Raw genomic sequence first — 57041 nt, forward strand, 5'->3', positions numbered from 1 at the left:
CTTAATCACAGCGATGATCTGATGCTCAGTAAAACGGGCTTTACGCATAGCGATCTCCTTCGTTGGCAGATTGATTATGCCGGATGATCTCTAAATGTGAATGGCACGATTATGCGGGATACTTACAATCACATCCCCCAAAAAATAATCATCTTGACATTGGTAGCATATGAGACACCAAAATAAACCACAACAGAATCTTGACGCATTTTTGCAAGGAGTACACTTATGGCCCGGATCGAAGGCCGGACCGCATTTTACGCCATAACTAACTGAAATAGATGACATTATAAAAACAGAGAATCGCTATATATACTCACATGTATACTCAACGCGATTCTCTGGAAAATCAGCTAATTCAAAAATCACTCGTCATATTCTTCCACTGGCTCCAGCGCGTCAAGTCCTACCCTGCTACAGCGATAGAATGGTGAACAACTCTCCATTTAACCTGCAAGCTATTCAGAACCCGTCAAAAATAAAATCGAGAGCATTTTTGATGGTTTGCCTGTGGGAACGAACGTCCATCACCTCATCACCAATCTGCGAAAGCCTGATACTCGCCATTTCGTGAGTCATCACCAGATAGTCATTACCTTCCACATTCAGCGTGGGCGTCAGGCGTTTAACGGGGCGATTAACCAACCGACTCACTGGAAACAGCGGGATAACCATACGGGTGTGCAGCTCTTCAATAATATCGCTCTGCACGTCCAGTAAATAGGGATACGCCTGACTGTTGCCTTTATTGCGATACACCACGTATTGCATGGTTAAAACGTCCTGTAATCGTCCGACAAAAGGCCGTGCTCATCAGTAATACGATTGAGCTCCTGCAAACCTGCTTTGTTTTCAGCTTTCCAGCGCTCAACACCTGTAGCACTGAGTTCCTCTTTCAATGCAGCAGTAAGCACCGCAGACAGATTGACACCGGCATCGCGGGCTTGCTGAAGCAGTACAGGTTCCAGCGTGACGCTGACTGTCTTTTTATGTCGTACACTCATACCCGGCATAGGGTCTCCTGAAATTACACGTGTAGTAAACACATGTATCTAGTATGGGGAAGATTTAAGCAAATGGCAATGAGGGGCGATTATCGGAGGGAGTAACTTCTCTGCTTGTCAGGCTTCCTTTAAACGATTGGCAAAATCTACCATATCCGAGTGACTCACCACGCGACCAACATCCACATCGGCAAGACCGACCTGGATAACCTGATAACGTCTCTCACTTTTCAGTGGCATATAGTAGTCTTTTTCCACAATCGCGACGGACTCAATACCCAGCGCATCCGCCACATCGGAAAACAGAGTGGTTAAATCATCCATTTAATTTACTGTTCCCTATGGATAATGCGCGCTTAAAACGCGAAGATGTTCTGATCTCTGGTGATACCGGGATTTGCGTGGACTCACCGCTGTTATATGCCTGCGTTGCTCCGGCAAAACGATAGCGTACCTTCAGGCGTTCCAGCGCCTCGACAATCACCGCTGAAGAGCCTCCTGGCGCTGCGGGCATGACCTTACCGGTGATGCTGTTCTGGCGTGCTTTGGTGTATACGCCATACCCCACCTTCAGCAGTTGCCCTTCTTTAATGAGATCGCGCAATACCCTGCCGACCTGATCATAGCCTGCAATATCTTTGAAATCGTCACGAGTGAATACATAGTGTTTTGAGCGTTTCAGTCGTGACTGAATGCGTGCTTTTATCGTCATATTCGCCTCCTGAGTCACTGCATACAGATTAGCAAACATACGACATTTTTGATAGCAAACATACGACATTTCATTTCGCTGGCAGCGCGCCCGGATAGTGCTTCGCCACGATATCATTCATCTTCTCTACCAGATCCAGCCGCTTAAAGGTGATATGCCCACTTCCCTTCTGGAAATAACGAATGGTAAAGAGATCGTCTTCGAACACCTGCTCATGCGGGTTATCGCGAACAAAATCCATAAACCGGATGGAAACATCATGCCGGTTATCGGGAATGGTTTTGCCATCCAGCAGGCACAGCATCCTTTCCAGATCGGCGAGCTGATCGCGTCGCCAGCCCCAGTTCAGGCTGTAGCCCCATTTGTCATGCTTCACTAAGCTGTTAATGATCATCCGCTTGCCAAAGTAGCAGGGATGGTTGGTTTTGTAGTCCCAGCTTAATCCTTTAAACACGTTGATAATGCCACGCTCGAATACCTCCTGCTTGTTATGATGTAACTGCTCAAAGGTGCTGAGAATATTGGCTTCGCTGATAGCTGGAAGATCGCCCTCTTCCAGATTTTTCGCCCACTGATTGCGGGCTTCGGCATCCATCAACGTCAGCATCCCGGATTTGAGCATCAGGTCACGCCAGATGCTGCGGTCGATATTACGGGTGATTACCGGCATCGCTTTATCCACCGGCTGCACCAGCCAACAGTCGAAGGAATGGCCCTGACGCATCGCCCAGTGATCCGCCACGTCACCACCAATCTCCGACGTCAGCCGCGAGATAGCGTCAAGCTGGAGGATCAGCGTCTCAATTTGTTGCAGCGCAGCGTCGCGCCCCGACACGATACGCTCGATACTGGTCGAACAAATCAGCTCGTTATGGTCGGTTAAGACTTCAGCTTCTGTTTGCATGATATTTGTCCATATAAAAGCAAACGCGCCTGCCGGGAGTGGCAGGCGCATTATGCGGTGAATAAGGGGAGTGAGAAGGTGAGAAAGGTAAATCGGGAAAGCGGCTAGCAGGAAATATCGCGAGTTTGCACTCATTCCATTACAGCTGCGACTCACCTCCCTAAACTTGCAATAACGTCAGATTGCCGGTGAAGACGGCCCCGGTATCAATGTAATGCTGGTTGGCAAATTGCAACGGCAGATGAAGCGGCGTATGGCCGAAGATGAACTGGTCAGCGCCGCTGATGGTCTCAACCTGTCCATGATCCGACGTGGTAATGCGATCCCGGCTCCACATCACGTCATCTTCATTCACTGGCTTACCATACCCATAATGCTTGCCAGGATAATCGGCATGGCAGATAACGTGCGTTTTGCCCAGCGTGGCGACTTCGATGATCAGAGGTAGCGCGACGATCTGCGGCAATAGAGTTCTGACCTGCCGCTCCTGTTCGCGCTTCAGCTCAAAGAACCAGCCGCCGCCGTTCATTACCCAATGGGCCTCGTTGCCGTTGTACAGCAGGCAGTCCAGCATCATCTGCTCGTGGTTGCCGCGCACCGCCCGGAACCATGGGCGGGTCAGTAACGCTAGGCATTCCACATTTTCCTTACCACGATCGGCCAGATCGCCAGTTGAAATCAGCAGATCTTGTTCAGTGTCAAACCCGATGCTTTTGAGCTTCTTCATAAGCAGGCCGTGGCAACCATGCAGGTCGCCGACAACCCAGATATTGCGCCACTCAGCGCCATTAATTCGCTGATAAACAATCATTTTCATCTCCGGATAATCAGACTTACCCAGCGTACCTTATGCCGCTGACGCAACCTGTCAGTGGCCCGATAGCTGTATTAAGACGCTACGGGAAAGGCCACACGGCTGAGGCCGGTGGCATGGCGGGCACGCAGGACATCCAGCGGGGTGAGATACGGCTCCTGTTCACTGGCGGTGAAACCCTGCCGGTCGATGCGAACCAGGCCGCAACGCTCCACAATGAAATTCACGGCGTCCATCGGCGACACGGAGCGGTCAATATGTTCCTGAATGACTGAATCATCGCTAAACGGCGTGTCGTTGAGTTCCAGTCCATAGTGGCGCTCAAACAGGTACGCCAGCAGTTTTTGCCAGGCTTCGACAGGTGACGGGCGTGACAAAGCCGCCGCCGGTGAAGGCAGTGATAGTGCGTGTTGCATAGTAATTTCCTTGTTTATTCGACCGGGTAAATCGTCAGATAGACATAACCGTAGCTGCCGTTGGTATCGGCTTCGCAGGTCAGGCCATTCAGAGTGAGGGTGAAACGGCGGGAACAGCGCGGATCTAATTCGCCGCTTTTCAGCCCGGCTTCCATCCGTTTTACAAACTTTGGAAAGGCCGCATTCAGCGCTTTTACCTGCTTTGGTGTGAATTCGCCACAGAACCCGGCACGGTCGGCAAGGTAGTGAAGCTGGTTGCCTTCCTGCACCAGCCGTGCGCCAAATGACGGGGTAATATCGTCGCGCAGTCCCCAGACAGACTTTTGTTGCATGACTACCTCCCATGTTGTTACAGCCAGCCACATTCAGCGAAGGAAACGATGTCACCAGCGCCGACGATGAAGTGATCCAGCACGCGCACATCCACCAGCGCCAGCGCTTTGATTATCTGGTCGGTGATGTGTTTATCCTGTCGACTCACCTCTGTTGTTCCCGAAGGGTGGTTATGCGCAAGGATCACCGCTGCCGCGTTGTGGCGCAGTGCGGACTTCACGATTTCGCGGGGATAGACTTCAACGTGATTAATAGTACCGAGCGCGAGGGTTTCATATGCCAGCAGGCGATTCTGGTTATCGAGGTAGAGCACCATAAAAGCCTCTCGCTCCTGCTGCGCCAGGTTTAGTTGTAACCAGACCTTCGTAAACGTCGTAGCAAGAAACTGCTCGCCGGGGTGACGCTGGTATTTCTCCAGCAGACGCAGCGCCCGGCGAATAACGCGTTGCTCATTGGCTGAAAAAACGGGGGTCAATATCAGTTCAGACATAGCGTTTCCTTAAGAGACCAGCGGCAGCATATTTTCTGCCAGTACCCACAGGGCGCGGTTAAGTTTGATATCACCATCAATGCCCTGAATAGCACGGGTGTGACGGCGCTTTCCCTGTGCCGAGCGGCCATTCAGACCGCCTTTTATCAGGTTTTCCTGCACGCGCTGGAAGGTCGTCCACAGGTCATCTTTCTTATCCTCCCAGCGACGGGGGGTTAATATCTGCATTTCTGTTACCGGGTGATGCTCTTCGCCATAGCGGTACGTCAGCGCAGCGTGGGCATAGGCTTGTTGGTTTTCAGGCGAGAGTGTGATGGCCTGCATAGTTTCCTTGCCCTGCTCGATGCGATCGAACACACCAAGCACTTCATACGCCCCCTCAATCACCTGCCCCACCACATCGCCTTTGTGCGGCACGCGGATTTCACCGAATGACTGACTGCAAACCAGACCATTCGAACAGACCTGACGATACATCCCCGGCAACATGCGATAGCTACTGGTGCCGTCATGGCTATTGAGCAGCACGATTTCCTGCACTTCCTTTTGAGTGATTTGCCCGGCGCGACGCAGGCGCAACATGTGCTTTGTGTACTCACGGCGATCCGGATCACGCACTCGGGCCTGACAGGCGAAGAAAGGCTCAAAGCCTTCGCGTTGCAGGCTTTCCAGTACAGTGATGGTCGGGATATAGGTATAACGACTGCTACGTGATTCATGTTTGTCGTCGCCAAAGACGCCTGGAACAACGCGCATCATTTCATCGTGGGTTAACGGGCGATCGCGGCGAATGGACGTTGCCGCGCCGTAGAGGGTGGATAATCGGGTCATAGTGAGATTTCCTTTTGGGCATAAAAGCGAAAGGCCATACGTCCCGCAGGAGGTATGGCCTTTGATGATGGACCACCAGCAGTGTCCGTAAAAGATCAGGATGTTTTCGGCTCCTGTTGTGGTTTTTCAGGAACGCTAAAAATCACCAGAAAGAACAGCAATAGAAGGAGACCTTTTACAACAGCGCCTGGGTTCGAGTTCATCGGGGAAGTCCTTCGGGTTGAGGTGACGCCTTAAGAAAGGTAGTTGAGGCAATGCAACCAATGGTGCGGGTGGACAGCATATCCACCGCACCGCTGACGATCCCCCCGGCCAGAGGCACCAGGCGCACCATATTTTCCGCACTGACCAGCCCCGCGCGAGTTGCCAATAGCGCAAGGGTTTTCTCCGTGACCTGCTGTGTGACGACTGCGGTCCAGCGATCAACGACCTGCAAGGAGAGTTCCTGCAATAACGCTTTCGCCGCATTGCCACACAGACACAATCCAGCAAGCGCACGGATACGTTCGTCGGACAATCGATGTTGCCCAAGACAAGCGATCGCCGCCACCAATCGAGTCTGGAGAAACAGCACGCTAGTAATGTTAAGCGGCAGCGTGACTGGCAAAGCCACTACCCCACCGATACCAGAGAGAAAGCCACTACTGCCAGCTTTGATGCTTTCCCAATGGATCATGTTGCGAGCAGCAAGGTGCACATATCCGTTGGCGTCTTCCAGATAGCGGGAGGCAAGCATTTCAGCGGACTCAATACCTGCTATGCCGCTGACGGCTTTGTCGTAAAGCCAGCCGACAATGGAGTGAAAAGAGCGCGGGTGGGCGGTTTCAGTGGATTCGTCAGTATCCTCATCCGGGTCTTCTTCGTAGTCTTCATATTGGGTGTTCAGATCCATATCACTCCTTTGCCATCAGGCAGATAAAAAGAAGGCCGGAACCACTACGAAAGTGGTTCCGGCCTAGGTTCTGTTGGGTGATATGGGTTTGAAAAAAATTCGAAATCAGGTGATCAATGTGAATGCTGCCCGAGGGCATTGCTGCTGAGTAAGATCATCCATCTTGAGTTATATAAATTTTGTTGCGCAGCCAACCGTCTGATGTATCTTGAATAAAAACAAGTATCAGGAGCGATGCATGACGTTAGAATCAACAAAAACACAGTTGGAGCAATTGCTTGCTGATAAGGATAACAAGGTTATTTCGCTCTCAGGTAAATGGGGTACAGGCAAAAGCTACATGTGGGAGCAGATCAAATCATCGTCTGGTGATGATATGGTCAAAGGGGCGCTTTACGTATCTCTGTTTGGTCTGTCAGGCATAGAACAAGTGAAAATGAAGCTGATCCAAAGTGCGGTACCTGCTATTGAAGCCAACCCTGGATTTTGGGACAGTGCGAAAAAAACAGTAGCATCAAGTGTTAAAGTTTTGGAAGGTTTTCACAAAGGGTTTGGGGCTCTAAATGATCTAGGTCTAATTTTCGCTCCAGCAATGCTTCGAAAAAAACTTATAGTTATTGATGATATCGAACGCAAACACGAAAAATTGAATATAGACGAGTTATTAGGTTTTATTGATGAGTTCACTCAACAATATGAATGTCGCTTTATGCTTATTCTAAATACGGATCAGCTTGCACAGCGGATTGTATGGGATACTCTTCGCGAGAAGGTCATCGATCAAGAATTAAAATTAACAACCTCAGCGTATGAAGCTTTTGACATTGCCATTTCACTGACTCCTTCAGATTATTCAGAGCATATTAAAAAATCAGCAGTATCTTGCAAATTAACTAATATTCGCATTATCAGAAAAATCATCAAGGTGATCAATTATGTCCTGGGTGGTCGTCGCGAGCTAACAGATACAGTTCTTGCCCGGGTGATTCCTTCAACCGTCTTGCTCTCGGCAATTCACTATAAGGGTATTGATGACAGCCCTGATCTTGACTTTATTTTATCTCACAATGCCATGCACGACATACTTGGCGTGGAAAAGGACAGTGCGGAAAAGGAATTAACAACAGAGAGTAAGAAGCAACAGTCGAGATGGAAGTTACTTCTAAACGAAACCGGAGTTACAACTTGTGATGAATATGAATTTTTGATTGTTGAATTTTTACAATCTGGGATGTTCGATGTATCACAGGTTGCAAAGATAATTGATCGCTACGTACGAGAATCTGATGAGATGAATGCCAATTATGAGTTTCATATATTTAGAGATCGTTTTATCTGGGACCATACCTTAAGTGAAACGCAACTACGTGACATGGCAACCAAAATATCAAATCGTGCATATTTATTGAGCGCACAGACAGTTAGTTCATATTGCGAAATTCTTTCTGAACTTTCTGACTGTCAAGATATAATACATTCTGTCCTAACTCAATGGATTTCAAAATTTCAACAATCTAATAATACGGAAGATATTAAGTACTTTAATTTAGTTCGTCATTCACTACATCTTCATCCTCGCATCATAGATGTGTTTGAAAAACAAAAGCACAGCATTCAAGCCAATACATCTATCTATGATGCCTGCCAATACGTGGCCGAGCATAGTGCTTGGGGCTCACGCCAAACTATAGCTTTTAAATCAGCTACAGAGGAGGATATTGAGTCCATAATAAAAACTAGAGAATATTCAGAGATGCGTTCATTCGTATTACTAATGCTGGATTTTTGCATCCATAGAAAAACATATGAAGAGCATTTCGGAAGCGGGTTAGACAAATTTCTTCAGGTCTGTAGGAATATAACCCGCGATCCTAATTCAGGTCGTCTCGGGAAGCTGATTCGAAACTTGTTCTCCGAGAAAGAATACAAAGATTTGCTGGGTGACGTAACGCAGATACCAACCGATCCAACATAGCCAGACTGCACTACTTCTAGCAATTCAGAGGATTCACTTCTTAAAGTGAAGTCCAAGACAGGTGGGCCGCTTAACCAGCAGCTTACACATGAGTCTTCAGAATAACTATAACGGCGGATACAGCTCTTTAATATCTTTAGCTTGCTCCGGAAGTTCTGGATACAAATAGCTACGAGTTATTCCTAACGAAGCCAACTCTTTTAATATTTTCTTTTTGGCATCTGCTTTTATCAATACTCGTGAAGGGCAACAAAACTTCTCAACGCCCCAGTTTTTATTTTCCATTGGAGGCCAGATAATGAATAACCCCTGCTGGCGTTTAATTCTTTCGTTGTTTAATTGTGGATACACAAAATTAAAGGTTGTAAATTGAGATACGAAATTACCAATATTAATATATCGATTATATGTTATTCCAATATCTTCAGAAAAATCAGAGATTATCGCATTTACAATTCGTCGGTATGCACTTTCAAAATCAAGAACAAATAGTTTGGTTTTTAGATAAATTTCATCACTAGCACATTCATTTTTTAAGGACTCAGGGTTACTTTCGTTACAAAAGGAATTAATAGCATCATTAATATTATTAAGAAAAACGGATATAGATATAAGATCGTCACGATCAACATTGGAATACATATGCATTAATATTCCTCTGCAACCTTGTATTAATTTCCTATATTCTTTCTCAACGCTGATGCACTCGCACTTACTCTTTTCATTAATCTTCAAAAATTCATCCAAGCGATCATGGATCATTCTCCCCAAGAAAGAAAATTGCAATTTACGTTCTAAACCAGCCAGCGAAGCATCAGGTATTGCATGTGGATATGCTATAATTGATCTTATTTGCCTGAATAATAATACTTCACCATCTTCATGAAATTCATTCTCACAAGCAAAAAATAATGCTATTAATGGATTTTCTGTAAGATCTAATAAACGAGTCGGTAATCCGTTATGCTGCATTCGGATTAATCGGTCGAAAATTGATTTATCAGGGCCAAAAGCATCAGGATTACGACGCAACATCTCCTGATACAACTCATACTCATGCGCACGATAGCTTTTTCCTTGCCCATCTTCGCGATAGATACTGGGTTGAAGTTGCCATTTTCTATTGGCATGTCCTCGATAGAGCAACGCAACCTTCTCAGGCCCGGCATCACTAAAACCGCTTATTTTTTTCACCCATGTCATAAATCCGTGTAGGGTCGATATTTTTGATGTCTTTGCCATTAATAGAATCTCATCTTATAAAGCAAAATATAATAAACTTAAAAAAGCCCCAGCTATAAAAGCATGCCTAAATATCGCTATTTCAACTAATTCGTCAAGCCGTTGTCTTTTCCATGATGGGCTACCCCAACCTAATTGAAATAATGTAGCCCATGATAGAACAAATATCCCGGAGGCACTAATAGCTTCTTTCCAGGCTAATGAATAGGAAATCTGAAACTCCCCTGAATAAAACCCTATCGCAGCCACTATAAAAAGCACGCCCAACATTATTAACACTGAAACAAAAAGGGATTTTCTTAAATTATTGTAACATTCTTCGAGATGATATTTATGGTCATCAGGGTTTAAGCTGTAGTTTCCCTCTTCAAGCTTCTTTCGGTATTCATCTTTTTCAAGATCAAATGCCATACTGTTAATAGCAGCAAGCGTAATAAATCTTTCCTTACTAAAGAAAAAATAAAACATCGATTTATAAATATTGGCTTTCTTAGGTAACGGTTCTGTAGTCATATTTGTCACAAAAAAATATCAGCCAACAGCCCAATGCTGCTGGCCCAAAAATCACATCGTCCAGTGATTCGAAATAACTTCCGCTTGTTTTAAAATTAACTCCACCGCCCCCGGTGTTTTATCGGGTGGATATTTATAACGGCGCAGAGTCTGGCGAACCAGGATACGCAACCTTGCACGTACACTTTCACGTACCTGCCAGTCAACGGTAGTGGATTGGCGCAGCTTCAGCGTCACTTCTATCGCCAGCTTTTTAAGCACTTCATCACCTAATTCCCTGACAGCGCTTTCATTTTCTGCCAGTGCGTCGTAGAAGGCGATCTCGTCAGGATTCAGGCCAAGCGCATCATCACGCGCCATTGCGGATTGAAAATCCTTCGCCATCTGGATCAGCTCTTCAATCACCTGCGCCGTCTCAATCGCCCGGTTGTTGTATTTAATCAATACGGCCTGAAGACGTTCTGAATACTTCTTCTCCTGCACTACGTTATTTTTTGTGCGGGACTGGATACCATCGTTAATCAATTTTTCCAGCAACTCTACCGCCAGGTTGCGATATGGCATATCGTGGACTTCCTGCAAAAACTCATCAGAAAGTAAGCCAATATTAGGTTTATCCAGCCCAGCCAATGTGAAAATATCATCCACACCGTTAGCAATAACGGCATTATCCAGAATCTGTTTCAGGGCAGAGTTCTTTTCAGCCTGGCTTATTTTTTTGTCCACGCTGGTAAATTTGCTGATCGCCGCTTTCACCGCAGACAAGAAAGCAATCTCTAGCTTATAAGGTTGTGCCGCATCCAGTGTGCAGCAAAGTGACCAGGCTTTAGTAATCGCCAGTACGTTATCAAGAAAACGCTTCTTACCGTCTTCAAGACCAAGTACGTAGTTTGCAACCGGCACCAACAGCTTCTGTGCATGCGCCTCAAAGCCTGTGTAGTCAAAACCTGCTGACGTTGCTGTTTTGGCAAACATGCCATGGATGATATCCAGTTTTTCCAGCATGATCGCCAGCGCTTCTTCAGCGTCAATGGTCGCATCACCTTTACCGTTTGCATCGGTATAAGTTTTCAGCGCCAACTTTAATTCATTGGCGATACCGATGTAATCCACCACCAACCCGCCGGGCTTGTCTTTGAATACCCGGTTGACGCGAGCAATAGCCTGCATCAGGTTGTGACCGCGCATTGGTTTATCAATATACATGGTGTGACAGCAAGGAGCGTCAAAGCCGGTCAGCCACATATCACGCACAATCACCAGCTTTAGCGAGTCGTTCACATTCTTAAAGCGTGACTCCAGCCGTTTTTTGGTACGTTTATTGTAGATATGCGGTTGCAGCATCGCCCTATCGGATGCTGTACCTGTCATCACGATCTTGATTTGTCCTTTTTCAGGATCGTCATCATGCCACTCCGGGCGCAGTGCAATAATTTCATCGTAAAGATGGACGCAGATTTCGCGGCTCATCGCGACAATCATCGCCTTGCCGTCCATTACAGTATTGCGCCTCTCAAAGTGAGCGATCAGATCGGCGGCAACCTGTTGAAGACGCGGTTTTGCACCAACCAGTTTTTCCAGACGGCTCCATTCACCTTTGGTTTTTTCACGCTGGTCCAGTTCATCATCTTCAATCAGTTCATCAACCTGATCGGAGAGCGCCGCCAGTTCTTCATGATTGAGATCGAGTTTCGCCAGTCGGGATTCGTAGTGAATAGGCACCGTTGCGCCATCATCCACCGCATCCTGAATATCATAAATCGAGACGTAATCGCCAAATACAGCGCGGGTATCACGATCCTCTGCCGAAACCGGCGTTCCAGTGAATCCCAGAAACGAGGCGTTAGGCAGTGCGTCACGCATATGTTTAGCGTAACCGTATTTATAGACGCCGGTTTCCCGGTCCAGATTAGCTTTCATGCCGTACTGGCTGCGGTGCGCTTCATCGGAAATAACAACGATGTTACTGCGCCCATTGAGTACCGGATGGGCGTTTTCCCCTTCCTCCGGTGAGAACTTCTGCACGGTAGTAAAGATAATGCCGCCAGCATCGCGGGTTGCAAGCAGTTCACGCAGTGCTTCGCGATCATTTGCCTGCACTGGCACTTGTTTGAGCAGTTCCTGCGCCTGACAGAATGTACCGTAAAGCTGACCGTCCAGATCGTTACGATCGGTCACAACCACAATCGTCGGGTTGCCCATCTCCGGCTGTTGTAGCAGTTTGCCGACATAACAACACATGGAGATGCTTTTACCGGAACCCTGTGTATGCCAGACCACACCAGCTTTCTTACTGCCAGGCTGAATGTTGCTGTGCAGGGCCAGTGGCTTACCGGTAGCAGCGACAATTGTCGCCTGCACGGCCTCGCGCACCGCGTGGAACTGGTGATAACCAGCTATTTTTTTAATCAGCCTTTCATCGTTGTTCTCGAACAGGACGAAGTAACGAATATAGTCGAGCAGCAGTTCCCGGTTAAAGAACCCCCGTACCATAGTTTCCAGTTGCCATTCCAGCAGAGGTTTATCATTTTCATTGCTGATAGCTTTCCACGGCATAAAACGCTCTTCCGAGGCGGTCAGGGAACCCACTCGTGCCAGACAGCCATCGCTGACAATCAGCGCTTCATTGCTGATAAACAGATCGCGGATTTCGTCTTTATAGGTCTGTAACTGATGGTACGCATCCCAGATATCTACTTTGTCGTCGATGGGGCTTTTCAGTTCCACAACCGCCAGTGGCAGTCCGTTAATAAAGCAGATGATATCCGGGCGACGAGGCTGTTTCGTCCCGCTGATGGTCATCTGATTGACCACCATAAAACGGTTGTTTTGTGGCTGGTTAAAATCCACCAGCAGGGCGTGATCGTGGATAAGTTCTTCGTCGCGACGGTACTGTACCGGAACCCCTTCCAGTAGCCAGTGATGGAAGGCTTTGTTACTAGCAATCAGATCCGGGCTTTCAGCGCGAGTAATACGGGAGATAACCTGTTCGAAGACGTCAGCGGGCAGGTGCGGGTTGATTTTTTGCAAGCAGGTGTTCAACACGGGCGTCAGGAATACATCATGATAGCTGGAGCGTTGCGGATTACTGCCATCCGGGGCAATATCCGGCCCGTGATGAATTTCCCAGCCTTGTTCGGCAAACCAGCTCAGGCAAAGCTGCTCTAAATCGTCTTCGGTCAGCATCGGTAACGTCCTGTATTAAACGTGTTCAGCTTCTTCTATTATATTTTCTACTTCATCATGCCCGTTAAAGGTTTGCTTAATCAACTGGTTAAGCTGTGGCAGATACGGCGAAAGCGCATCCTCAAAACGGGTCATATGTTCCACCAGCCAGTCGATCATTTGCGGCCAATTTTCCTGCTGGAAACCATCTATTTTTTGGCGGTATTGAATACGGCAGGCTTTTTTACCAGGTAGCGAGAGCCACTCCAGTGGGTTGCCGAATACCTCTTCGACAGATGTGCGGTGTTGTTCCAGCCAGTTCAATGCCATGGTGTTGATGTCTGCCGATGCTCGCGAAATCCATAATTCTACGCGGATTTCCTTCTTGCTGAATATTAGGCTATACGGCATACCACTTATGCCGGAGCCTGCACATAACCAGTGATCCATAGACGGGCTGATGTTGTTATACAGCGTACAGTCGCTGGCATGAAATTTCTCCAGCATCTGAGTCCAGAAAGCCTTGCGCAAGCGTTGGCTCTGTTTCAGTTCACCGCTGGTTGATTGTTCTTCTGCTTCCTTCTGAGCCATACCGATCATGTAGGATTCGGCTTCCGGTGTGGGAATAACCTGGCGGATGTCGATGAATACATCATTTCCATAACGGTAAGGCGTGACCTTAAAGCACTGGACACGGATATTGAACTGCATCAGCCAGAGCGCGGTATTGGTGACTTCCTTGCGGAAATTTGCCGCAACCATCATCACGCGCTGGGAACGGCTTTGGTTAATTTGCACTTCATCCAGGCTTTCATGTTCAAGAAATTCAGCCAGCACGTCAGCCGCAGGACGCGTTTCTTCTGGTTCGTTCTGATCGAGGTAACGCTGGAAGATCTCTACGATATGTTCTTTGCGAAGGTTCGCACAGTAACCCGCATATTTAAGTGCCTGCCAGACGACATCGCGCCCGGAATCGTCGAGCTTGTTCTCGATGATCACCAGATTACCGTCTTTGTCGATCGCCAGCAGATCGAGTCGCTCTTTGGTGTCGTCAAACCCGGCAAACTCTTTCTGGATGATAAGCAGTTCATCATCGCTGTTGCGGGTCAATGCCTGCGGATGCTTCGCCAGCCATTCCTGTAAGTGGTAGCGTTCGGTGAAGCCCGCGTTAGTGAAGGTGGTTTCCTGAAGCGGTTGCAGGCTATTGCTGGGCTGATCGACCTTAAACATAGTCAGCTTCCTTGGCTATTTCCTCGGCTTCCGGTAACGTAATTTCACCGGAGAGGAGTTTGGGGAGCAGGGTGTCGCGGAGTTGTTCCAGTGATTTATTTTGTCTAAGATTGTTATGCTTATAAGCAAATAGCTCTCTGACATAATAGTGGAAGCATTCTATTAGGTTTTTGCTGCTGCTATGATCAATAGGAATGGTACACGGGGTAGATAGTATAACCTCAGCATTAACTGCTGGATATGCTCCGCCATCGGCTAAATGGGCCAGACGTTCGATATTATCCTTAGATGTTGCACAGATATAAATAAACGAACTAAAGTGTTCATGTTTTGGCGTTAATACTGCAAAACCGGTGCTCCCAGTCAGGCCCTCTTCAGCAATAAAGGCATATGAACCATTTCCTGGCCTCACAGTTCCTACAATAGTGTCACCGGGTTTTAATATTCTACGGGCACGACTTGGCGCATCAGAAAATAAGAAATCTTCAGTTGAATGAATAATGCCCCATTTTGTGTTTGCTAAATCAACATACTTTAATGATTCTGGAGCATTCTTCTTTGACCAAGAAGAGTTATTAAGTAATGCAAGATACGATAAGTCCGTACAAAACCATCCAACAGGAATCTCTCCTAATTCGCTGTCTTGCATCGCTGGCGGGAACAACTCTGCTATAGCTCTAAGTTCGGCATATTTTTCAGGATACTCTCGCTGAAATACAGCTAAAGAATCAGCATCTTTCCCAGAAATCGCTGTCATGGCAGCAAGCGTTGCATCTTTTTGTGAACCACCTGCTTCCAGCACCGCGATTTTGGCTTTTACCGGTTCAAAATCGACAAACCAACTTTTGAAAAGGGCTTGCGCCATTTGTTCGAGAGTTTGGTTTATTCCATTGTTATTGAATACTTTCTCTTCCTGTGATTCAATAAACTTACTTATACGATAAGCATCGTCAACTGATAAAACATCAACAGAAATATTATTAATCAGATCTCTACTAACATTTGGAAAAGTTGAGCCTGTAGCCGCAGCCAGTAATTCAGGCAGACAGGCTTCTAATACTGCTTTAACATATGGAGTAGGATATCCGTTTCGGCCCCGTATTGCAGCAAGTCCTCGACCTATACAATATTTTTGATCAGAATAGTTCATCTTCCCAGTTGTTGAGCCGCGAACACAAAATAAAATATCGCCTGGTAACGATGTTTTTTTTTCAAACGCAGTATGCTGCACCGGCAGAGGGTAGCGGTCGGTAAATTCAGTAGGCCCATTCAGTAAAGGTAATCCGATCCCCTCATTATTAACCTCTTCACCTTTAGGTGATTGACCCATAATTATTTCTGCGATGTGTGAGAATTGGACCTTAAAACTCATAACCCAGCTCCCCTAAATTCACCTTAATCTGCGCTTCCAGTTTGGCGCTCTCTTCTAGCTGGTCTTTAAGCTGTGCCGTCAGTCGCGTCATTTTTTCTGCAAATGGCTCATCATCTCCTGCCTGCTCGGCAGCACCGACATAGCGCCCAGGCATCAGTACAAAATCATTTTTCTGAATATCTTCAAAGGTTGCAGAAAAACAGAAACCAACTTCATCTTCATAATCTTTATCCGTCTGCCAGGAATGGAAAGTATCGGCAATCTTTTTGATATCATCCGTTGAGAAATCACGCAGTACGCGGTCTTTCATAAAACCAATTTGGCGAGCGTCAATGAACAACACCTCACCTTTACGATGCGCTTTTCCGTTACCGCCTGATTTATCTTTGGTCAGCAACCAGATACAGGCCGGGATTTGGGTGTTGGTAAACAACTGACCCGGCAAGGCCACCATACATTCCACCAGATCCGCTTCAATAATCGCCCGGCGAATTTCCCCTTCACTGTTGGTATTAGAGCTCATCGAACCATTTGCCAACAACAACGCCATCGAACCTTTCGGTGCCAGGTGGTGGATCATGTGCTGCATCCAGGCAAAGTTGGCGTTACTCTGCGGTGGTGTACCGTACTGCCAGCGCACGTCGTCTTCTAGCTTCGCATTCCACCACTCTTTCATATTGAAGGGCGGATTCGCCATAACAAAATCGGCACGTAAATCCGGGTGCTGGTCGTTCAGGAACGTATCGGCGTTTTGTTTACCGAAGTTAAAATCAATACCGCGAATCACCATATTCATCGCAGCCAGACGCCAGGTGGTAGGGTTGGACTCCTGCCCGTAAACGGAGATATTGCGTTTTTGTTCAGCGGCGTTGTAATGCTTTTCATCAGCGTGTGCTTCGATAAAGCGATCGCTGGAAACGAAGAACCCACCAGACCCCATCGCAGGGTCATACACGCGGCCATTGTAGGGCTGGAGCATCTCAACAATCAGCGTAACGATGCTTTTCGGCGTGTAATACTGGCCGCCCTGTTTACCTTCCGCCAGTGCAAACTGACCAAGGAAGTATTCGTAAACGTGACCGAGAATATCTTTGCTCTTCAAATTGAGCTTCACGCCATTGTATTTGGGTTCGCTGAAACTGGTATCGGAGAAAACGTTAATCAGGCTGATTAACAGGTCGTTACCAAGCTGATAATGCCCGATACGGTTAAGGATGTTTTTCAGTTTCGGGTTGCTGTTTTCGATAGTATCCAGAGCGATATCAATCAGCTTCGATACTGACGTCATGACGATATCTTTGCCGCTATCGTCTTTCCCCAGAACCGTCCCTACAGGCAGAGCAGCATTGGTTTTAAGCGTTTCCCAGCGAGCCAGTTTGGGTACCCAGAAGACGTTTTTCTCAGTGTAGTAATCCTGAACCTCCAGCTCTTCTGCGATCGCCTGCTGGTACGCCTCTTCTGTGTCGTAATCGTCACGAGACAGCGCGTAAATGTTGTCTGGGTTGGACTTGTCTTCAAACAGTCCTTTCAGTTCCTTCTGGCGGGCGTCAAAGGCATCTGAAACATACTTCAGAAAGATAAGCCCCAGTACCACATGCTTGTAGTTGGCTGCGTCCATATTGGCCCGTAGCTTGTCTGCGGCTTTCCAGAACTTAGTATCCAGATCGTTCAGAAATTGCTGTTCAGCGTTGTCCATCAAAACCTCAAAAAATCATCTGTGCCTGGTTCGATGTCCAGGTTGGGTAAAATCGGGGAAATTACCAGAGATCATACTCTGACGTCAGAGCGATACCAAGATGAAGGACCAGATTCCTCATCAATAACTTGTGGCAAAAGGTAATTACTCTTTTACACTTATGGCGCAAAATGACGGTATTTTCTTGTTTCTCTACCGGAGTCTTTTACGCCCTATGACCACTCTCGTTTTTTCCTATTCTCATGCAGATGAAGCCCTACGCAATGAGCTTGAGAAGCATCTTTCCCCCCTGAAGCGCATGGGAAAGATCAACACATGGCACGATCGCCGCATCGTTCCAGGGCAAGAGTTCGAGAACCAAATAGACCACTACTTTTCGCAGGCAGATATTATCCTGTTGCTAATTAGCAGTGATTTCATCGCTTCTGACTATTGTTATCAGGTAGAGATGACCAACGCACTGGAGCGGCATAAAAAAGGTGAGGCGGTGGTCATTCCGGTGATTTTAAGAGAGTGTGCCTGGCATCAGTTGCCATTCGGCAGCATCATGGCAGCGACAATCGACGGTAAAGCCATAAGCAGGTTTGCCAGTCACGATGAGGGTTACGTACAGGTCGCCGATGCTGTCTCCCGAGCCATTGCCAATTTGGAAGCGAAAAAGCCGCAGCAGATTGTGCACGCACCAGCTCCGGCTAACCCAATGGTTCAGGCGACGGATACAGTTTTTACGCCGCGTTCCAGCAATCTTTCTCTACCAAAGAATTTTACTGACCTCGATAAAGATCGCGCCCGTCGCGAGGGTTTTGAGTATGTCGCTCGTTACTTTGCAAACTCGTTGGACGAACTCAAAAAGCGCCAAGCAGGGCTAGATGTTGATTTTCATCGGCCTGATGCAGATTCTTTCACTTGTGCCGTGTATATCAACGGTAGCAAGGTTGGTCAGTGTGGGATCTGGCTCGGAAGTCGTCACATGGGATTCGGGGATATCTGCTATAGCCAAAGCGGCGTGACTCACAACAGCTGCAATGAAAGCCTGAGTGTTGCAGATAATGGGCAAACCCTTGGTTTTCGTCCGATGATGGGCATTTTTGGATCGAATGGTTCAAGAGATTCGTTACTCACAAACGAAGGAATGGCAGGACACCTTTGGGATATGTTCTTCGCAACAATACAACAGCGAGCGCGTTAAGAGCTATATGACTCAAGGGCAAGCAGCCATTGCCCTTGAGTTAATTCTTCAATACGCCCCTGAACACCTCTCTCCGATGCCACTCAACAAACCCATCACCAGGATAATTGTCCTTAATTTGCGGCAACGCGATCTCTTTACCCGCAAAATCCCAGAACAACCGCTGTACCACCCCGCCACCATTTACCGCGTCGGAAACCACCACGCGCATATTTTCATCCAGCCCAATCGAACCGCGATCAAAGGCTTTATGGTGGATCGCGCACAATGCGAGGCCATTAGGCACTTCACAGGGACCGTGATGTTGCTTCCATCTGATATGAGCAGCTTCAAGGGCTATGGGCGCATTGTCGTGTCGCATGTTGAATCCGCAGATTGCGCACTGATAGTTATAGGCACGCAGTACCATCTGGCGGAACTGTGGATCACGCTGTCTGAGGGTATGCTGGATATCAAAGCCCATCTCATCAGCAATATCATCCTGAATGCTTGTCGGGAAATGGGCTTCGAGGATCTGATGTGCCAGTGAGTCGATTAACTTACGATTTTTAACCAGCAGAGCAAAATTGTCGGCATCAAAACCACCGGCAACGTTATGTTCGGCGAGTTCGCGTCGGGGAGGCTGATGGCTACCGGTGGTTGAGCACAGTTCTGCATTTTCAAGTTCCCAAAAACCATCGCCCTTCAGCCGCCAGAATGGCATATCCGGGCGCTGCTCGCGGCGCTGCGGCCCGTAGCGTTCCAGGAGGTCTGACAGCGGCTCATGAATTTCAGCACTATAATTAAACAGACGAGCATGCCCCTGCCGATAATGAGAAAGGACATACAGCAGCAACAAAGGCTTATGCGGCGCTCGCTGTTCGCCTTTGCGCCAGATAGTAATTTTTGATACAGCCTGCTTGAGCGTTTTATCGGAAACCATGATGTCGGAAAGTCCATGCATACATATTTGCGATGATGCTCGCAACATACTGTGCAATCAAGGCGTTGTTGCACAGAAAGCGACCTGAGCATGATCATTAAATGCGCTGAATCGCCCCTGGCACCCACAACATTGCATCTGACAGCATTCCTTTCGTTTTTAGCTTTTTTACTGACAGAGCAATGGCACCAGTGTTCTTCGTCCTTTCAATCAAAAAATCACTTCTCATCAATAAAATATCCTCATTAACGATAAGGATAGTCGATCGATAAGATCTATAACTTTCGCCATACCTTTCAACGACTGACAGTATGATCGGCAACCATTCCGGCCAGGATAAAAAATTTTGCTGACACCATTGCCACGCTGACAAGTCCTGTCAGCCGTTGTTGGTATGTTGCCTGCACTCAGAACTATGCAGAGGGATGGCTGTGATGGCGAAAGATTTAAAGGCAGATGCAGAAAGCAAAATTGCCGGGCGTGTGGCTGAGCTCATGTTCATGCTGCTTCAACATGATTCTGTGACGCGCTCACAGGTGACAGAGCAGTTAAATATCGATGTGCGCACGTTTTATCGCTATCTGCGCGCCCTGCGAACCGTTGGATTGATGCATCGGGTGGAAGGCTCGACTTATGCACGGACACCCACTGCCAACAAGATGATGCAGTTTGGCCTGCTACGCTCTTTTGCCGATTTCGTTGACGTCAGTAAGTTCCTGCCTGTTGGGCGTGCCGATTTCTGGCAAAAGCTACCGACGCACATGAATGAAAACTTTATTACTATCACCACTCCTGCCAATGAAGAAAGCGTACAGCAAGATTTGCAACGCCACTTTCCTCATCTGGAAAAAGCTATTCGCGAACATTACCGCTGCCGGATGACGTATAAAAAAGAAAATACCCTCCGTCACGTAGAACCTTACCGTCTGTTTTATCTTCAGGGTGTTTGGTATTTAACCGTAACGGAACAGCAGCAGATAAAAACATTCAGACTTAGCGGGATTGAATGGCTGGATGTATTGCAGGAAACATTCACTCCCGACCCAACTATTGACGCCATCTTAATCCAGCAAAAAACTCCCTGGTGCAGTTCGGAACAAATAACAGTAACGGTGAGCGTTGCCGATAATGTCGCTGACTATTTTCGTTATCAGGAACAGTTACCAGAGCAGGAGATTATCAAATCGCTGCTCGACAGTTCCCTGCTGCTAACCACAAAAGTTTCCCATCAGAAGCAGCTGTTTCCAATTGTACGATTTTGGCTACCACACATGCGGATAGTTGAGCCAATGGAGTGGCAGCAATTATTCGAAGAAGAACTCAGAAGGGCGCTTGAAACTACAAGCTCCGATACTGGGAACTTAACCCCCGGCGCAACAGATTTACAGGAGCATCCATGAATCAGGATACGGACATCATTATTTATCTCTTTCAACACATCAATAAACCATTACTACAGGAATTGATTACTAGAAAAACATCATTTGAAATTCATAAATTTGGCGATATGCGCGATATATCAGTCACCGTCGAGACAATTGAAAGAATGCTTGAAAGTGAGGGACTAAAATACCGAGTCTACGACGATATCCCCACGGCAAACGTTCGTTTTGATCCTTACATGCCCAAACCGACAGGCTTTGTTGACCTTATTCGCACTCTCGCCAAGCTAGCCCGTGGTGACAAATTTTCAGGTTACAGGCTGGGGAAATCATTTAACTCGCTGTCCATTATCTGGCGGCAATAACCGGAAGAAAAATTATGAGTGAATTAACCAAAGACGATGTTGAACGTATGAGACAGGAAGCGACGCATGAAGTACAAAGCGTTCTTAACGAACTGGAAAACGATTATCCAGGGATCACAGAAGGATTGTCCACATCCTTGGGAGCTGGTTTAGGGGGAGCTGCAGCCTTTGGCGCATTGTATGGGCTGGGAGTGACTGGCGTTTCCGCAGCCGGGATCACCTCCGGGCTGGCTGCCGCTGGGAGTATTGTCGGCGGCGGCATGGTTGCCGGTATTGGCGTACTGGCCGCGCCTGTTGTGCTATTAGGTATTGGTGGCTACACCCTCGCGAAGAGAAAGAAAAATGCAAAACTGGCCGCTGCATTAGGTACTGCTATCGGCAAACTCTACGCCATTCAGGAGCGGCTTCTCGCCAATGCCGAGTACTTCAAAAACGAAATCATCACGATCCGGGCCACCATCGACCTGCTGACCAAAAAGAAACCAGCATGAAAAAACTGCCGTATCAGAATGAGATTAAAGCTATCAGGTTGCTACAGGATCGCGGGGAAGAAATTTCCCGCGCCCATACAACAATTGGCAGTGAACTTGATGAGATCCGGCAACAGCTGGCGCTGCTGGGTGGCGATGCGGTTATTGATTCGCCAGAATTTACTGAGGCGAAAGCGCGTCATACGAACAACCTGACATCTGAAACGCAGGAGCTTTCTCAAACGCCGCTTAGCGAGATATACCGTCAGTCAAATTCCCGTTTTGAAGGTGCAGCCCGGCTCAGCGATATCCTCAGCACAGATGACATGCAGACCACGGATGCACGGCTGTCCGGGCATATTGCTGAATTTAACCGCAAGTACAGCCTGGACGCCTGGGATTACGCCATTGCAGGGTGTGGTGGACTGTTCGCCGCTATGCTGGACATTCTGTTTGTTAAAGCGCCACCGAAACACACAATGGCATGGACCCAACAGGTTGATGGGGTATTCAACCAACAGGTACAGAAAGCCTTTAACAAGTTTATCCCCCCAGAGCTCAGCGACATTCTAAGTACGAAGTACACCATCGGCGCGCCAGATTGTTCAATGACACAGGACCTTTTAGGTGCCAGTGGCGCGATACTTAATCCTAAGAACCATCGCCTGAAAGCCCTTTCCCACGATCCTATACTCGGCTTTATTTTTGGCGTCAGGGACATGATGGATAATAAATGCACGGTTGTGCATAACGGTATTATCACTCGCTACCCCTCTTCCAAAGCCTCTGTTGAAGGAAGTGTGTTTCAGCTACTGGGGAGGATGTTCGGCCACTTGCTTTCTGATGTAAACGCACCATCAGCCCAAGGTAACCGGGGCATGGGGCTTCCGGCACCCTTTATGGGGCTGCTGCGTATGCTGGAAGGTATTCCCGTCGACGAGTCAAATTTCGGGAAACAAATCGAGTTTATGTACATCAGCGGCTACGACTTCCGACAATTTATCGTCACCAGCATTCCCGTAGCGATAATGGAAGTGCTGATGCGCGTCTTTTATATCGCAAAACAGATGTTCGTTTACAAAGTCTCCTTTACCGATGCTTTAATGGACACGCTCCCCCTGAAAATGAACCCTCGATTTCGCATGATGCTGGCACTTGCCTATGGCACCAGCAGCGCAGTGAATGCAGGAAAGATGTACATCACTGGAAATATCCTTAACGCCAGTTATGCCTCGTGGATAGGCTTAGCCTGGAACGGCTTTCACGCCATGAAATGGGCGCTGCTCGATCGTCATCTGGCTCTTTGGAAAGGCATTGAAGTTTCGGAGATCGAGCGAATTGAGCAACTGACGGCTGACCTCGACAAACTCACGCTGCGAGCCATCCAACTGCCTGTGTAGTTCAGCATGATTAGTACATAAACACTGATAAGGAAATTAAACATGAAAACTAAAACGTTAGCTGCGTTGGTTGCTACGTCATTCTTACTGGCTACAGGCTTCGCTCACGCAGCCACCTCCGTTTCGTCCTGCAAACTGAAAAACGGCAGCGCCATCGCCGTCGATTTTCATGGTATCGGTGTGGATTACATCCATACCAACAAAGCCGGGACTGTCGATTTGCGCCTTCCTGCTACTGCGTACGGCTATTTCAATGCCATGAACGGAAACAGTACGCTCTACTACCGTTTCGCCAAAGGGGATTACAGCTATGTGGTGATCTCTCTTGATGCCAAAGGAAATGTCTGGGATGGGCTGACGGTCTACAAAGGTAAGAAACTTATTTCCCAGCAACAGTGTCAGGGCTATTTCGATACTCCACTGGCCGAGCCTGATCCTAACAATGGTGTGATCAAAAACGAGTCCGACTCGAAAGAAGCCGAAACCTTCAGTTATACGCCATAGACCGGCACTCATGCCTGCAATCCCTGCCCTGTTAATCATCTTCGGCGTGCTCTGGCTATTAGTCAGGCACCCGAAGCGTTTTATTGTCGTCTGGCTGACGATGATGGGTATCGCCATTTTGTTTATCAGTGGCATCCTGTTCGTTGCGTTTTACCTGCGGTAACAGCGATGGGGTTACATGCCCCGCCATTCAGGCAACTACCGGCACTTCTACGCTGTAAATCCCCAGCCCACATTTCGGGCAACATTTTTCCCCGGAGTAAATATGCTCGCACTGTACGCAGCGCCATTTACACGTGACCACAACAGGCGACGCCTTCCGGAGGTGCTTACGCAATTCCAGTATCTTTCGCTCTTCCAGCGTGAGGTCATCAAAAAATGCACACTTACGCAGTTGCGATTCATCGAGCATTCGTTCGTCATGCTCAAACCAGGGCTTACAGCGTGGATCTTCGGCTCGCAAAAGCAGTGAGCAGTTACAGTGAATACAGCTCCAGCTATCATTCAGCGACTGGCTGGCGTCTTGCGACCTGACAATATGCCCGGCCTTATTCAAAGCCATAAATGCTTTACGTATACGCATAGAATACTCCTCCCCCATCTCACGAGCAGAGTCGGTCGCTTTAACAGATGGGGTAATCAGACGGATGGATGGGAATGGATTACGGCTTACGTGGACGACCACGGCCATTTGGCTCAGGTACGTCACTCAGGCCAAAGCAGTAGTTGCGGTAATCCTTCTGCTCCTCCTTCGCCAGATAACCGAGCGCACGCTGTAACTGTGTCCGCTGAGTTTTATCGTTGTGGTTCAGTACCCGTTGACCGTCGAAAATGTGGTACCTCTGACGCTTAGAGCCATCAAAAATCCAGCCGTCGCCCTGGGTAAAGCAACGCCACCAGTCTGTTAGTGCATAGATGAATTTGTTGGGTGCCCGGTGACGCTGAGCATTGAGATAAAACACCGCATGGAAATGGATACCGTGGCGCGGGGTAAACTCCTGCACCCAGGCATAACCGACTATGCCATCCAGCTCATGTAAGGCGTACTCGGCCAGCCGGTGCATCTCGCAGCTCAGCCAGTCATCACGTCGCTGATGGTCCAGCGTAGTATCTCGCTGATAGAAGAAATCCATACGAAACGGTTTGAGTCGGGAATAGGTTTTTTGCAGGTCGGCGGCATGTGAACTGATGAGCGACATCAGATGTGGATCGATGGTGTATGACATGATTTATTCCAGGTTGTGAATGGTTACATGTCATGGGTAAGCGCGATAATTTTTTACGGCGGATATTCTGATAACTCTGTAGCTGATTATTATCGTCTGTCAAAACATTTCATATTAATTCTGAGCGACACTCAAGTGAAAAGAACACATTTCCCCTTTGATACAGAATAAGTGAAGTACGATGCGATACAGACCGTTTCATTGGTAACATTCAAATCACCATCGAACATCTATTATCGTATTTGATTATTAACAGGCCAGCATTAATATTGTCTGGCAATAATATCCAGATATAACAAAGAGACACTACCAATAACATTAACAAGCCTTTAATCTGCGTGTTCAGTTATCTCGTCAAATATGTTCAAATATAACTAATCGACAAAAAAAGCCCGCACCGACATTAATCGATGCCGGCTCATAAAAAATCAGAGTCGGGAATAGCAGACGTTATAACCATCGTCATCGTCACTTAGACGTTCCCACTCACCTACTACGGCCATAATGACGTTTAACATCAGTTTTTCAAGACCCGTTGCCCACCAGATGGAATAACGCAGCCACTCGTTTGGAGACGCTTTAATACCATCGACAGCAAAGTTTTCTGCCACTATTGCGCGGGCTTCATTCGCCAGTAAATAAGCAATGCCATCAGGCAATGCCCGTCCATATGCATTTATTTGCTTTAACAAATTGCAGGCATTATCACGCCACCAGAGATACTGCGGATTCTGGCGAAAAACATCGCGACGCCATGCCAGACGGGTATTTGTCAGCGCCCAGATTTCCAGCAATACATTGTGCTGCTCCTCAGTCGTCGTGCATTCAACGGACTGGCTACTATATAACCGACGTGACGGCGAAATCCCTTCTGGAGCCAGAATGGTCGCATTTTGCTGAAAGCACGCCAAAAGCGGCTCGTGGCATTCTGCCCGGTAAGCATCCAGGCCTCTGAGCGTCAACACCAGCAGCGCGTGTTCTGTCATCGAACGCAGGTGAACGACTCCACAAGTCTCGTTATCCGTCTGGCAGATTAGGGACGTAATCTCTTCCATCAGCACGGTTTCCTGAGGCAATTCGGCCCCATGGCCTTGCGTACCTGATTCAGAAAACTCAGCTAAATCAGCCTGCTCAAGGATATCTTCGCCATTCTGAATCAGAGCCGCAAACAAGTCGTGGTTAAAGTAATCAGGCATACCGGCACTCTCCATAAATAGAATTAAAGAAAACGCCGTCGGGCATTGAGGGTTTGAAGTTCCGCTCCCGGCAGCGTGTTACATACCGGGAGGCAGTTACGTAAAAAAACACAGAGGGAGGCCCAGCCAAAGGCAGCACGAAGCCGTCCATGGCTGGGTTTGAGTTGAAAGCATTGAGATATAGCGAGGGGATTAAGCGGCGTTAGCGACGCCACGGGAAGCAGCGATGCGTGCAAGCAGCCAGGCTTCGATTTCACTTTTCAGCCAGCGCGATGCGGAGCCAATCTTAATCTGCTTAGGGAATTTGCCATCCCTTATCAGTTTGTAGATGAACTTGTCGCTGGTGCCGATAAATGCGGTGAGGAATTTCATGTCGACGAGCTGGTCGTTGAGTAGATCAGTAGTAGGGATCATGGTGAATTCTCCATTGGAAAAAGGGTATGGAGAGCGAGTGATAAACAGGTTGATGATGGTCATCTGAGGCCATCCGGTTGCTCTCAAATACATCAAACAAGTGTGTGAAAATTTATATGCTCATCGCAGTAGTGTCAGTGAAAGATGTATAATTGAAAGTACAGAGTGAAATTTCACTACTTCCACCCTTTAGCCACGTCAGAGATAGAAAATGTGAATTGCCAAATCAAGAAACAAAAACCAGTAAAAACAATCACATAAAGCATAAAAGATAATTTAAAGATTATGAACTTTGATATTAAAAGTATCCTTTTAAAGAATTCACGTATGTAATGAATAATTTTAATTATTATTGTTTAAACTTAATGCGTGATTCACATCACTTAAAATATGCTTTCACGATTATAAAGTATGAATACTTCTCTTTAAATTATTACGAAATAAATAAGCGATAAATATGAAAAATGATTTTTCATTCATACCAAGAATGAATAAAGATGGAACATTCACATCAGAAAATGTTGTCAAACAAGGCGACGAGGTGTATCAAAAAATCAATGAATATTGCCTGACGAAGGTACTAAAATCCCCTAGTGATTCCAGTATCCCGGAGCGAGATTTGCAGGCAATGACAGCAAAGGATGCCAAAAGAAGAAACGCATATTTAGCTACTTGTACAGGTGTTTCGTTCGATCTAAGTCGGGAAATAGTGGGCATGCTCAGACAAATTCCTTCGGGTAAGGTCATAACCCCCAAAAGATTTCAGTATCTGTCTGAACTTGTTTACCCCCAAATTGCCAGTAAAGAACGACTTCTCAAGCAACTCATCGCTCAATACCACGATGTACTGGTTACGGCCAAACATGCAGGTAAAAAGCCTGCATCTGTGCGCTGTTCTTTGTTATTGAATTCGAATCTTATATTAGTCCCTAGGTTAATCGATGGAAACCCCAGGGAATTAACACATACGCCAAGATGTGAAATTTTCAACAATGACATGATGCTTCGCTATTACCTCAAGCGATTTAAAGAAAACATCCAACAACGTGCACTTTATAAAAAGCATGTAATGGGATATTTCTGGGTAAAATGCCATCTTAAAAATCAGAACTCTGTTTATCTCCATATGAATATGTATATTGATAATAAATTTGAAGAAATAAACATCATCGATATGATCAGAGATATATGGGAGAACGTTACCACTGAAACAAAACCTGGAGAACGACAGATTGACAAGATAGGACGTACACCTAGAAAATTAGCCAATTTATTTTACAGTCCTAACCCTGGTGGTATATTGTTTTATACCAAGAATAAGGATATTCCACTTAATTTTATCTCTAACGATACTACACATGATGTTGCTTATTCTGCGGGAGTAAATTTAGCAGAGCATTCCGGCACAAACCAGGTTATTCCTATGTTAGAAGACTTTGACGGCACCCTATCCGTAGCGATTAAAAAAGTTACAGAGCCAGGAAATGCAGCAAGATTCCAGGCTTATCTTTTACACTTGGCAAAAACATCTTGTTTTCTTCCATGGTCAGATGCGTTCGCGGCATCAAAAATTACCGGCTCAATAAAGAAATAAGTCACTCAACAAAAAGCGCTATTCGTGTATTAATAGCGCTTTCGTTGATGATGCACATTCGTTATTCTCTGGTGGGATTATTTATCTTCGCATAATCAAACGGGCTAATCCCTTTCCCTCGATTCGCATCCAGAAAGTCAGCCCACCATTGCAGCATCAGCTTGCGCTCATCCAGATGCTCGGCCTTATGAATATACGCAGCCCTCACCGAGTTACGTTCCATATGGCTCATCTGGCGTTCGACGGCATCTCTAGACCAAAGCCCTGATTCAATCAGAGAGCTACAGGCCATAGTACGAAACCCGTGTCCGCAGACATCCACTTTTGTATCATACCCCATCACCCGCAGCGCACTGTTGACCGTGTTTTCACTCATCGGTTTACGCCTGTCGTGATCGCCAATAAAAATCAGCTCATGCTCACCACAGAAATGCTTTATCTGCTTCAGGATTAGCAGCGCCTGCTTAGATAACGGCACCAGGTGCGGCGTATGCATCTTTGATCCCCGGTGAGAATGCTTAACACCGGGAATAGGATCTCGTTCTGGCGGGATCGTCCACATCGACGTTTCAAAATCGATCTCCGACCAGCGGGCAAAACGAAGTTCGCTGGAGCGAATAAAGATCAGCAGAGTGAGCTCCGTTGCCCAGCGGGTTAATGGCCTGCCGGTATAACCATCAATTTTTTGCAGCAACTCAGGAATACGTTTTAGTTCCAGCGCCGGACGATGCTTACGGTTAGCAGAGGCAACCGCTCCGGCCATTTCCTGCGCAGGATTGTAGTCGATTAATCCACTCTGCACTGCGTAGCGCATAATTGCCGTGGTGCGCTGCTGAAGACGCGATGCCACTTCAAGACGCCCGGAAGCCTCTACAACTTTAACCGGTGCCAGCAAATCGCGAGTGCCAAGCTCGGTTATCTTTCGCGCCCCGATGGCCGGGAAAATATTGTCTTTCAGGCTTTTCAACACGCGGTTAGCGTGATCTTCCGACCATGTTTGGTTAGTAGCGAGCCACTCTCTGGCAACCTTCTCAAACGTAAATACCGCTTTCGCCTGTTCCTCTTTCACAGCACGCTTGTGTTCACGGGGATCGATACCCGCAGCCACCAGCTTTCTGGCCTCTTCCCTTTTCTGTCTGGCATCGGCCAGTGAAATTTCCGGGTAGACGCCAAATGCCATCAAGTGCTGTTTACCGCCAAAACGGAAGCGGAATCGCCAGTACTTTGAGCCGTTGGGATGAATCAGTAAAAACATGCCGTCGCCATCAACGAGCGAATACTCTTTTTCTTCTGGTTTTGCAGAACGCACCTTTGTATCTGTCAGGGCCATAACGGTTCTCCTTCCGTCGCACTGCGGTGAGTATATAAACAATATCGAATCAAGATATATGCTCACATCTATACTCACAAGCGAATTGATGTGGGGGGATTTGGATTTACTTCAGTTGAGAGGAAAAATGCGTAAGGCCTTGCAGATACTGGATTTCAGGCACAAAAAAAGACGTCCGTTGACGTCTATTGATGTTCCGATGGTGCCGAAGGCCGGACTCGAACCGGCACGTATTTCTACGGTTGATTTTGAATCAACTGCGTCTACCGATTTCGCCACTTCGGCACTGAAGAGGTATGCGGAAAACGTTGTGGATTATACCTGTCGTACGCCACCATGCAAGCAGTAGCGAGTCTCTTCTCCGCTAAGTGTCGAAAAAATCAACATGCTTCCCTTCGTCCACTTCTGAATCCCCCTTCTGTAAAGCGACGCCGTTTGCCATGCTCTACACTTTTCAATTCAACACACACTGAGGGAAACACGATGGCGAAGATAAAAAGCTATGCCGCAAAAGAGGCAGGTAGCGAACTCGAACTCTTTGAATACGATGCGGGCGAACTCAAGCCGGAAGATGTTGAAGTACAGGTCGATTACTGTGGGATCTGCCACTCCGATTTATCAATGATCGACAATGAATGGGGATTCTCTCAGTATCCGCTGGTCGCCGGGCACGAAGTGATCGGTCGCGTGGCGGCGCTTGGCAGCGCGGCGCAGGATAAAGGCCTGAAGATTGGGCAGCGCGTAGGGATTGGCTGGACGGCGCGCAGTTGCGGGCACTGCGACGCCTGTATCAGCGGCAATCAGATTAATTGTCTGGAAGGTTCGGTGCCCACCATTCTCAATCGCGGCGGGTTTGCCGAGAAGCTGCGCGCTGACTGGCAGTGGGTGATCCCCCTTCCGGACAGCATCGATATTGAATCTGCCGGTCCGTTGTTATGTGGAGGCATCACGGTGTTTAAACCTTTGCAGATGCACCACATCACCGCCACCAGCCGTGTCGGGGTGATCGGCATTGGTGGGCTGGGACACATCGCCATCAAGCTCCTGCACGCGATGGGATGTGAAGTAACCGCATTCAGCTCTAATCCGGCGAAAGAGAAAGAAGTGCTGGCAATGGGGGCCGATAAAGTGGTGAACAGTCGCGATCGGCAGGCGTTAACCGCGCTGGCGGGCCAGTTCGATCTCATCATCAACACCGTCAACGTCGATCTCGACTGGCAGCCCTACTTCGAAGCACTGGCCTATGGTGGCAACTTCCATACCGTCGGTGCCGTGCTGAAGCCGCTGCCGGTGCCTGCATTCACGCTGATCGCCGGCGATCGCAGCATCTCCGGTTCGGCGACCGGTACACCGTATGAATTACGTAAGCTGATGAAGTTTGCCGGACGCAGCAACGTCTCGCCAACGACCGAACTGTTCCCAATGTCGCAAATCAACGACGCCATTCAGCACGTCCGTGATGGTAAAGCCCGCTACCGCGTGGTGTTGAAAGCCGATTTCTAATCATCAGGCCCAGCGCGTTAATGTTCAGATTGATGCGCTGAGTCGCTCCCGCACGTGACGAAAAGCCAGCACCGCCTTCTCACACTGCGCCGTCACGTTCTCAATATCATGATTGATGTCGATACGGGCAATATCTGCTTCATCTGCCTGCGGACGTTCCAGCGCCTCAAACTGACTTTTCAGTAACCCTACCGGCATAAAATGCCCGGCCCGACGCTGCATCCGTGCCAGGATAATGTCGTAGTCACCATCCAGCCAGAGAAAATGTACATGCGGACTGCCCTGACGTAAAAAATCGCGATACTGTTTTTTTAATGATGAGCAAACAATAAACCCGGTCTCATTTTTTTTATAAAGGCTGTAAGAGGCGTCATTTAATCGTTCCAGCCACGGCAAACGGTCTTCATCCGTTAACGGTATTCCCTGAGACATTTTGTCAATATTTTTCGCGGGATGAAGATCGTCACCATCTATGAATTTCGCCGATAATAACGCAGCCATTTTACTGCCAATTAATGATTTACCGCTTCCTGAAACACCCATCAAAATATAGCTTTCTCCGGCCATGTAAAAATCCCCTGGTTATATTCCATGACGCGATACTACGCTCGCACAATCATCGATTTCACGTTTTTTTATTTCTATAGATAAGAATTATAAAGCGCATCACGTTATGCGTAACATTGTAGTGTAACAATTTTTCAGCGTGACCATGATCACAAATAACAATAAACAAAACCGCTTAAATGCCTCTGAACAAAGACCTGACCCAGTGAGGCATTTATGGAAGTGAAAACTCAATCCTGCGTTGTCGCGGGTAAGCGTGCTGTTGCCGTAACACAACAGAATATTGAATGGAATAACCAAGGCACACTCGTAAAAATAACCCGAGGGGGAATTTGCGGTTCCGATTTACATTATTACCAGGAAGGAAAGGTCGGTAATTTCACCGTAAAATCACCGATGATTTTAGGCCACGAAGTTATTGGTAAAGTGGTCCATAGTGATTCTGGAAAATTACATGAGGGGCAGCCCATTTCGATTAATCCGTCGAAGCCCTGTGGTCGTTGCAAATATTGTCTGCAACATGAAGAAAATCAGTGTACGGAAATGCGTTTCTTTGGCAGTGCGATGTATTTCCCGCACGTCGATGGCGGTTTTACGCAATTTAAAACGGTGGATACCGCCCAGTGTATTCCTTATCCGGAACATGCAGACGAAAAGGTAATGGCCTTTGCCGAACCGCTGGCAGTAGCGATTCATGCCGCACATGAGGCAGGCGATCTGCAGGGAAAAAAGGTGTTTATCTCCGGCGTTGGCCCCATCGGTTGTCTGATCGTCAGCGCAGTGAAAACGCTGGGCGCAGCGGAAGTGGTTTGTGCAGATATCAGCGCTCGCTCCTTGTCGCTGGCACACCAGATGGGTGCCGATACGCTCATTAATCCACAGCAGGAGTCGCTCGACGAGTGGAAAAAAGAGAAAGGCTATTTCGACGTAAGCTTTGAAGTGTCAGGACATCCCTCTTCTGTCACTACCTGTCTGGAAGTGACTCGCGCAAAAGGGGTGATGGTGCAGGTTGGCATGGGCGGCGCCGTGCCGGACTTTCCGATGATGATGCTGATTGGCAAAGAGATCTCGCTCAAAGGCTCGTTCCGCTTTACCACCGAGTTCAACACCGCGGTGTCGTGGCTGGCGAATAACGTTATCGATCCGCTGCCGCTGCTCAGCGCCGAATATCCGTTTACCGACCTGGAACAGGCGCTGATCTTCGCCGGGGATAAAACCCAGGCGGCGAAAGTTCAGCTCGTATTTGAAGACATTAAATAAGGAATAGCATGATGAACGATCTTTTTTCACTGGACGGCAAAAACATTCTGATCACCGGTTCAGCTCAGGGGATTGGTTATTTACTGGCGACCGGGCTGGGTAAATATGGCGCACAAATTATCGTGAATGATATTACACCGGAGCGGGCGGAAGCGGCGGTCGTCAAATTGCAACAGGAAGGGATCCGCGCCGTAGCCGCCCCATTTAATGTCACCCATAAAACAGATATTGATGCCGCGATTGAACATATTGAAAAGGATATTGGCCCGATTGACGTTCTGGTAAACAACGCCGGGATCCAGCGTCGTCACCCGTTTACCGAGTTCCCCGAACAAGAGTGGAATGATGTGATCGCCGTTAACCAGACCGCCGTCTTCCTCGTCTCCCAGGCGGTAACCCGCCGGATGGTGGCGCGTCAGGCCGGGAAAGTCATCAATATTTGCTCCATGCAAAGCGAACTGGGCCGGGATACCATCACCCCCTACGCCGCATCAAAAGGTGCCGTGAAGATGCTGACTCGCGGTATGTGCGTAGAGCTGGCGCGGCATAACATTCAGGTTAATGGTATCGCACCAGGATACTTCAAAACCGAAATGACCAAAGCGCTGGTTGAAGATGAAGCCTTCACCTCATGGCTGTGTAAACGTACGCCAGCCGCACGCTGGGGCGATCCGCAGGAGCTGATTGGCGCTGCGGTGTTTCTCTCTTCGAAAGCCTCCGATTTTGTGAACGGACACCTGCTGTTCGTCGATGGCGGCATGCTGGTCGCTGTGTAACCGCAGCCCCTCTACGCAGCGCGCAGGCGCTGCTTTTTTGGCACACATAAGAGATAAGATTATGCCATTAATCATAATTGCGACAGGCGTCGCGTTGCTTCTGGTCCTGATGATTGGCTTTAAAGTCAACGGCTTCATCGCGCTGGTTCTGGTGGCAGCCGTCGTAGGATTTGCCGAAGGGATGGACGCGCAGGCCGTTTTACATTCCATTCAAAGCGGGATTGGCGGCACCCTGGGCGGGCTGGCGATGATCCTCGGTTTTGGCGCGATGCTGGGAAAATTGATTTCCGATACCGGGGCCGCGCAACGCATCGCCACAACCCTTATTGATACGTTCGGGGCAAAACGCGTGCAGTGGGCGCTGGTCATCACCGGGCTGGTTGTCGGCCTCGCGATGTTCTTCGAAGTTGGTTTTGTCCTGCTGCTGCCGTTAGTCTTTACGGTGGTAGCCTCTTCCGGTTTGCCATTGCTGTATGTCGGCGTACCGATGGTTGCCGCACTCTCGGTGACGCACTGTTTTCTGCCGCCGCACCCCGGTCCCACCGCCATTGCGACAATTTTTGAAGCCAATCTCGGCACGACGCTGCTCTATGGATTCATTATCACTATTCCAACGGTGATTGTCGCAGGCCCGCTGTTTTCAAAATTTCTGACCCGCTTTGAAAAAGCGCCGCCGAAAGGACTATTTAACCCACATCTGTTCACCGAAGAGGAGATGCCGTCTTTCTGGAACAGTATCTTTGCTGCGGTGATCCCCGTCATACTGATGGCCGTTGCCGCAGTTTGTGAAATTACGCTGCCAAAAAACCATTCGGTACGGGTATTCTTTGAGTTTATCGGCAACCCTGCGGTCGCGCTGTTTATCGCCATCGTACTGGCTATTTTCACGCTGGGCCGCCGCAATGGCCGCACGATAGAACAGATCATGGATATTGTCGGTGACTCTATCGGCGCTATCGCCATGATTGTGTTTATCATCGCAGGCGGTGGGGCATTTAAGCAGGTTCTGGTGGACAGCGGCGTGGGCCAGTATATCTCGCACCTGATGACCGGCACCTCGTTGTCGCCGCTGCTGATGTGCTGGACAGTCGCGGCGTTGCTGCGTATTGCGCTGGGATCGGCGACAGTCGCCGCGATCACAACCGCAGGCGTGGTGCTGCCGATTATCAACGTTACCCATGTCGACCCGGCGCTAATGGTGCTGGCAACCGGGGCGGGTAGCGTAATCGCTTCGCACGTTAACGATCCGGGTTTCTGGCTGTTTAAAGGGTACTTTAACCTCAGCGTGGGTGAGACGTTTAGGACGTGGACGGTAATGGAAACGCTGATTTCAATTATGGGGCTGCTGGGTGTACTGGCACTGAACGCCATTCTGCATTAAAGCGTGATTAACAATCGGGGGACGATGCCGCCGTCCCCCGGTACTGGAGAGAAAATGAGGAACCACAGAATTTCTTTGCAGGATATCGCCACGCTCGCCGGCGTAACCAAAATGACGGTCAGCCGCTATATTCGCTCGCCGAAAAAGGTCTCGAAGGAAACCGGCGAACGTATCGCGCAGATCATGGAGGAAATTAACTACATCCCGAACCGCGCCCCCGCCATGCTGTTGAACGCGCAGAGTTACACCCTTGGCGTGCTTATTCCCTCCTTTCAAAACCAGCTTTTCGCCGATATTCTTGCCGGGATTGAATCGGTCACCTCCGGTCATAACTACCAGACGCTGATTGCAAACTACAACTACGATCGCGAATCGGAAGAAGAGTCTGTCATTAACCTGCTCTCTTACAACATTGACGGCATTATTCTTTGCGAAAAGTACCACACCCTGCGAACGGTAAAATTCCTGCGTTCGGCCGCCATTCCGATCATCGAGTTAATGGATATTCAGGGCGACCGCCTGGATATGGAAGTCGGGTTTGATAACCGCCAGGCAGCTTTTGATATGGTCAGTACGATGCTGGATAAACGCCAGCGACGCAAAATTCTCTATCTCGGTTCCAAAGATGATATCCGGGATGAACAGCGTTTTCGCGGGTATTGCGACGCAATGACGCAGCGAGGCCTGACACCGTTACGAGCCAATCCTCGGGCCATCTCGTCGATTCATTTAGGGACACAATTGATGCGCGACGCGCTGATCGCCCATCCGGATTTAGACGGTGTCTTTTGTACCAATGATGATATTGCGATGGGCGCGCTGTTGTTCTGCCGCGACCGCGATCTTTGCGTACCAGAACGCATCTCCATCGCGGGTTTTCACGGGCTGGAGATGGGCCGGCAGATGATCCCCAGTCTGGCCAGCGTGATAACCCCCCGCTTCGACATTGGTCGCATGGCGGCGCAGATGTTACTGAGTAAAATCAAGAACAACGACCACAACCATAATACGGTTGATTTGGGTTACCAGATTTATCACGGCAATACGCTTTAGGAGTATTTCTCTCTTCCACGCATATTCTCTTTCATCGACATTGCCTATACTCGACGCAGAATAAATGGAGGAAATCTCATGATCGCACCTTTGCTGATTGCCCGCACGCCGGACACTGAACTGTTTTTACTTCCCGGCATGGCTAACCGCCATGGGCTGATTACCGGCGCGACCGGAACCGGGAAAACCGTCACGCTGCAAAAACTGGCGGAATCGCTGTCGGAGATCGGCGTACCGGTATTTATGGCCGATGTGAAAGGCGACTTAACTGGCGTCGCCGCAGAGGGACAAGCCTCTGAGAAGCTACTTGGCAGACTGAAAAATATCGGTGTGACCGACTGGCAACCTCACAATAACCCGGTGGTGCTGTGGGATATCTTCGGCGAAAAAGGCCATCCGTTGCGCGCCACGGTCTCTGATCTTGGGCCGCTACTGCTGGCGCGTCTGCTGAACCTCAACGAGGTGCAGTCTGGCGTGCTGAATATTATCTTCCGGATCGCCGACGACCAGGGGCTGTTGCTGCTGGATTTCAAAGATCTGCGGGCCATCACCCAGTACATCGGCGACAACGCTAAATCCTTCCAGAATCAGTATGGCAATATCAGCAGCGCCTCGGTCGGCGCTATTCAGCGTGGGTTGCTGACGCTTGAGCAGCAGGGCGCCGAACACTTCTTTGGCGAGCCAATGCTTGATATCAAAGACTGGATGCGCACCGATACCAACGGTAAAGGGATCATCAATATTCTCAGCGCAGAAAAACTCTACCAGATGCCAAAACTCTACGCAGCCAGCCTGTTGTGGATGCTCTCTGAGCTTTACGAACAACTGCCGGAAGCAGGCGATCTGGATAAACCGAAACTGGTCTTCTTTTTTGACGAAGCGCATCTGCTGTTCAACGACGCGCCACAGGTACTGCTGGATAAAATCGAGCAGGTAATCCGCCTTATCCGCTCGAAGGGCGTCGGCGTCTGGTTCGTCTCGCAGAATCCGGCAGATATTCCGGATAACGTGCTTGGTCAGTTGGGTAACCGTGTTCAGCACGCTCTGCGCGCCTTTACGCCGAAAGATCAAAAAGCAGTGAAAACCGCCGCGCAAACCATGCGGGCGAATCCGGCGTTTGATACGGAGAAAGCGATACAGGAACTGGGCACCGGCGAAGCCCTGGTCTCATTTCTTGATGCCAAAGGGAGTCCGTCCGTGGTAGAACGGGCAATGGTGATCGCCCCGTGTTCACGCATGGGACCGGTGACGGACGACGAGCGCAACGGGCTGATTAACCACTCTTCGATTTACGGCAAGTATGAAGACTGTCTCGACCGGGAATCCGCATTCGAAATGTTGCAAAAAGGCGTACAGGCAGCAACCGAAGCACAGAACAACCCAACGGTGAAAGGTAATGACGTCGCGGTTGACGACGGTATTCTGGGCGGGCTGAAAGAGATTCTTTTCGGCAGCACCGGACCGCGCGGCGGTAAACGGGATGGCGTGGTACAGAGCGTGGCGAAAAGCGCCGCGCGTCAGGTCACGAATCAACTTATCCGTGGCATGTTGGGGAGTTTGATGGGCGGGAGAAAACGCTAGGCATTGCGCCGCAGTTTGCCGGATGGCGGCGTAACCGCCCTATCCGGCCTACAAGAGATGACGACTTACGCATCATAGTTCCGCGAGTAGGCCTGATAAGCGCAGCGCCAGCAGGCACTGCACCAGAACGTGCCGGAGATTATGACTTACGCATCATCAGCCAGAGGCTAATCAAGAAGAATGACGCGCTTGGCAGCAGTGCGCCAATCATCGGCGGAATGCCATACACCAGCGTCAGCGGGCCGAAAATCTGGTCCAGCACGTAGAACACAAAACCAAAGCTGATCCCCGTCACCACACGTACGCCCATCGGTACGCTTCGCAGCGGCCCAAAGATAAACGACAGCGCCATCAACATCATTACCGCCACAGAAAGCGGCTGGAAGATCTTGCTCCACATGTTGAGCTGGTAGCGTCCGGCATCCTGGCCGCTCGACTTCAGGTATTTCACATAATTGTGCAGACCGCTGATGGAGAGCGCATCCGGATCCAGCGCCACCACCCCCAGTTTGTCTGGCGTGAGGTTAGTTTTCCAGGTGCCGCTCACCGTTTGCGAGCCGGTTATCTGCTTGGGGTCGGTGAGGTTCGACTCATCCACCTGCGACAGACGCCAGACCTTCTGTTCCGGGTCAAATTTTGCCGACGCCGCATAGCGTACAGACTGAAGACGACGCTGATCGTTAAAGCCGTAAATACTGATCCCGCCTAACTCTTCTTCGCCCGTTACCCGCTCGATATACACAAAGTTATTGCCATCTTTCGCCCACAGACCTTCCTGAGTTGAAAGCAGCGAACCACCATACATCGCCTGCGCACGGTAGTTACGCGCCATTTGTTCGCCCTGCGGCGCCACCCATTCGCCGATAGCCATGGTCAGCAGCACCAGCGGGATAGCGGTTTTCATGACAGAAAGCGCCACCTGCATACGGGTGAAACCCGATGCCTGCATAACCACCAGCTCACTGCGCTGCGCAAGCATCCCGAGTCCCAGCAGCGCGCCAAGCAGCGCCGCCATGGGGAAGAAAATCTGCACATCTTTCGGCACGCTGAGCAGGGTATACATCCCTGCCCCCAACGCATCATAGTTCCCTTGTCCGGCTTTTTTCAGTTGGTCAACGAACTTGATAATGCCGGAGAGCGACACCAGCATGAACAATGTCATCATGATGGTGGTGAAAATGGTTTTACCGATATAGCGGTCAAGTACACCAAATGGTTGCATCACACCGCTCCTTTACGCGCAAAACGGGCGCGCAGACGGCGCACCGGTATGGTATCCCACAAGTTCAACCCTATCGCCAACGCCAGATACAACAGGTTGACGACCCACATCCAGAGCACCGGGTCCAGCTTACCTTTACCACCATTGGATTTCAGAGAGGTCTGGATCAGGAAGAACAGCAGATACAACAGCATCGCGGGCAGCATCGACAGCACCCGTCCCTGACGTGGATTCACCACGCTCAGCGGTACGACCATCAGCGCCATCATAAATACGGTGAATACCAACGTGATACGCCAGTGCAGTTCCGCACGGGCGCGGTCGGTATCCGTTGACCACAGAGTACGCATATCCATCTGATCAGTGTCGTTCGGATCCAGCGCCACCGCTTGATGACCGATGATCGCCTGATAACCCTGGAAGTCCGTAATGCGGAAATCGCGCAGCAACGCAGTGCCTTCAAAGCGAGTCCCTTTATTCAGCGAGACCACCTGCGACCCATCACGCAACTGCGATAAATGACCGGAATCCGCGACCACAACGGACGGACGCGCATTGCCTTTCGGGCGAATCTGCGCGAGAAACACATCTTTAAAATCGCTACCGTCTACGCTTTCAATAAACAGAACCGAGCCACCGTTGGTCGCTTGCTGGAATTGCCCTTGCGCCAGTGCCGCCATACCCGGGTTCGCTTTGGCTTCGGCGAGCACTTCATCCTGATGTTTCGCCGACCATGGTCCCGCCCACATGACATTTACGGCCGCGACAATGCCGGTGAACAGCGCCAGAATCATGGCCGCTTTAACCAGTACGGACTTGCTCAGACCGCAGGCGTGCATCACCGTAATTTCACTTTCGGTATAGAGTTTGCCCAGCGTCATCAGAAGCCCGAGAAACAGGCTGAGTGGCAGAATGAGCTGCGCCATTTCAGGTACGCCAAGCCCCAGCAGCGAGAGCACCAGATTTGCCGGAATGTCGCCATCAACCGCCGCGCCGAGGATCCGCACTAACTTTTGACAAAAGAAGATCAAAAGCAGGATGAAGAGGATGGCAAGTTGGCTTTTGAGCGTCTCCCGCACCAGATATCTTATGATTATCACTTTAAATACGCCCGTAAAAACTCGTTTTTTGCAGGAATTTAGCTTGTTTCATGGCTTAAACGTCATTTATTCTCTTGAGTCGTCGAAATCGTCGCTAAAATTATTATACTCAGCGGATTCGCCACTCAGAACGCGTTCTGATGTGCCAATGCCGTAATAACGTTAAGATTAACACGAAGTCATCGCAACTGCGGACATGAGTTACGAAAGCTTGCAATTCTAACCGCAGGCGCCGCCGTTGTCTTTAAGATTCAGGAGCGTAGTGCATGGAGTTTAGTGTAAAAAGCGGTAGCCCGGAGAAACAGCGGAGTGCCTGCATCGTCGTGGGCGTCTTTGAACCGCGTCGCCTTTCTCCGGTTGCAGAACAGCTCGATAAAATCAGCGACGGGTACATCAGCGCCCTGTTGCGCCGTGGCGAACTGGAAGGCAAACCGGGTCAGACCCTGTTGCTGCACCATGTGCCTAATGTGCTGTCCGAGCGTATCCTCCTCATTGGTTGCGGCAAAGAGCGCGAACTGGATGAGCGTCAGTATAAGCAGGTTATTCAGAAAACGATAAACACGCTGAATGATACCGGCTCGATGGAGGCCGTCTGCTTCCTGACTGAACTGCACGTCAAAGGGCGCAACAACTACTGGAAAGTGCGCCAGGCGGTTGAGACGGCCAAAGAGACGCTGTACAGCTTCGACCAACTGAAAACCACGAAAAGCGAGCCGCGTCGTCCGTTACGTAAAATGGTTTTCAATGTGCCGACTCGCCGTGAGCTGACCAGCGGCGAACGCGCCATTCAGCACGGGCTGGCGATTGCGGCAGGGATTAAAGCCGCGAAAGATCTCGGCAACATGCCGCCCAATATCTGTAACGCCGCTTATCTGGCCTCTCAGGCGCGCCAGTTGGCCGACAGCTACAGCAAGAACGTGATCACCCGCGTCATCGGCGAACAGCAGATGAAAGAGCTGGGCATGCACTCTTATCTCGCCGTTGGTCACGGTTCGCAGAACGAGTCGCTGATGTCGGTCATCGAATACAAAGGCAATTCCTCCGACGATGTGCGTCCTATTGTGCTGGTCGGGAAAGGTCTCACCTTTGATTCCGGCGGTATCTCCATCAAGCCTGCCGAAGGTATGGATGAGATGAAATACGACATGTGCGGCGCGGCGGCCGTTTATGGCGTGATGCGCATGGTGGCGGAACTCCAGTTACCTATTAATGTCATCGGCGTACTGGCAGGCTGTGAAAACATGCCTGGCGGTCGTGCCTATCGTCCGGGCGACGTGCTGACCACCATGTCCGGTCAAACCGTAGAAGTGCTGAACACCGATGCCGAAGGCCGTCTGGTGCTGTGCGACGTCTTAACCTATGTTGAGCGTTTCGAGCCGGAAGTCGTTATTGATGTGGCAACCCTGACGGGCGCCTGCGTGATTGCGCTCGGTCACCACATCACCGGGTTGATGTCGAACCATAATCCGCTGGCGCATGAACTGATCGGCGCGTCCGAACAGGCAGGTGACCGTGCGTGGCGTCTGCCGCTGGGCGATGAATATCAGGAACAACTGGAGTCCAACTTCGCGGATATGGCGAACATTGGCGGTCGTCCGGGTGGGGCCATCACGGCGGGCTGCTTCCTGTCACGTTTTACCCGTAAGTACAACTGGGCACACCTGGATATCGCTGGTACCGCATGGCGTTCCGGGAAAGCCAAAGGCGCCACCGGTCGTCCGGTGGCGTTACTGTCGCAGTTCTTGCTCAATCGTGCCGGTTTTAACGGCGAAGAGTAAGTTGAAGGTTGCCCGTAGGCCTGATTAGGCATTTTGCCGGATGGCGCTGCGCTTATCCGGCCTACGGGACATGCTCTACGGCAACACATTTAAATTCACCACAAGAAGCCCCATATCATGAGAAACGCAACGTTCTACCTTCTGGACAACGACACCCATCAGGACGGTCTCAGCGCCGTGGAACAACTGGTGTGTGACATTGCCGCAGAACGTTGGCGCAGTGGCAAGCGCGTGTTGATTGCCTGCGAAGACGAAAAACAGGCGATCCGCCTGGATGAAGCGCTGTGGGCCAGACCCGCCGACAGTTTTGTACCGCATAATCTGGCGGGCGAAGGACCGCGCGGCGGTGCGCCAGTCGAAATCGCCTGGCCGGAAAAACGCAACAGCAGTCCGCGCGATCTGCTGATCAGCCTGCGCGTCGGCTTTGCAGATTTTGCCACCGCTTTCACAGAAGTGATAGACTTCGTCCCTTATGAAGATTCTCTGAAACAATCGGCGCGCGATCGCTACAAAGCCTACCGCGTGGCTGGTTTTAACCTGAATACGGCAACCTGGAAATAATGGAAAAGACATACAACCCACAAGATATCGAACAGCCGCTTTACGAGCACTGGGAAAAGCAGGGCTATTTCAAGCCTAATGGCGATGAAAGCAAAGAGTCCTTCTGCATCATGATCCCGCCGCCGAACGTCACCGGCAGTTTGCATATGGGTCATGCTTTCCAGCAAACCATCATGGACACCATGATCCGCTACCAGCGCATGCAGGGGAAAAACACCCTGTGGCAGGTCGGGACCGACCACGCCGGCATCGCGACCCAGATGGTGGTTGAGCGTAAGATTGCCGCTGAAGAAGGTAAAACCCGTCACGACTATGGTCGCGATGCCTTTATCGACAAAATCTGGCAGTGGAAAGCGGAATCCGGCGGTACCATCACTCGCCAGATGCGCCGTCTCGGTAACTCTGTTGACTGGGAGCGTGAGCGCTTCACTATGGACGAAGGCCTTTCTAATGCCGTGAAAGAAGTGTTCGTCCGCCTGTACAAAGAAGATTTGATTTACCGTGGTAAACGCCTGGTCAACTGGGATCCGAAACTGCGCACCGCGATTTCCGATCTCGAAGTGGAAAACCGCGAATCCAAAGGATCGATGTGGCACATCCGCTATCCGCTGGCAGATGGCGCGAAAACCGCCGACGGTAAAGACTACCTGGTGGTTGCCACCACGCGTCCGGAAACCCTGCTGGGTGATACCGGCGTGGCGGTAAACCCGGAAGATCCGCGCTATAAAGACCTGATTGGCAAATTCGTGGTACTGCCGCTGGTTGACCGCCGCATTCCGATTGTAGGCGACGAACACGCGGATATGGAAAAAGGCACTGGCTGCGTGAAGATCACCCCGGCGCACGACTTTAACGACTACGAAGTCGGTCGTCGTCATGCCTTGCCGATGATCAATATCCTGACCTTTGACGGCGATATCCGTGAAACCGCGGAAGTGTACGACACCAAAGGCAATGAGTCCGACGTCTACTCCAACGAAATCCCGGCGCAGTTCCAGAAGCTGGAGCGCTTTGCCGCACGTAAAGCGGTGGTTGCTGCGATCGACGCGCTAGGCTTGCTGGAAGAGATTAAACCGCACGACCTGACCGTCCCGTACGGCGACCGTGGCGGCGTGGTTATCGAACCGATGCTGACCGACCAGTGGTATGTCCGTGCCGACGTACTGGCGAAACCGGCGGTAGAAGCGGTTGAGAATGGCGACATTCAGTTCGTGCCGAAGCAGTACGAAAACATGTATTTTTCCTGGATGCGCGATATTCAGGACTGGTGTATCTCCCGCCAACTGTGGTGGGGTCACCGCATCCCGGCCTGGTACGACAATGACGGCAATGTGTACGTAGGCCGTAGCGAAGACGAAGTCCGTCAGGAAAATAACCTGAGCGCCGACGTTGCGCTTCGTCAGGACGACGACGTGCTGGATACCTGGTTCTCTTCCGCACTGTGGACCTTCTCCACCCTCGGCTGGCCGGAAAACACCGACGCGCTGCGTCAGTTCCACCCGACTTCCGTAATGGTTTCCGGCTTTGACATCATCTTCTTCTGGATTGCCCGCATGATCATGATGACCATGCACTTCATCAAAGATGAAAACGGCAAGCCGCAGGTACCTTTCCATACCGTTTACATGACCGGTCTGATTCGTGACGACGAAGGCCAGAAAATGTCTAAGTCCAAGGGGAACGTTATCGATCCTCTGGATATGGTTGACGGTATCTCTCTGTCAGAACTGCTGGAAAAACGTACCGGTAATATGATGCAGCCACAACTGGCTGAGAAAATTGCCAAACGTACCGAGAAGCAGTTCCCGGACGGCATTGAACCGCACGGGACCGATGCCCTGCGTTTCACCCTGGCGGCGCTGGCGTCAACCGGTCGTGACATCAACTGGGATATGAAGCGTCTGGAAGGTTACCGTAACTTCTGTAATAAGCTGTGGAACGCCAGCCGTTTCGTGCTGATGAACACTGAAGAGCAGGATTGCGGCTTTAACGGCGGTGAGATGACCCTGTCACTGGCAGATCGCTGGATCCTGGCTGAGTTCAACCAGACCGTCAAAGCGTACCGTGAAGCACTGGATAACTTCCGCTTTGATATCGCGGCAGGCATCCTGTACGAGTTCACCTGGAACCAGTTCTGCGACTGGTATCTGGAACTGACCAAGCCGGTGATGAATGGCGGAACGGATGTCGAACTGCGCGGCACCCGCCACACGCTGGTTACCGTCCTGGAAGGTCTGCTGCGCCTGGCGCACCCGATCATCCCGTTCATCACAGAAACCATCTGGCAGCGCGTGAAGGTAATCTGCGGAATTACCGCCGATACCATCATGCTGCAACCGTTCCCGGCCTACGACGCCTCGCAGGTTGACGAAAAGGCGCTGGCTGACACCGAATGGCTGAAGCAGGCGATCACTGCCGTGCGTAACATTCGCGCGGAAATGAACATCGCGCCGGGCAAACCGCTGGAACTGCTGCTGCGTGGTTGCAGTGAAGATGCGATTCGCCGTGTCAACGACAACCGTAGCTTCCTGTTGAATCTGGCACGTCTGGAGAGCATCATCGTCCTGCCTGCTGATGACAAAGGTCCGGTTTCTGTGACCAAAATCATCGACGGTGCGGAGTTGCTGATCCCAATGGCGGGCCTGATCGACAAAGAAGCTGAGCTGGCGCGTCTGGCTAAAGAAGTGGCGAAAGTCGACGCAGAAATTGGCCGCATCGAAAGCAAACTGGCAAATGAAGGCTTTGTCGCACGGGCACCGGAAGCGGTGATCGCCAAAGAGCGCGAGAAGCTGGACGGCTACGCTGAGGCGAAAGCGAAGCTGATTGAGCAACAGGCCGTTATCGCAGCGCTGTAATTACAGGGCCACTGATAAACGATGAAATGCCCGATGGCGCAAGCTTATCGGGCCTACGGACAATGCAGAACGTATTGATGTTCCACATGGTGTAGGCCGGATAAGGCATCAGCCGTCATCCGGCAAGACAACGGACAATGCATAACATATCAATGTTGCGCATGCCGTAGGCTGGATAAGGCATCAGCCGCCATCCGGCAAGACCACGGACAGTGCATAACATATCAATGTTGCGCATGCCGTAGGCTGGATAAGGCATCAGCCGCCATCCGGCAAAACATTCAGCGTGTAGGCCGGAGCATGCTCCGGCCTTTTTATTACATGAAATACAGCGTCGGCATCACGCCGCGAGAGAGTCGCGACACCACCCCGTTATCCACCGGTTCATCGCTGTCAGCAAGCGTCAGCGTATCCAGATCGCCCACCACAAAGGTATTTTTCGCCAGCCAGCTAATCAGCCACACACGCAGCAGAGGATAAGCCAACCCGCCAGTGATGGCTGAAATCACATACAGTCCACCCAGGCGATAAACCATACCGTGCCAGGTCAACGTGGAACGAAAACGAATATGCCCGTCGGCGAGTTGCAGGTTATTCAGGAAGTGATTACGAAACGCCACAATCAAATAACTCATGGAAATCGCGATCCCCAGATAATAAATAATCTGACTTATCACAATCTGCCGCTGATATTCGATAAGAATCAACGATTCAATTTCATCTTCTGTCATGCCCGAAACGTCGAGCCCGGATATGGATGTAAAGAGCGCAATCGCGATAAACCCGACCACGGCAAGGAAAGGCACCAACGCCGCCATAGCCAGAATAGCGGATTTAATACAGTGCCAGACGTTAACCTGTACTGAGAACGGGTGCAAACCAAAACGCCCTCCCTCGCCCACCATCATCATGAGGCGACTGTAAGTAACGCCACTGACGACTCCCGCCCCGACAAGCCCAGTTAGCCCCAGTAAGAGCACAGTAAAAATCACGCCGCCCGGCGTTTCTGTCGTACACACCTGCAGCAGACAGAAGATCACCACACCCAGCGCGATGAGCAACAGAACAGGCAAGCAGAGAATATTCCAGAACGCTTTTAACGCGGAGAAACGAAAACCAAAGTGGATACTGTTTAAAGAGGTTCGCACCGCCTGGTATTGCAGATTTTTCATCACCAGAACAGGAATCGATAAGATCAACGCCGCCAGCGCCGCTCCGCCAATGAAAAAGTATTCCATGCTTATCAGCACCATACCTGCAATATAAATCACCAGCAGCATAAGCCAGCTCAGAAATACATCACCGCCTGTCACTTTCCAGGTAAATGGTTGTCCGTTTAAAGTCATATTAGAATAGATATAACGGCGGCATTTCATTAACGCCCACGGCAGGTAAATACCCAGCGTCACAAGGACCAACAGCGAATTCACCAGACAAATAAGAAAATAACTTCCACCATCACCACGAAATTCAAAAGCATGTGATGGCGCATCTTCTTTTATAAGATCTTCCTGCATAATAAATCCCTGTCGTTAATTATCCTTAAGAATACACATTATTAGCAGGCAATTGAAATACCAGCCAACAGAGATATTACCTTATTATCTGCATAAATAACATCCATCCTCTATGTTATAAGATGCTTGCATCGCCTGGCGCGGGGTGCTATTAGTTCAAATTATTAGTATTGTTTAACCGGGTAGTAAAATGAATGCTGTCGACTCTCTCACATTACGTCGCCTGACGGCGAACGATAATCGGGCTATCGCTGCGGTTATCCGTCAGGTTTCCGCCGAATATGGCCTCACCGCAGACAAAGGTTATACCGTTGCCGACCCGAATCTGGATGAGCTATATCAACTTTATTGTCAACCCGGTCACGCCTATTGGGTGGTGGAACGTAATGGTGAAGTCGTGGGAGGGGGCGGTATTGCGCCGTTATCCTGTAGTGAACCGGATATTTGTGAACTGCAAAAGATGTATTTTCTGCCGTCGATACGGGGCCAGGGGTTGGCGAAAAAGCTGGCGTTAATGGCGCTGGACCACGCCCGTGAACTCGGTTTTAAGCGTTGCTATCTGGAAACCACCGCCTTCTTACGCGAGGCCATTGGCCTGTATGAACACTTAGGGTTTGAGCACATCCGTGAGCCGCTGGGCTGCACCGGGCACGTGGATTGCGAAGTGCGTATGCTCAAACCCCTGTAATCCCGGTTATTGCATTTCCGGCGATACCGAAAGCCGAATTACGCCAGCGGCATTAGCGGCTGGCAGTTTCAGCACTTCCGTCCACATATCCTGCACAAGGTCACACACAATCTTCTCTTTTCCCACCGCCTTCTGGGGTTCAGCCATGAGCTGCACATCCTCCCCATAACGCTGCACCAGGCCCGGGACGACGTTTCGCAAATCCTGCATCGCCTGCTGTTTTTCGGCGTCAGTCACCGTATGTTTATTGGGACCATACGCCGCACGCATCATGGCGGCATCGCTTTCCATACGCCGTTTGATAATGTCCTGTGGGACCATGCGCATCGGGTTAATGCCGCCTTTAACATGCGGAAAAAGGAAACGGAAACAGGCGTCGTCGCCTTTTTTCTGCACCGCCGCAATCTGTTCAAGATTGATCTTCATATACTCAATGACATTACTGTCTGGCGCCTGCTGTAAGCGAGACATCTGTATTTGCATTACCTGCGGTTGAATCGTGTCGATAATTTGCTGTTCGGATTTTCCCTCCCTCTTTAGTTGGAACGCCTGGGTGCGAAGGTGGACCCAAAATGTCGGCTCCTGCTCTTTTAGCACCTGAAACGTCGGCATTTTTGATAGCGCAGCATCGAACCGCTGTTCTTCTGTCTGACCGGAAACCGATTTTTCCCGAGGAATCAGATAGTGCACATCGAAAAGATTCCACGCGACGATTGCAACAATCATCAGCACCGTGCCAGATGCTTTTCCTACCCAGCCTTTTTTACGAAACAGGCCAATCACTATGGCGATCACTGCGCCGACGTAGCCTGCGAGGAGGACATGTGTCCAGTTCATGGTATTGGTATTCCTTGCCTTAAAAGAGAAGCATTTTTCACGTCTCGCGGCACGATGTCACCCTGCGGGGAGCAGAACTACCGAAATTAAGAGGCGACAGGCACACCGCTGTGGAAACGAAACTCCGTGTCAGGGGTCGAGATCAGTGCCGCTTCCACTTCACCAAAATAGTATATGCGGGGAGAAATATCCTCTTGCGAGACCTGCTGAGCCAGTGACAGATAATCCTGGTAGTGACGCGCTTCGGAACGCAGCAACGAAAGGTAGAACGTTTGCAGAAAGTCGTCAAGAAATGGCGCCAGCGCCGCAAAACGCTCGCAAGAGCGCGCTTCGATATAGGCGCCGCAAATCAGTTTATCAATCAGCGTCAGCGGTTCATGTGTACGCACCGCTTTCAACATGCCCTTCGCGTAGCGACTGGCGGTGATCTTCACATAAGGAATATTTCTCGCCTGCATCGCTTCACGCACCTGCCAGAAGTGGTGTAGCTCTTCTTTAATCAGGCGAACCATGCTGTCGATCAACTGGCGCCCCCAGGGATCGTCCGTTTTTGGCATCACGCTTTTACCGATCTGTTTATGCAGCGCGAGAAAATCCGGCTCCGGTCCTTCCCGAAAAGCAAAGGCTTCATACGGTTGCAGCCAGGCAAGCAGCGCGTCCGCCCCCGGTTTATCGGCGACGTATTTACGCACCAGCAGCATCGCCGTTTGCGCCGCTTTCAGTTCGCATATCAGATGGTCGGTAAGCAGCAGAGGAAGATTTTGCGGATTGCGCGCCTCGTCAATCCAGGCCTGTGGCGTCGGACAGTGCAGAAAGTGGCGAACTGGGGAGAGAATTTGCGGGTAGTCCATGAGTAACCTGTCGAAAGAGTACGGCAGCAGGCGCTGCCGTACTCTTTAATGCCTTGTGATCTTAGTGGCGCACGCCGTCATCATCTTCATCGACGAAATCTTCGTCGTCACCTTCTTCGCCGTTCGGATCTTCAAAGTAAGTACCCCAGCCGTCGTAGTCGATTTCATATTTTTCTGCCAGGTTCATCAGTTGTTCCACCTGCGCATCGATAAGCTCGGCGTTCAGCGCACATTCACTGAGAATATCGCAGCAGATAACGGTGTCGCCTTCTTCCACTTCCAGCTCTTCCGGCTCGGTGACTTCATAGCCAAGTTTAAACGCTTCGACCGCCGCTTTTTCCAGGGTTTCAAAATCATCTGCGGAAAGGTGGTGCTCAATGGTGTACAGCGCGTCCGGATCGCTGCCATCATCCAGTAATTCTTCAATAATCAGGCGCGTTTCTTCACGCTGCTCTTCCAGTAGTTCCGGGTTTGCCATGGCTCGTTCCTCATAATGTCCTGCCGATACTCTTATTGTCACATACCGCCGTCATTGCCTCCACCTTTCCAGAAAAGATTTGTTAAACGGGTTGCAAATGCATAACCATCCATATAAATTGAATTTTAATTCAATACATGGCATTTGCCACAGGAGGGAACTATGTCAGGTTTTTATCAGAAGCACTTTTTGAAGTTACTCGATTTCACCTCTGCTGAACTCACCGCACTCGTCCAGCTCGCCGCGAAACTGAAAGCCGATAAGAAAAATGGCAAAGAAGAACAAAAGCTTACTGGCAAAAACATCGCGCTCATCTTCGAAAAAGACTCGACCCGCACACGATGCTCTTTCGAAGTTGCCGCTTACGACCAGGGCGCTCGCGTGACTTATCTCGGATCCAGCGGAAGCCAGATTGGGCATAAAGAGTCAATTAAAGACACCGCGCGAGTACTGGGCCGAATGTATGACGGCATTCAGTATCGCGGATATGGACAGGAGATCGTGGAGACGCTGGCGCAATACGCCGGTGTTCCGGTCTGGAACGGACTGACCGATGAGTTCCACCCAACCCAGTTGCTGGCTGACCTCCTGACGATGCAGGAGCATCTGCCGGGCAAAGCTTTTAATGAAATGACGCTGGTTTACGCGGGCGATGCGCGCAACAACATGGGTAACTCAATGCTGGAAGCCGCCGCGCTCACCGGACTGGATCTGCGTCTGGTGGCGCCAAAAGCCTGCTGGCCGGAGCCGTCGCTGGTTGCGGAATGCAGCGCAATGGCGAAGAAAAACGGCGGCAATATTACGCTCACTGAAGACATCGCTGCCGGAGTGAAAGGCGCAGACTTTATCTATACCGATGTCTGGGTGTCGATGGGGGAACCCAAAGAGAAGTGGGCTGAACGGATTGCCATGCTGCGTGACTATCAGGTCAATAGCCAGATGATGGCGCTTACCGGGAATCCGCAGGTGAAGTTCCTGCACTGTCTGCCTGCATTCCATGACGACCAGACCACGCTTGGCAAAAAGATGGCGGCGGAATTCGGTCTGCACGGCGGGATGGAAGTGACCGATGAGGTGTTTGAATCCCCGGCCAGCATTGTCTTCTCTCAGGCTGAGAACCGGATGCATACCATTAAAGCGGTAATGGTGGCGACGCTGTCTCAATAAGCTGTTGCCGAATAACAGCGACAGGCCGGGTAAGTCGCGCCATTACCCGGCACAAACGCATTAAGCCACCAGCAGTTTAACTACCGCTTTACGCACCTGCGCGGGCGCGCCGACGGCACACAGTGGTTTATGCACTTCCCCTGGATAAAAGACAACAAAGTCGCCTTCGTTGAGGATTACGGTTTTCTCCTGTTTACCTTCCGCTAAAAACGCGATGTCTTTATCGGCCAGCCAGTCTGTTTCCGGCGTCCCCGCAGGCAGCACGCTAAAGGTCATTCCTTCCTGCCCTTTTAACACAATCTGGATATCCAGATAGCGTGCGTGAAACTCCGCGCGACGCTTGTCGAACGGTTCAGTCATGTCTTCAGAAATCAGATAAAAAAGACGGCTGCCATCGATATCATGCCTGCCCTTTTCTGTCTGCTCAGTGACGTTAGCTTTAACATATTCAATCGCCTGGCGTAGCTCTTCCGGAAGCCAGGATTGCAGCTGGTGAATATTCCCTACAATCATCTCATACCTCACATTCAAAACAGCGTTTCATTTTTGAAATGTTATACGAGAAAAATTCCTGCAGCACCATCCCTATCGTGCGAAGTTTTGCGTCAGCGCATGTTTATCGCTGGAGTTGTTGAACGTCTGTTAACGCCAGGCAGTGATTTATGCATTTTTCATGCATAACTGGTAACCCGGTCACTAAGAAAATCAATTGAACTATTTGTTTTAAAAGGTGTTACAAGAAAAACACTTAGTCGATCACAATTCATTTCTCCAGTATAACGACCAGACAGCATCATAGTTATTGCGCAATTTCCTTTAAAGAAAAAATAATATAATTCGCTTTACGCATAGTTATGCATGTATTTATTTAAACTCAATGCAAATCAAAAAGTTATCATGAACATTCTATTTCCCACTGCCAACAAATAATTAACACAGCAGAATAATCAGCCCAATAACTGCGTAGTAATTCATTTTTAGTTTTATTGTTTTTATTATTTCTCAGACCTTCGTCATATATCAACCAACAAAAAATAAATATCCACATTGATGTGAAAGACATCACATTCCCTTTGAGGAATAAAATTAATGATGCCTTTCGAAAAATAGATAACACGTTATGGCTACGAGCAATTTCATTATTCGCAGCCACCTCCTTTTTATTTCTGAAAAAGAGTGAAAGGTATCGTAATGGAAAAACATTATGTCGGTTCCGAAATCGGTCAATTGCGTAGCGTAATGCTACACCGCCCTCATCTCAGCCTGAAACGCCTTACGCCATCTAACTGCCAGGAACTGCTGTTTGATGACGTACTGTCGGTAGAACGGGCGGGTGAAGAGCATGATATTTTCGCCAACACATTACGCCAGCAGGGTATTGAAGTCCTGTTACTGACTGATTTACTGACACAAACGCTTGATATCGCAGACGCCAAAAGCTGGCTTCTGGAAACACAAGTTTCGGATTACCGTCTGGGTCCAACTTTCGCGGCTGATATTCGCGGCTGGCTTGCGGATATGACACACCGGGATCTGGCCCGTCATTTAAGCGGTGGGCTGACCTACGGCGAAATTCCCGCTTCGATTAAAAATATGGTGGTTGATACTCACGATATTAATGACTTTATTATGAAGCCGCTGCCAAACCATTTATTTACCCGTGACACATCCTGCTGGATATATAACGGTGTCTCAATTAACCCTATGGCAAAAGCAGCTCGCCAGCGCGAGACCAATAATCTGCGCGCAATTTATCGCTGGCATCCACAATTTTCCGACGGCGAATTCATTAAATATTTCGGCGACGAAAATATTAATTATGACCACGCCACATTAGAAGGCGGCGACGTACTGGTGATCGGACGCGGTGCCGTACTGATAGGCATGTCCGAACGCACGACGCCGCAGGGCATCGAGTTTCTGGCCCAGTCGCTGTTTAAGCACCGTCAGGCCGAACGGGTAATCGCTGTTGAACTCCCTAAACACCGCTCCTGCATGCATCTCGATACCGTCATGACCCATATCGACATCGACACCTTCTCCGTCTACCCGGAAGTGGTTCGTCAGGACGTGCAGTGCTGGACCATTACGCCAGACGGACGCGGTGGCCTGAAGCGGACCGAAGAGAGCACGCTGGTTCACGCCATTGAGAAAGCGCTCGGCATCGATCAGGTGCGTTTGATCACCACTGGCGGCGACGCGTTTGAAGCCGAACGCGAGCAGTGGAACGACGCCAACAATGTGCTCACCCTGCGCCCCGGCGTGGTTGTCGGTTATGAGCGCAACATCTGGACCAACGAGAAATACGACAAAGCCGGCATCACCGTGCTCCCAATTCCCGGCGACGAACTGGGACGCGGGCGCGGCGGCGCACGCTGCATGAGTTGCCCACTGGAACGCGATGGCATTTAAGGACCCGACATGACTAACAAACCCACTCTGGTTGTCGCCCTGGGCGGCAACGCGCTGCTCAAGCGTGGCGAACCGCTTGAAGCCGACATTCAGCGTAAAAACATCGACCTGGCGGCGAAAACCATCGCACAGCTTACCGGACAGTGGCGTGTCGTGCTGGTGCATGGCAATGGGCCACAGGTGGGCCTGCTGGCTCTCCAGAACAGCGCCTATGACCGCGTCACGCCCTATCCGCTGGATATTCTCGGTGCGGAAAGCCAGGGAATGATCGGCTACATGCTGCAACAAGCGCTGAAGAATCAACTGCCACAGCGGGAAGTCAGCGTTCTGCTCACTCAGGTGGAAGTGGACGCCAGCGATCCCGCCTTTCGCAACCCAACCAAGTACATCGGTCCGGTTTATGAGAAGGCGCAAGCCCAGGCACTCCAGGCTGAAAAAGGCTGGGTTTTTAAGGCCGACGGCAACGCATTTCGCCGCGTGGTGCCCTCTCCCCAGCCTAAACGCATTGTGGAGAGCGACGCTATCCAGACGCTGATCGCCCGCGATCATCTGGTGATCTGCAACGGTGGCGGCGGTGTACCGGTCGTTGAGAAAGCGGACGGTTACCACGGACTCGAAGCGGTGATCGACAAAGACCTTTCCGCCGCTCTGCTCGCCAGCCAGATCCACGCTGATGCGCTGCTGATCCTCACCGATGCCGACGCGGTGTACCTCGACTGGGGCAAACCCACACAGCGGCCGCTGGCCCAGGTGACGCCGGAATTACTGAGTGAAATGCAGTTTGATGCCGGATCAATGGGGCCAAAAGTTCGGGCCTGTGCGGATTTTGTCAGCCGTTGCCGGGGGATTGCGGGCATCGGTTCACTGGCCGATGGTCCGGCCATTCTCACCGGTGATAAAGGCACCCTGATCCGGCGTGAAACCGCAGTCGCATAACCCTTTTTGCCTGATGGCACAACTCCGTAGGCCGGATAAGGCAACGCCGCCATCCGGCAGCGAGCCCCTGCCATTGCCTGATGGCATTGCGCTTATCAGGCCTACATCAACCAAGGATACATTGATGGCTATTTCACTGAAAAATCGCAATTTTCTCAAACTGCTCGATTTCACCCCGGCGGAGATCCAGTACCTGATCGATCTCGCCATTGAACTAAAAGCAGCTAAAAAAGCCGGACGCGAAAAGCAGATGCTGACCGGTAAAAACATCGCGCTGATCTTCGAAAAAACCTCCACCCGCACTCGCTGCGCTTTTGAGGTTGGCGCATTCGATCAGGGCGCGCAGGTGACCTATCTCGGCCCCAGCGGATCGCAGATTGGGCATAAAGAGTCAATGAAGGATACCGCCCGCGTGCTGGGGCGGATGTATGACGGTATCGAATATCGCGGGTTCGGCCAGCAGATTGTGGAAGAACTGGGCAAATACGCCGGAGTGCCGGTGTGGAACGGTCTGACAGATGAATTCCATCCCACGCAGATCCTCGCGGACCTGATGACCATGCTGGAACATTCCCCAGGAAAAACGCTGCCTGAACTGAGCTTCGCCTATCTTGGTGATGCGCGTAACAACATGGGCAACTCGCTGATGGTGGGTGCCGCAAAAATGGGCATGGATATTCGCCTGGTCGCGCCTAAATCTTTCTGGCCAGATGAAACCCTGGTGGCTCAGTGCCGCGCAATCGCCAGCACGACCGGAGCACGCATCACGCTTACGGACGATGTGGACGAAGGCGTCTACGACGTGGACTTTCTCTACACCGATGTCTGGGTCTCCATGGGCGAACCGAAAGAGGCCTGGGCTGAGCGCGTCAGCCTGATGACGCCTTATCAGATCAACCAGAAGGTCATCGACGCCACGGGCAACCCTGACGTGAAGTTCATGCACTGCCTGCCCGCCTTTCATAACGAGCACACCAAAGTCGGACGAGAAATCGAAGTCGCTTATGGCCTGAAAGGGCTGGAAGTGACCGAAGAGGTTTTCGAATCCGCGCACTCCATTGTGTTCGACGAAGCGGAAAACCGCATGCACACCATCAAAGCCGTCATGGTGGCAACGCTCGGGGACTAACCCTCACCGGGCATCGGTCGCTGGCGACAGGTGCCCGTGTTATCTGGAGAGAACAACATGGGCAAATTTAAATTTCCCACTGCGTATACCATCCTTTTTATTCTCATTGCCCTGGTCGCGTTGATGACGTGGATTATCCCCGCGGGCAAGTATGAAATGGCGATGAACCCAACGCTGGGTAAAGAGGTTCCCGTCGCAGGGACTTACGCCCCAACAAAGGCGCATCCACAGGGGATCACCGCCGTTTTGCTGGCCCCCATTGATGGGTTGTACAACCACGAAACCTACACCGCTGGTGCGATCGATGTGGCGCTGTTTGTTCTGATCATCGGTGGCTTTCTCGGCGTGGTGAACAAAACTGGCGCAATTGATGCCGGTATCGAGCGCGTTACGGTCAGGCTGAATGGCAAAGAGGAGTGGATGATCCCCATTCTGATGGCGCTCTTTGCCGCTGGTGGAACGATATACGGCATGGCGGAAGAGTCACTCCCATTTTACACGCTGCTGGTGCCCGTGATGATGGCGGCCCGGTTTGATCCACTGGTTGCCGCCGCCACCGTATTACTTGGCGCCGGGATTGGTACATTGGGTTCAACTATCAACCCGTTCGCAACGGTGATCGCCGCTAACGCCGCCGGGATCCCATTCACTCAGGGGATGCTGATGCGCATAGTGTTGTTGATTGTCGGCTACCTCATCTGTGTAGTTTGGGTCATGCGTTACGCCCGTAAAGTCCGCAGTCATCCGGAGTTATCGGTTGTGGCAGATAAAATGGCGGAAAACCGTGACTATTTTCTTGGCAACCGTTCCAGCACGATGCTTGCGTTCACCACGACACGGAAAGTAATCCTCCTGATCTTCGCCGCCTCTTTCGCCATCATGATCTACGGTGTGGCTGTTCGGGGGTGGTGGATGGCCGAAATCTCCGGTGTTTTCCTCGCAGCGGCGATCGTAGTGGGGCTAATTGCCCGAATGGGAGAAGAGGCATTTACCAGCACCTTTATTGATGGCGCACGCGATCTGCTCGGCGTGGCGTTAATCATCGGTATTGCTCGCGGCATTGTGGTAGTGATGGATAACGGTATGATTACCCATACCATTTTGCACAGTGCAGAGAATCTGGTCTCCGGTCTCTCAACCACTATTTTCATCAACGTCACATACTGGCTGGAAGTTCTGCTCTCCTTCCTGGTGCCCTCTTCATCCGGGCTGGCGGTATTGACGATGCCGATCATGGCGCCACTGGCGGATTTCGCCCATGTGCAAAGGGATCTGGTGGTTACAGCATATCAGTCTGCGTCCGGGATTGTGAATCTGGTTACCCCTACATCTGCGGTCGTCATGGGCGGCCTGGCGATTGCCCGAGTTCCTTATGTGCGTTATTTGAAGTGGGTCGCGCCGCTACTACTGATTCTGACAGTGCTTAACATGGTCGTTCTGAGCGCGGGCGCCATGCTGTAGCTTTCGAATGATAAGAAGAAGGTGCATTTATGAAGGAATACGATGATTACTCCGCCAAAGAGCAGCAACAACTGGCGGTCTGTCAGCGCCTGATTACCGAAAAAAGTTACCTGTCTCAGGAGGAGATACGTCGCGATCTCCAGGGATATGGCTTTGAAAGCATCAGTCAGTCCACGGTGTCGCGCCTGTTAAAAATGTTGGGCGTCATAAAAATTAGAAATACGAAAGGCCAAAAAATTTATTCCGTCAATCCGCAATTGCGCCCTGCACCCGATGCCGCCCGATCGATTGCGGAAATGGTGGTGAGTGTGGAGCACAACAGTGAATTTATCCTTATCCATACCGTT

At 50.0% G+C, this 57041-nt stretch carries 58 protein-coding genes and 1 tRNA gene (1 of these 59 running past the window's edge); 26 read left to right on the forward strand and 33 right to left on the reverse strand.

Annotated features, from left to right (window positions below; all coding sequences use genetic code 11):
* Positions 1-462 precede the first annotated feature (462 nt).
* The 11 genes from WB371_RS13060 to WB371_RS13110 all read right to left on the reverse strand — a co-directional run bounded on the left by WB371_RS13060 (position 463) and on the right by WB371_RS13110 (position 6396).
* On the reverse strand, positions 463-771 hold the full coding sequence (locus WB371_RS13060; RefSeq protein ID WP_336220504.1) for a CcdB family protein: 309 nt from the start codon (positions 769-771) through the stop codon (positions 463-465).
* Positions 772-773: 2 nt separating this feature from the next.
* The gene (locus tag WB371_RS13065; protein WP_336220505.1) at positions 774-1013 is read right to left on the reverse strand and encodes a type II toxin-antitoxin system CcdA family antitoxin; all 240 of its coding nucleotides are present in this window, start codon (positions 1011-1013) and stop codon (positions 774-776) included.
* Between the two features lie 108 nt (positions 1014-1121).
* On the reverse strand, positions 1122-1328 hold the full coding sequence (locus tag WB371_RS13070; protein WP_336220506.1) for a hypothetical protein: 207 nt from the start codon (positions 1326-1328) through the stop codon (positions 1122-1124).
* Positions 1321-1716, reverse strand: a complete 396-nt coding sequence (locus WB371_RS13075; protein ID WP_336220507.1) for a DUF6088 family protein — start codon at positions 1714-1716, stop codon at positions 1321-1323. Before WB371_RS13075 ends, WB371_RS13070 begins: the two co-directional genes overlap by 8 nt.
* Before the next feature lie 70 nt (positions 1717-1786).
* The gene (locus WB371_RS13080) at positions 1787-2620 is read right to left on the reverse strand and encodes a DUF4942 domain-containing protein (protein ID WP_336220508.1); all 834 of its coding nucleotides are present in this window, start codon (positions 2618-2620) and stop codon (positions 1787-1789) included.
* A gap of 160 nt (positions 2621-2780) precedes the next feature.
* Entirely contained in the window at positions 2781-3431 is a 651-nt protein-coding gene (locus tag WB371_RS13085) for a metallophosphoesterase (protein WP_336220509.1), read from the reverse strand.
* 77 nt (positions 3432-3508) lie between these two features.
* On the reverse strand, positions 3509-3850 hold the full coding sequence (locus WB371_RS13090) for a TA system toxin CbtA family protein (protein WP_336220510.1): 342 nt from the start codon (positions 3848-3850) through the stop codon (positions 3509-3511).
* A 14-nt stretch (positions 3851-3864) separates the two neighbouring features.
* Positions 3865-4182, reverse strand: coding sequence for a type IV toxin-antitoxin system YeeU family antitoxin (locus WB371_RS13095; protein ID WP_336220511.1), 318 nt, complete (start codon positions 4180-4182; stop codon positions 3865-3867).
* 17 nt (positions 4183-4199) lie between these two features.
* A complete protein-coding gene (radC, locus tag WB371_RS13100; protein WP_336220512.1) occupies positions 4200-4673 on the reverse strand; it encodes a RadC family protein in 474 nt (157 codons plus the stop codon).
* 9 nt (positions 4674-4682) lie between these two features.
* Positions 4683-5504 carry a DUF932 domain-containing protein gene (locus WB371_RS13105; RefSeq protein ID WP_336220513.1) on the reverse strand — a complete coding sequence of 274 codons (822 nt, stop codon included), beginning with the start codon at positions 5502-5504 and terminating at the stop codon, positions 4683-4685.
* A 199-nt stretch (positions 5505-5703) separates the two neighbouring features.
* A complete protein-coding gene (locus WB371_RS13110; RefSeq protein WP_336220514.1) occupies positions 5704-6396 on the reverse strand; it encodes a hypothetical protein in 693 nt (230 codons plus the stop codon).
* Positions 6397-6634: 238 nt separating this feature from the next.
* Here WB371_RS13110 and WB371_RS13115 point away from each other — a divergent pair, with 238 nt between their 5' ends.
* Positions 6635-8371 carry a P-loop NTPase fold protein gene (locus WB371_RS13115; RefSeq protein ID WP_336220515.1) on the forward strand — a complete coding sequence of 579 codons (1737 nt, stop codon included), beginning with the start codon at positions 6635-6637 and terminating at the stop codon, positions 8369-8371.
* Positions 8372-8476: 105 nt separating this feature from the next.
* On the opposite strand, the gene WB371_RS13120 is transcribed toward WB371_RS13115, so the two are convergent.
* Genes WB371_RS13120 through WB371_RS13145 form a run of 6 tightly spaced genes read right to left on the reverse strand, consistent with a single transcriptional unit; the run spans position 8477 to position 17589 of the window.
* Positions 8477-9613 (reverse strand): FRG domain-containing protein, encoded by a 1137-nt coding sequence (locus WB371_RS13120; RefSeq protein ID WP_336220516.1) that lies wholly within the window; start codon positions 9611-9613, stop codon positions 8477-8479.
* A gap of 15 nt (positions 9614-9628) precedes the next feature.
* A complete protein-coding gene (locus WB371_RS13125) occupies positions 9629-10126 on the reverse strand; it encodes a hypothetical protein (protein ID WP_336220734.1) in 498 nt (165 codons plus the stop codon).
* A 51-nt stretch (positions 10127-10177) separates the two neighbouring features.
* Complete coding sequence (locus tag WB371_RS13130; RefSeq protein ID WP_336220517.1) at positions 10178-13312, reverse strand: type I restriction endonuclease subunit R; 3135 nt, start codon at positions 13310-13312, stop codon at positions 10178-10180.
* 15 nt (positions 13313-13327) lie between these two features.
* Positions 13328-14521, reverse strand: coding sequence for a DUF4268 domain-containing protein (locus WB371_RS13135; protein ID WP_336220518.1), 1194 nt, complete (start codon positions 14519-14521; stop codon positions 13328-13330).
* On the reverse strand, positions 14514-15893 hold the full coding sequence (locus WB371_RS13140; protein ID WP_336220519.1) for a restriction endonuclease subunit S: 1380 nt from the start codon (positions 15891-15893) through the stop codon (positions 14514-14516). The genes WB371_RS13135 and WB371_RS13140 overlap by 8 nt, the downstream gene beginning before the upstream one ends.
* Complete coding sequence (locus WB371_RS13145) at positions 15883-17589, reverse strand: type I restriction-modification system subunit M (RefSeq protein WP_336220520.1); 1707 nt, start codon at positions 17587-17589, stop codon at positions 15883-15885. Before WB371_RS13145 ends, WB371_RS13140 begins: the two co-directional genes overlap by 11 nt.
* Positions 17590-17803: 214 nt before the next feature.
* Here WB371_RS13145 and WB371_RS13150 point away from each other — a divergent pair, with 214 nt between their 5' ends.
* Complete coding sequence (locus tag WB371_RS13150) at positions 17804-18778, forward strand: toll/interleukin-1 receptor domain-containing protein (RefSeq protein ID WP_336220735.1); 975 nt, start codon at positions 17804-17806, stop codon at positions 18776-18778.
* Between the two features lie 40 nt (positions 18779-18818).
* On the opposite strand, the gene WB371_RS13155 is transcribed toward WB371_RS13150, so the two are convergent.
* Positions 18819-19700, reverse strand: a complete 882-nt coding sequence (locus WB371_RS13155; RefSeq protein WP_336220521.1) for a phosphorothioated DNA-binding restriction endonuclease — start codon at positions 19698-19700, stop codon at positions 18819-18821.
* A gap of 434 nt (positions 19701-20134) precedes the next feature.
* On the opposite strand from WB371_RS13155, the gene WB371_RS13160 reads away from it, so the two are divergent.
* Genes WB371_RS13160 through WB371_RS13185 form a run of 6 tightly spaced genes read left to right on the forward strand, consistent with a single transcriptional unit; the run spans position 20135 to position 23984 of the window.
* Complete coding sequence (locus WB371_RS13160) at positions 20135-21100, forward strand: WYL domain-containing protein (protein ID WP_336220522.1); 966 nt, start codon at positions 20135-20137, stop codon at positions 21098-21100.
* Positions 21097-21447 carry a hypothetical protein gene (locus WB371_RS13165; RefSeq protein WP_336220523.1) on the forward strand — a complete coding sequence of 117 codons (351 nt, stop codon included), beginning with the start codon at positions 21097-21099 and terminating at the stop codon, positions 21445-21447. The genes WB371_RS13160 and WB371_RS13165 overlap by 4 nt, the downstream gene beginning before the upstream one ends.
* 14 nt (positions 21448-21461) lie before the next feature.
* Entirely contained in the window at positions 21462-21938 is a 477-nt protein-coding gene (locus WB371_RS13170) for a hypothetical protein (protein ID WP_336220524.1), read from the forward strand.
* Complete coding sequence (locus WB371_RS13175; protein WP_336220525.1) at positions 21935-23317, forward strand: hypothetical protein; 1383 nt, start codon at positions 21935-21937, stop codon at positions 23315-23317. The genes WB371_RS13170 and WB371_RS13175 overlap by 4 nt, the downstream gene beginning before the upstream one ends.
* Positions 23318-23359: 42 nt before the next feature.
* Positions 23360-23821, forward strand: a complete 462-nt coding sequence (locus tag WB371_RS13180; protein WP_336220526.1) for a hypothetical protein — start codon at positions 23360-23362, stop codon at positions 23819-23821.
* 10 nt (positions 23822-23831) lie between these two features.
* The gene (locus WB371_RS13185; protein WP_336220527.1) at positions 23832-23984 is read left to right on the forward strand and encodes a hypothetical protein; all 153 of its coding nucleotides are present in this window, start codon (positions 23832-23834) and stop codon (positions 23982-23984) included.
* Positions 23985-24011: 27 nt separating this feature from the next.
* Here the strand turns inward: WB371_RS13185 and WB371_RS13190 are convergent, their stop codons facing one another.
* The 4 genes from WB371_RS13190 to WB371_RS13205 form a co-directional block, all read right to left on the reverse strand.
* Complete coding sequence (locus tag WB371_RS13190; protein ID WP_336220528.1) at positions 24012-24404, reverse strand: putative zinc ribbon protein; 393 nt, start codon at positions 24402-24404, stop codon at positions 24012-24014.
* Positions 24405-24483: 79 nt separating this feature from the next.
* Positions 24484-25047, reverse strand: coding sequence for a hypothetical protein (locus tag WB371_RS13195; RefSeq protein ID WP_336220529.1), 564 nt, complete (start codon positions 25045-25047; stop codon positions 24484-24486).
* 428 nt (positions 25048-25475) lie between these two features.
* Positions 25476-26243 carry a hypothetical protein gene (locus tag WB371_RS13200; RefSeq protein ID WP_336220530.1) on the reverse strand — a complete coding sequence of 256 codons (768 nt, stop codon included), beginning with the start codon at positions 26241-26243 and terminating at the stop codon, positions 25476-25478.
* Positions 26244-26435: 192 nt separating this feature from the next.
* Positions 26436-26657 carry a helix-turn-helix transcriptional regulator gene (locus WB371_RS13205; RefSeq protein ID WP_336220531.1) on the reverse strand — a complete coding sequence of 74 codons (222 nt, stop codon included), beginning with the start codon at positions 26655-26657 and terminating at the stop codon, positions 26436-26438.
* A gap of 457 nt (positions 26658-27114) precedes the next feature.
* Between WB371_RS13205 and WB371_RS13210 the strand changes: the two genes are divergently transcribed.
* Positions 27115-28251, forward strand: coding sequence for a hypothetical protein (locus WB371_RS13210; RefSeq protein WP_336220532.1), 1137 nt, complete (start codon positions 27115-27117; stop codon positions 28249-28251).
* A 61-nt stretch (positions 28252-28312) separates the two neighbouring features.
* On the opposite strand, the gene WB371_RS13215 is transcribed toward WB371_RS13210, so the two are convergent.
* Together WB371_RS13215 and WB371_RS13220 are read right to left on the reverse strand one after the other, a co-directional pair.
* On the reverse strand, positions 28313-29581 hold the full coding sequence (locus WB371_RS13215; protein WP_336220533.1) for a tyrosine-type recombinase/integrase: 1269 nt from the start codon (positions 29579-29581) through the stop codon (positions 28313-28315).
* Between the two features lie 200 nt (positions 29582-29781).
* Positions 29782-29866, reverse strand: a tRNA-Leu gene (locus WB371_RS13220).
* Between the two features lie 198 nt (positions 29867-30064).
* Here WB371_RS13220 and ahr point away from each other — a divergent pair.
* Positions 30065-31084 (forward strand): NADPH-dependent aldehyde reductase Ahr, encoded by a 1020-nt coding sequence (gene ahr / locus WB371_RS13225; RefSeq protein WP_336220534.1) that lies wholly within the window; start codon positions 30065-30067, stop codon positions 31082-31084.
* Between the two features lie 24 nt (positions 31085-31108).
* Here the strand turns inward: ahr and idnK are convergent, their stop codons facing one another.
* A complete protein-coding gene (gene idnK / locus WB371_RS13230; RefSeq protein WP_336220535.1) occupies positions 31109-31651 on the reverse strand; it encodes a gluconokinase in 543 nt (180 codons plus the stop codon).
* Positions 31652-31867: 216 nt separating this feature from the next.
* Between idnK and idnD the strand changes: the two genes are divergently transcribed.
* From idnD to WB371_RS13255, 5 genes are all read left to right on the forward strand, one after another.
* Positions 31868-32911 carry an L-idonate 5-dehydrogenase gene (idnD, locus tag WB371_RS13235; protein ID WP_336220536.1) on the forward strand — a complete coding sequence of 348 codons (1044 nt, stop codon included), beginning with the start codon at positions 31868-31870 and terminating at the stop codon, positions 32909-32911.
* A gap of 11 nt (positions 32912-32922) precedes the next feature.
* Positions 32923-33687 carry a gluconate 5-dehydrogenase gene (idnO, locus tag WB371_RS13240; RefSeq protein WP_336220736.1) on the forward strand — a complete coding sequence of 255 codons (765 nt, stop codon included), beginning with the start codon at positions 32923-32925 and terminating at the stop codon, positions 33685-33687.
* A 61-nt stretch (positions 33688-33748) separates the two neighbouring features.
* The gene (idnT, locus tag WB371_RS13245) at positions 33749-35068 is read left to right on the forward strand and encodes a gnt-II system L-idonate transporter (protein ID WP_336220537.1); all 1320 of its coding nucleotides are present in this window, start codon (positions 33749-33751) and stop codon (positions 35066-35068) included.
* A 54-nt stretch (positions 35069-35122) separates the two neighbouring features.
* The gene (idnR, locus tag WB371_RS13250; RefSeq protein WP_336220538.1) at positions 35123-36121 is read left to right on the forward strand and encodes a DNA-binding transcriptional regulator IdnR; all 999 of its coding nucleotides are present in this window, start codon (positions 35123-35125) and stop codon (positions 36119-36121) included.
* Positions 36122-36199: 78 nt separating this feature from the next.
* Positions 36200-37702 (forward strand): helicase HerA-like C-terminal domain-containing protein, encoded by a 1503-nt coding sequence (locus WB371_RS13255; protein ID WP_336220539.1) that lies wholly within the window; start codon positions 36200-36202, stop codon positions 37700-37702.
* A gap of 139 nt (positions 37703-37841) precedes the next feature.
* Here WB371_RS13255 and lptG read toward each other — a convergent pair whose 3' ends face one another.
* The 3 genes from lptG to ytgA form a co-directional block, all read right to left on the reverse strand.
* On the reverse strand, positions 37842-38924 hold the full coding sequence (gene lptG, locus WB371_RS13260; RefSeq protein WP_336220540.1) for an LPS export ABC transporter permease LptG: 1083 nt from the start codon (positions 38922-38924) through the stop codon (positions 37842-37844).
* On the reverse strand, positions 38924-40024 hold the full coding sequence (gene lptF, locus WB371_RS13265; protein WP_336220541.1) for an LPS export ABC transporter permease LptF: 1101 nt from the start codon (positions 40022-40024) through the stop codon (positions 38924-38926). The genes lptG and lptF overlap by 1 nt, the downstream gene beginning before the upstream one ends.
* Positions 40025-40086: 62 nt before the next feature.
* Positions 40087-40137 (reverse strand): protein YtgA, encoded by a 51-nt coding sequence (gene ytgA, locus WB371_RS13270; protein ID WP_211180521.1) that lies wholly within the window; start codon positions 40135-40137, stop codon positions 40087-40089.
* Positions 40138-40290: 153 nt separating this feature from the next.
* Between ytgA and pepA the strand changes: the two genes are divergently transcribed.
* From pepA to WB371_RS13285, 3 genes are all read left to right on the forward strand, one after another.
* Positions 40291-41802 (forward strand): leucyl aminopeptidase, encoded by a 1512-nt coding sequence (gene pepA / locus WB371_RS13275; protein ID WP_336220542.1) that lies wholly within the window; start codon positions 40291-40293, stop codon positions 41800-41802.
* 117 nt (positions 41803-41919) lie between these two features.
* Complete coding sequence (holC, locus tag WB371_RS13280) at positions 41920-42363, forward strand: DNA polymerase III subunit chi (RefSeq protein WP_336220543.1); 444 nt, start codon at positions 41920-41922, stop codon at positions 42361-42363.
* On the forward strand, positions 42363-45218 hold the full coding sequence (locus WB371_RS13285) for a valine--tRNA ligase (protein WP_336220544.1): 2856 nt from the start codon (positions 42363-42365) through the stop codon (positions 45216-45218). The genes holC and WB371_RS13285 overlap by 1 nt, the downstream gene beginning before the upstream one ends.
* Positions 45219-45535: 317 nt before the next feature.
* On the opposite strand, the gene WB371_RS13290 is transcribed toward WB371_RS13285, so the two are convergent.
* Entirely contained in the window at positions 45536-46735 is a 1200-nt protein-coding gene (locus WB371_RS13290) for a YjgN family protein (RefSeq protein WP_336220545.1), read from the reverse strand.
* Positions 46736-46925: 190 nt separating this feature from the next.
* On the opposite strand from WB371_RS13290, the gene WB371_RS13295 reads away from it, so the two are divergent.
* Positions 46926-47423, forward strand: coding sequence for a GNAT family N-acetyltransferase (locus WB371_RS13295; RefSeq protein WP_336220546.1), 498 nt, complete (start codon positions 46926-46928; stop codon positions 47421-47423).
* Between the two features lie 6 nt (positions 47424-47429).
* Here the strand turns inward: WB371_RS13295 and WB371_RS13300 are convergent, their stop codons facing one another.
* The 3 genes from WB371_RS13300 to rraB form a co-directional block, all read right to left on the reverse strand.
* A complete protein-coding gene (locus tag WB371_RS13300; RefSeq protein ID WP_336220547.1) occupies positions 47430-48260 on the reverse strand; it encodes a topoisomerase II in 831 nt (276 codons plus the stop codon).
* An 86-nt stretch (positions 48261-48346) separates the two neighbouring features.
* Positions 48347-49111: a tRNA isopentenyl-2-thiomethyl-A-37 hydroxylase MiaE gene (miaE, locus tag WB371_RS13305; RefSeq protein ID WP_336220548.1), complete on the reverse strand. Its 765-nt coding sequence runs from the start codon at positions 49109-49111 to the stop codon at positions 48347-48349.
* A gap of 61 nt (positions 49112-49172) precedes the next feature.
* Positions 49173-49589, reverse strand: coding sequence for a ribonuclease E inhibitor RraB (rraB, locus tag WB371_RS13310; RefSeq protein ID WP_336220549.1), 417 nt, complete (start codon positions 49587-49589; stop codon positions 49173-49175).
* Between the two features lie 97 nt (positions 49590-49686).
* On the opposite strand from rraB, the gene argL reads away from it, so the two are divergent.
* Positions 49687-49782: a putative translational regulatory protein ArgL gene (gene argL / locus WB371_RS23825; RefSeq protein ID WP_420704052.1), complete on the forward strand. Its 96-nt coding sequence runs from the start codon at positions 49687-49689 to the stop codon at positions 49780-49782.
* Positions 49752-50756 (forward strand): ornithine carbamoyltransferase, encoded by a 1005-nt coding sequence (gene argF, locus WB371_RS13315; RefSeq protein WP_336220550.1) that lies wholly within the window; start codon positions 49752-49754, stop codon positions 50754-50756. Before argL ends, argF (WB371_RS13315) begins: the two co-directional genes overlap by 31 nt.
* A 60-nt stretch (positions 50757-50816) precedes the next feature.
* Here argF (WB371_RS13315) and WB371_RS13320 read toward each other — a convergent pair whose 3' ends face one another.
* Entirely contained in the window at positions 50817-51269 is a 453-nt protein-coding gene (locus tag WB371_RS13320; protein WP_336220551.1) for a YhcH/YjgK/YiaL family protein, read from the reverse strand.
* Between the two features lie 678 nt (positions 51270-51947).
* On the opposite strand from WB371_RS13320, the gene arcA reads away from it, so the two are divergent.
* The 5 genes from arcA to WB371_RS13345 form a co-directional block, all read left to right on the forward strand.
* Entirely contained in the window at positions 51948-53168 is a 1221-nt protein-coding gene (gene arcA / locus WB371_RS13325) for an arginine deiminase (RefSeq protein WP_336220552.1), read from the forward strand.
* A 9-nt stretch (positions 53169-53177) separates the two neighbouring features.
* Positions 53178-54104: a carbamate kinase gene (arcC, locus tag WB371_RS13330; RefSeq protein WP_336220553.1), complete on the forward strand. Its 927-nt coding sequence runs from the start codon at positions 53178-53180 to the stop codon at positions 54102-54104.
* Between the two features lie 124 nt (positions 54105-54228).
* Positions 54229-55233 (forward strand): ornithine carbamoyltransferase, encoded by a 1005-nt coding sequence (gene argF / locus WB371_RS13335; RefSeq protein ID WP_336220554.1) that lies wholly within the window; start codon positions 54229-54231, stop codon positions 55231-55233.
* 57 nt (positions 55234-55290) lie between these two features.
* The gene (locus WB371_RS13340; protein WP_336220555.1) at positions 55291-56694 is read left to right on the forward strand and encodes a YfcC family protein; all 1404 of its coding nucleotides are present in this window, start codon (positions 55291-55293) and stop codon (positions 56692-56694) included.
* 29 nt (positions 56695-56723) lie between these two features.
* Positions 56724-57041, forward strand: the 5' portion of a protein-coding gene (locus tag WB371_RS13345) for an arginine repressor (protein ID WP_336220556.1). Its footprint extends 162 nt past the window's final position; the window shows 318 of its 480 coding nt (coding positions 1-318); it begins with the start codon at positions 56724-56726; its stop codon lies off the right edge, out of view.

Source organism: Citrobacter amalonaticus, assembly GCF_037053465.1.
Taxonomy (GTDB): domain Bacteria; phylum Pseudomonadota; class Gammaproteobacteria; order Enterobacterales; family Enterobacteriaceae; genus Citrobacter_A; species Citrobacter_A amalonaticus_H.

What these genes read in the sequence shown, in the direction of transcription:
- WB371_RS13190 (WP_336220528.1), bottom strand. Translation starts at nt 24,404, where the DNA reads ATGCGTATACGTAAAGCATTTATGGCTTTGAATAAGGCCGGGCATATT.
- WB371_RS13115 (WP_336220515.1), top strand. Translation starts at nt 6,635, where the DNA reads ATGACGTTAGAATCAACAAAAACACAGTTGGAGCAATTGCTTGCTGAT.
- WB371_RS13130 (WP_336220517.1), bottom strand. Translation starts at nt 13,312, where the DNA reads ATGCTGACCGAAGACGATTTAGAGCAGCTTTGCCTGAGCTGGTTTGCC.
- rraB (WP_336220549.1), bottom strand. Translation starts at nt 49,589, where the DNA reads ATGGCAAACCCGGAACTACTGGAAGAGCAGCGTGAAGAAACGCGCCTG.
- WB371_RS13085 (WP_336220509.1), bottom strand. Translation starts at nt 3,431, where the DNA reads ATGATTGTTTATCAGCGAATTAATGGCGCTGAGTGGCGCAATATCTGG.
- WB371_RS13090 (WP_336220510.1), bottom strand. Translation starts at nt 3,850, where the DNA reads ATGCAACACGCACTATCACTGCCTTCACCGGCGGCGGCTTTGTCACGC.
- WB371_RS13290 (WP_336220545.1), bottom strand. Translation starts at nt 46,735, where the DNA reads ATGCAGGAAGATCTTATAAAAGAAGATGCGCCATCACATGCTTTTGAA.
- holC (WP_336220543.1), top strand. Translation starts at nt 41,920, where the DNA reads ATGAGAAACGCAACGTTCTACCTTCTGGACAACGACACCCATCAGGAC.
- WB371_RS13185 (WP_336220527.1), top strand. Translation starts at nt 23,832, where the DNA reads ATGCCTGCAATCCCTGCCCTGTTAATCATCTTCGGCGTGCTCTGGCTA.
- pepA (WP_336220542.1), top strand. Translation starts at nt 40,291, where the DNA reads ATGGAGTTTAGTGTAAAAAGCGGTAGCCCGGAGAAACAGCGGAGTGCC.
- WB371_RS13140 (WP_336220519.1), bottom strand. Translation starts at nt 15,893, where the DNA reads ATGAGTTTTAAGGTCCAATTCTCACACATCGCAGAAATAATTATGGGT.
- arcA (WP_336220552.1), top strand. Translation starts at nt 51,948, where the DNA reads ATGGAAAAACATTATGTCGGTTCCGAAATCGGTCAATTGCGTAGCGTA.
- miaE (WP_336220548.1), bottom strand. Translation starts at nt 49,111, where the DNA reads ATGGACTACCCGCAAATTCTCTCCCCAGTTCGCCACTTTCTGCACTGT.
- radC (WP_336220512.1), bottom strand. Translation starts at nt 4,673, where the DNA reads ATGTCTGAACTGATATTGACCCCCGTTTTTTCAGCCAATGAGCAACGC.
- WB371_RS13300 (WP_336220547.1), bottom strand. Translation starts at nt 48,260, where the DNA reads ATGAACTGGACACATGTCCTCCTCGCAGGCTACGTCGGCGCAGTGATC.
- WB371_RS13340 (WP_336220555.1), top strand. Translation starts at nt 55,291, where the DNA reads ATGGGCAAATTTAAATTTCCCACTGCGTATACCATCCTTTTTATTCTC.
- lptG (WP_336220540.1), bottom strand. Translation starts at nt 38,924, where the DNA reads ATGCAACCATTTGGTGTACTTGACCGCTATATCGGTAAAACCATTTTC.
- WB371_RS13175 (WP_336220525.1), top strand. Translation starts at nt 21,935, where the DNA reads ATGAAAAAACTGCCGTATCAGAATGAGATTAAAGCTATCAGGTTGCTA.
- arcC (WP_336220553.1), top strand. Translation starts at nt 53,178, where the DNA reads ATGACTAACAAACCCACTCTGGTTGTCGCCCTGGGCGGCAACGCGCTG.
- WB371_RS13155 (WP_336220521.1), bottom strand. Translation starts at nt 19,700, where the DNA reads ATGGTTTCCGATAAAACGCTCAAGCAGGCTGTATCAAAAATTACTATC.
- argF (WP_336220554.1), top strand. Translation starts at nt 54,229, where the DNA reads ATGGCTATTTCACTGAAAAATCGCAATTTTCTCAAACTGCTCGATTTC.
- WB371_RS13095 (WP_336220511.1), bottom strand. Translation starts at nt 4,182, where the DNA reads ATGCAACAAAAGTCTGTCTGGGGACTGCGCGACGATATTACCCCGTCA.
- idnK (WP_336220535.1), bottom strand. Translation starts at nt 31,651, where the DNA reads ATGGCCGGAGAAAGCTATATTTTGATGGGTGTTTCAGGAAGCGGTAAA.
- argL (WP_420704052.1), top strand. Translation starts at nt 49,687, where the DNA reads ATGCATAACCATCCATATAAATTGAATTTTAATTCAATACATGGCATT.
- argF (WP_336220550.1), top strand. Translation starts at nt 49,752, where the DNA reads ATGTCAGGTTTTTATCAGAAGCACTTTTTGAAGTTACTCGATTTCACC.
- WB371_RS13070 (WP_336220506.1), bottom strand. Translation starts at nt 1,328, where the DNA reads ATGGATGATTTAACCACTCTGTTTTCCGATGTGGCGGATGCGCTGGGT.
- ahr (WP_336220534.1), top strand. Translation starts at nt 30,065, where the DNA reads ATGGCGAAGATAAAAAGCTATGCCGCAAAAGAGGCAGGTAGCGAACTC.
- WB371_RS13120 (WP_336220516.1), bottom strand. Translation starts at nt 9,613, where the DNA reads ATGGCAAAGACATCAAAAATATCGACCCTACACGGATTTATGACATGG.
- WB371_RS13180 (WP_336220526.1), top strand. Translation starts at nt 23,360, where the DNA reads ATGAAAACTAAAACGTTAGCTGCGTTGGTTGCTACGTCATTCTTACTG.
- WB371_RS13200 (WP_336220530.1), bottom strand. Translation starts at nt 26,243, where the DNA reads ATGCCTGATTACTTTAACCACGACTTGTTTGCGGCTCTGATTCAGAAT.
- WB371_RS13125 (WP_336220734.1), bottom strand. Translation starts at nt 10,126, where the DNA reads ATGACTACAGAACCGTTACCTAAGAAAGCCAATATTTATAAATCGATG.
- WB371_RS13165 (WP_336220523.1), top strand. Translation starts at nt 21,097, where the DNA reads ATGAATCAGGATACGGACATCATTATTTATCTCTTTCAACACATCAAT.
- WB371_RS13205 (WP_336220531.1), bottom strand. Translation starts at nt 26,657, where the DNA reads ATGATCCCTACTACTGATCTACTCAACGACCAGCTCGTCGACATGAAA.
- WB371_RS13295 (WP_336220546.1), top strand. Translation starts at nt 46,926, where the DNA reads ATGAATGCTGTCGACTCTCTCACATTACGTCGCCTGACGGCGAACGAT.
- WB371_RS13255 (WP_336220539.1), top strand. Translation starts at nt 36,200, where the DNA reads ATGATCGCACCTTTGCTGATTGCCCGCACGCCGGACACTGAACTGTTT.
- WB371_RS13320 (WP_336220551.1), bottom strand. Translation starts at nt 51,269, where the DNA reads ATGATTGTAGGGAATATTCACCAGCTGCAATCCTGGCTTCCGGAAGAG.
- WB371_RS13195 (WP_336220529.1), bottom strand. Translation starts at nt 25,047, where the DNA reads ATGTCATACACCATCGATCCACATCTGATGTCGCTCATCAGTTCACAT.
- idnT (WP_336220537.1), top strand. Translation starts at nt 33,749, where the DNA reads ATGCCATTAATCATAATTGCGACAGGCGTCGCGTTGCTTCTGGTCCTG.
- WB371_RS13065 (WP_336220505.1), bottom strand. Translation starts at nt 1,013, where the DNA reads ATGCCGGGTATGAGTGTACGACATAAAAAGACAGTCAGCGTCACGCTG.
- WB371_RS13075 (WP_336220507.1), bottom strand. Translation starts at nt 1,716, where the DNA reads ATGACGATAAAAGCACGCATTCAGTCACGACTGAAACGCTCAAAACAC.
- WB371_RS13105 (WP_336220513.1), bottom strand. Translation starts at nt 5,504, where the DNA reads ATGACCCGATTATCCACCCTCTACGGCGCGGCAACGTCCATTCGCCGC.
- idnR (WP_336220538.1), top strand. Translation starts at nt 35,123, where the DNA reads ATGAGGAACCACAGAATTTCTTTGCAGGATATCGCCACGCTCGCCGGC.
- WB371_RS13135 (WP_336220518.1), bottom strand. Translation starts at nt 14,521, where the DNA reads ATGTTTAAGGTCGATCAGCCCAGCAATAGCCTGCAACCGCTTCAGGAA.
- idnO (WP_336220736.1), top strand. Translation starts at nt 32,923, where the DNA reads ATGAACGATCTTTTTTCACTGGACGGCAAAAACATTCTGATCACCGGT.
- WB371_RS13110 (WP_336220514.1), bottom strand. Translation starts at nt 6,396, where the DNA reads ATGGATCTGAACACCCAATATGAAGACTACGAAGAAGACCCGGATGAG.
- idnD (WP_336220536.1), top strand. Translation starts at nt 31,868, where the DNA reads ATGGAAGTGAAAACTCAATCCTGCGTTGTCGCGGGTAAGCGTGCTGTT.
- WB371_RS13160 (WP_336220522.1), top strand. Translation starts at nt 20,135, where the DNA reads ATGGCGAAAGATTTAAAGGCAGATGCAGAAAGCAAAATTGCCGGGCGT.
- WB371_RS13145 (WP_336220520.1), bottom strand. Translation starts at nt 17,589, where the DNA reads ATGGACAACGCTGAACAGCAATTTCTGAACGATCTGGATACTAAGTTC.
- WB371_RS13150 (WP_336220735.1), top strand. Translation starts at nt 17,804, where the DNA reads ATGACCACTCTCGTTTTTTCCTATTCTCATGCAGATGAAGCCCTACGC.
- WB371_RS13210 (WP_336220532.1), top strand. Translation starts at nt 27,115, where the DNA reads ATGAAAAATGATTTTTCATTCATACCAAGAATGAATAAAGATGGAACA.
- WB371_RS13060 (WP_336220504.1), bottom strand. Translation starts at nt 771, where the DNA reads ATGCAATACGTGGTGTATCGCAATAAAGGCAACAGTCAGGCGTATCCC.
- WB371_RS13215 (WP_336220533.1), bottom strand. Translation starts at nt 29,581, where the DNA reads ATGGCCCTGACAGATACAAAGGTGCGTTCTGCAAAACCAGAAGAAAAA.
- WB371_RS13170 (WP_336220524.1), top strand. Translation starts at nt 21,462, where the DNA reads ATGAGTGAATTAACCAAAGACGATGTTGAACGTATGAGACAGGAAGCG.
- WB371_RS13080 (WP_336220508.1), bottom strand. Translation starts at nt 2,620, where the DNA reads ATGCAAACAGAAGCTGAAGTCTTAACCGACCATAACGAGCTGATTTGT.
- WB371_RS13285 (WP_336220544.1), top strand. Translation starts at nt 42,363, where the DNA reads ATGGAAAAGACATACAACCCACAAGATATCGAACAGCCGCTTTACGAG.